59 protein-coding genes and 1 pseudogene (1 of these 60 running past the window's edge) are annotated in these 57,671 nt (G+C 39.6%); 15 read left to right on the forward strand and 45 right to left on the reverse strand.

The window, feature by feature from the left end; all coding sequences use genetic code 11:
- The coding region (locus tag HC179_RS18325; RefSeq protein WP_168865650.1) for an IS3 family transposase at positions 1–233 on the forward strand (233 nt) is incomplete at its 5' end.
- Positions 234–420: 187 nt separating this feature from the next.
- Here HC179_RS18325 and HC179_RS18330 read toward each other — a convergent pair.
- The 5 genes and pseudogenes from HC179_RS18330 to msrA form a co-directional block, all read right to left on the reverse strand.
- Positions 421–564, reverse strand: a complete 144-nt coding sequence (locus HC179_RS18330; protein WP_168865651.1) for a YjcZ family sporulation protein — start codon at positions 562–564, stop codon at positions 421–423.
- 87 nt (positions 565–651) lie between these two features.
- Positions 652–2,136, reverse strand: coding sequence for a methyl-accepting chemotaxis protein (locus tag HC179_RS18335; RefSeq protein ID WP_168865652.1), 1,485 nt, complete (start codon positions 2,134–2,136; stop codon positions 652–654).
- A gap of 370 nt (positions 2,137–2,506) precedes the next feature.
- Positions 2,507–2,656 (reverse strand): hypothetical protein, encoded by a 150-nt coding sequence (locus HC179_RS18340; RefSeq protein WP_168865653.1) that lies wholly within the window; start codon positions 2,654–2,656, stop codon positions 2,507–2,509.
- 236 nt (positions 2,657–2,892) lie between these two features.
- Positions 2,893–3,342 (reverse strand): peptide-methionine (R)-S-oxide reductase MsrB, encoded by a 450-nt coding sequence (gene msrB, locus HC179_RS21095; protein WP_346775161.1) that lies wholly within the window; start codon positions 3,340–3,342, stop codon positions 2,893–2,895.
- Positions 3,328–3,849: pseudogene (gene msrA, locus HC179_RS21100) on the reverse strand (peptide-methionine (S)-S-oxide reductase MsrA); the annotation flags it as partial. The gene msrB and the pseudogene msrA, both read right to left, overlap by 15 nt.
- A 136-nt stretch (positions 3,850–3,985) precedes the next feature.
- On the opposite strand from msrA, the gene HC179_RS18350 reads away from it, so the two are divergent.
- Both HC179_RS18350 and HC179_RS18355 read left to right on the forward strand, forming a co-directional pair.
- Positions 3,986–4,912, forward strand: a complete 927-nt coding sequence (locus HC179_RS18350) for a CobW family GTP-binding protein (RefSeq protein ID WP_168865655.1) — start codon at positions 3,986–3,988, stop codon at positions 4,910–4,912.
- Between the two features lie 129 nt (positions 4,913–5,041).
- Entirely contained in the window at positions 5,042–5,887 is an 846-nt protein-coding gene (locus HC179_RS18355) for a protein-glutamine gamma-glutamyltransferase (RefSeq protein ID WP_168865656.1), read from the forward strand.
- Positions 5,888–6,046: 159 nt separating this feature from the next.
- Here the strand turns inward: HC179_RS18355 and HC179_RS18360 are convergent, their stop codons facing one another.
- On the reverse strand, positions 6,047–6,232 hold the full coding sequence (locus HC179_RS18360) for a Fur-regulated basic protein FbpA (RefSeq protein WP_168865657.1): 186 nt from the start codon (positions 6,230–6,232) through the stop codon (positions 6,047–6,049).
- A 189-nt stretch (positions 6,233–6,421) separates the two neighbouring features.
- Here HC179_RS18360 and HC179_RS18365 point away from each other — a divergent pair, with 189 nt between their 5' ends.
- From HC179_RS18365 to HC179_RS18390, 6 genes are all read left to right on the forward strand, one after another.
- On the forward strand, positions 6,422–6,745 hold the full coding sequence (locus HC179_RS18365; protein WP_088018440.1) for a MerR family transcriptional regulator: 324 nt from the start codon (positions 6,422–6,424) through the stop codon (positions 6,743–6,745).
- A gap of 115 nt (positions 6,746–6,860) precedes the next feature.
- Positions 6,861–8,621: a sensor histidine kinase gene (locus tag HC179_RS18370; RefSeq protein ID WP_168865658.1), complete on the forward strand. Its 1,761-nt coding sequence runs from the start codon at positions 6,861–6,863 to the stop codon at positions 8,619–8,621.
- Positions 8,614–9,342, forward strand: a complete 729-nt coding sequence (locus HC179_RS18375) for a LytR/AlgR family response regulator transcription factor (RefSeq protein WP_168865659.1) — start codon at positions 8,614–8,616, stop codon at positions 9,340–9,342. Before HC179_RS18370 ends, HC179_RS18375 begins: the two co-directional genes overlap by 8 nt.
- A 122-nt stretch (positions 9,343–9,464) precedes the next feature.
- Entirely contained in the window at positions 9,465–10,916 is a 1,452-nt protein-coding gene (locus tag HC179_RS18380) for a carbon starvation CstA family protein (RefSeq protein WP_168865660.1), read from the forward strand.
- A gap of 99 nt (positions 10,917–11,015) precedes the next feature.
- Positions 11,016–11,264 carry a hypothetical protein gene (locus tag HC179_RS18385; RefSeq protein WP_010193873.1) on the forward strand — a complete coding sequence of 83 codons (249 nt, stop codon included), beginning with the start codon at positions 11,016–11,018 and terminating at the stop codon, positions 11,262–11,264.
- Positions 11,265–11,378: 114 nt separating this feature from the next.
- The gene (locus HC179_RS18390) at positions 11,379–12,119 is read left to right on the forward strand and encodes a DUF4397 domain-containing protein (protein ID WP_168865661.1); all 741 of its coding nucleotides are present in this window, start codon (positions 11,379–11,381) and stop codon (positions 12,117–12,119) included.
- A 49-nt stretch (positions 12,120–12,168) separates the two neighbouring features.
- On the opposite strand, the gene HC179_RS18395 is transcribed toward HC179_RS18390, so the two are convergent.
- The 4 genes from HC179_RS18395 to HC179_RS18410 form a co-directional block, all read right to left on the reverse strand.
- Complete coding sequence (locus HC179_RS18395) at positions 12,169–12,297, reverse strand: YjcZ family sporulation protein (RefSeq protein WP_082380721.1); 129 nt, start codon at positions 12,295–12,297, stop codon at positions 12,169–12,171.
- 42 nt (positions 12,298–12,339) lie between these two features.
- Entirely contained in the window at positions 12,340–12,432 is a 93-nt protein-coding gene (locus HC179_RS18400; RefSeq protein WP_082380722.1) for a YjcZ family sporulation protein, read from the reverse strand.
- Positions 12,433–12,942: 510 nt separating this feature from the next.
- Positions 12,943–13,530, reverse strand: coding sequence for a YpmS family protein (locus tag HC179_RS18405; RefSeq protein ID WP_168865662.1), 588 nt, complete (start codon positions 13,528–13,530; stop codon positions 12,943–12,945).
- Between the two features lie 11 nt (positions 13,531–13,541).
- Positions 13,542–14,447 carry an SGNH/GDSL hydrolase family protein gene (locus HC179_RS18410; protein ID WP_168865663.1) on the reverse strand — a complete coding sequence of 302 codons (906 nt, stop codon included), beginning with the start codon at positions 14,445–14,447 and terminating at the stop codon, positions 13,542–13,544.
- Between the two features lie 119 nt (positions 14,448–14,566).
- Between HC179_RS18410 and HC179_RS18415 the strand changes: the two genes are divergently transcribed.
- Positions 14,567–14,710, forward strand: coding sequence for a hypothetical protein (locus HC179_RS18415; protein WP_168865664.1), 144 nt, complete (start codon positions 14,567–14,569; stop codon positions 14,708–14,710).
- Between the two features lie 21 nt (positions 14,711–14,731).
- On the opposite strand, the gene HC179_RS18420 is transcribed toward HC179_RS18415, so the two are convergent.
- A complete protein-coding gene (locus HC179_RS18420; RefSeq protein ID WP_168865665.1) occupies positions 14,732–15,316 on the reverse strand; it encodes an SCO family protein in 585 nt (194 codons plus the stop codon).
- A gap of 130 nt (positions 15,317–15,446) precedes the next feature.
- Here HC179_RS18420 and HC179_RS18425 point away from each other — a divergent pair, with 130 nt between their 5' ends.
- Entirely contained in the window at positions 15,447–16,718 is a 1,272-nt protein-coding gene (locus HC179_RS18425; RefSeq protein ID WP_168865666.1) for an MFS transporter, read from the forward strand.
- Positions 16,719–16,738: 20 nt separating this feature from the next.
- Here the strand turns inward: HC179_RS18425 and HC179_RS18430 are convergent, their stop codons facing one another.
- The 12 genes from HC179_RS18430 to HC179_RS18485 form a co-directional block, all read right to left on the reverse strand.
- Entirely contained in the window at positions 16,739–19,492 is a 2,754-nt protein-coding gene (locus tag HC179_RS18430; RefSeq protein WP_168865667.1) for a VWA domain-containing protein, read from the reverse strand.
- Positions 19,476–21,281, reverse strand: a complete 1,806-nt coding sequence (locus HC179_RS18435) for a vWA domain-containing protein (protein ID WP_168865668.1) — start codon at positions 21,279–21,281, stop codon at positions 19,476–19,478. The genes HC179_RS18430 and HC179_RS18435 overlap by 17 nt, the downstream gene beginning before the upstream one ends.
- A 5-nt stretch (positions 21,282–21,286) precedes the next feature.
- Complete coding sequence (locus HC179_RS18440; RefSeq protein ID WP_168865669.1) at positions 21,287–22,150, reverse strand: DUF58 domain-containing protein; 864 nt, start codon at positions 22,148–22,150, stop codon at positions 21,287–21,289.
- A gap of 5 nt (positions 22,151–22,155) precedes the next feature.
- Positions 22,156–23,163: an AAA family ATPase gene (locus HC179_RS18445; RefSeq protein WP_168865670.1), complete on the reverse strand. Its 1,008-nt coding sequence runs from the start codon at positions 23,161–23,163 to the stop codon at positions 22,156–22,158.
- Positions 23,164–24,750, reverse strand: a complete 1,587-nt coding sequence (locus tag HC179_RS18450; RefSeq protein WP_168865671.1) for a hypothetical protein — start codon at positions 24,748–24,750, stop codon at positions 23,164–23,166.
- Between the two features lie 7 nt (positions 24,751–24,757).
- Positions 24,758–25,603, reverse strand: a complete 846-nt coding sequence (locus tag HC179_RS18455; protein ID WP_168865672.1) for an ABC transporter permease — start codon at positions 25,601–25,603, stop codon at positions 24,758–24,760.
- Positions 25,600–26,535, reverse strand: a complete 936-nt coding sequence (locus tag HC179_RS18460) for an ABC transporter ATP-binding protein (RefSeq protein WP_168865673.1) — start codon at positions 26,533–26,535, stop codon at positions 25,600–25,602. The genes HC179_RS18455 and HC179_RS18460 overlap by 4 nt, the downstream gene beginning before the upstream one ends.
- Positions 26,532–28,973, reverse strand: coding sequence for a hypothetical protein (locus HC179_RS18465; RefSeq protein WP_168865674.1), 2,442 nt, complete (start codon positions 28,971–28,973; stop codon positions 26,532–26,534). Before HC179_RS18465 ends, HC179_RS18460 begins: the two co-directional genes overlap by 4 nt.
- Before the next feature lie 122 nt (positions 28,974–29,095).
- Complete coding sequence (locus tag HC179_RS18470) at positions 29,096–30,220, reverse strand: Ger(x)C family spore germination protein (protein ID WP_168865675.1); 1,125 nt, start codon at positions 30,218–30,220, stop codon at positions 29,096–29,098.
- Positions 30,217–31,326, reverse strand: a complete 1,110-nt coding sequence (locus tag HC179_RS18475) for a GerAB/ArcD/ProY family transporter (protein ID WP_168865676.1) — start codon at positions 31,324–31,326, stop codon at positions 30,217–30,219. Before HC179_RS18475 ends, HC179_RS18470 begins: the two co-directional genes overlap by 4 nt.
- Positions 31,327–31,335: 9 nt before the next feature.
- On the reverse strand, positions 31,336–32,811 hold the full coding sequence (locus HC179_RS18480) for a spore germination protein (RefSeq protein ID WP_168865677.1): 1,476 nt from the start codon (positions 32,809–32,811) through the stop codon (positions 31,336–31,338).
- Between the two features lie 133 nt (positions 32,812–32,944).
- Positions 32,945–33,925: a nucleoside hydrolase gene (locus tag HC179_RS18485; protein WP_168865678.1), complete on the reverse strand. Its 981-nt coding sequence runs from the start codon at positions 33,923–33,925 to the stop codon at positions 32,945–32,947.
- A gap of 134 nt (positions 33,926–34,059) precedes the next feature.
- Here HC179_RS18485 and HC179_RS18490 point away from each other — a divergent pair, with 134 nt between their 5' ends.
- Positions 34,060–34,320, forward strand: a complete 261-nt coding sequence (locus HC179_RS18490) for a hypothetical protein (RefSeq protein WP_148989743.1) — start codon at positions 34,060–34,062, stop codon at positions 34,318–34,320.
- A gap of 127 nt (positions 34,321–34,447) precedes the next feature.
- Entirely contained in the window at positions 34,448–34,963 is a 516-nt protein-coding gene (locus HC179_RS18495; protein ID WP_168865679.1) for a PCYCGC motif-containing (lipo)protein, read from the forward strand.
- 321 nt (positions 34,964–35,284) lie between these two features.
- Here HC179_RS18495 and HC179_RS18500 read toward each other — a convergent pair whose 3' ends face one another.
- The 19 genes from HC179_RS18500 to HC179_RS18590 all read right to left on the reverse strand — a co-directional run bounded on the left by HC179_RS18500 (position 35,285) and on the right by HC179_RS18590 (position 51,854).
- Positions 35,285–35,671, reverse strand: a complete 387-nt coding sequence (locus HC179_RS18500) for a DUF8042 domain-containing protein (RefSeq protein ID WP_168865680.1) — start codon at positions 35,669–35,671, stop codon at positions 35,285–35,287.
- Positions 35,672–35,680: 9 nt separating this feature from the next.
- Complete coding sequence (gene fliT, locus HC179_RS18505; RefSeq protein WP_168865681.1) at positions 35,681–36,034, reverse strand: flagellar protein FliT; 354 nt, start codon at positions 36,032–36,034, stop codon at positions 35,681–35,683.
- Positions 36,034–36,435 carry a flagellar export chaperone FliS gene (gene fliS, locus HC179_RS18510; protein ID WP_168865682.1) on the reverse strand — a complete coding sequence of 134 codons (402 nt, stop codon included), beginning with the start codon at positions 36,433–36,435 and terminating at the stop codon, positions 36,034–36,036. Before fliS ends, fliT begins: the two co-directional genes overlap by 1 nt.
- A 19-nt stretch (positions 36,436–36,454) precedes the next feature.
- Positions 36,455–38,221 carry a flagellar filament capping protein FliD gene (fliD, locus tag HC179_RS18515; RefSeq protein WP_168865683.1) on the reverse strand — a complete coding sequence of 589 codons (1,767 nt, stop codon included), beginning with the start codon at positions 38,219–38,221 and terminating at the stop codon, positions 36,455–36,457.
- A gap of 12 nt (positions 38,222–38,233) precedes the next feature.
- A complete protein-coding gene (gene flaG, locus HC179_RS18520) occupies positions 38,234–38,581 on the reverse strand; it encodes a flagellar protein FlaG (RefSeq protein ID WP_168865684.1) in 348 nt (115 codons plus the stop codon).
- 521 nt (positions 38,582–39,102) lie between these two features.
- Positions 39,103–40,203, reverse strand: coding sequence for a flagellin N-terminal helical domain-containing protein (locus HC179_RS18525; RefSeq protein WP_168865685.1), 1,101 nt, complete (start codon positions 40,201–40,203; stop codon positions 39,103–39,105).
- A 171-nt stretch (positions 40,204–40,374) separates the two neighbouring features.
- Positions 40,375–40,602 carry a carbon storage regulator CsrA gene (gene csrA / locus HC179_RS18530; RefSeq protein ID WP_168865686.1) on the reverse strand — a complete coding sequence of 76 codons (228 nt, stop codon included), beginning with the start codon at positions 40,600–40,602 and terminating at the stop codon, positions 40,375–40,377.
- 15 nt (positions 40,603–40,617) lie between these two features.
- Entirely contained in the window at positions 40,618–41,055 is a 438-nt protein-coding gene (fliW, locus tag HC179_RS18535) for a flagellar assembly protein FliW (protein ID WP_168865687.1), read from the reverse strand.
- A gap of 12 nt (positions 41,056–41,067) precedes the next feature.
- On the reverse strand, positions 41,068–41,661 hold the full coding sequence (locus tag HC179_RS18540) for a DUF6470 family protein (protein ID WP_168865688.1): 594 nt from the start codon (positions 41,659–41,661) through the stop codon (positions 41,068–41,070).
- A gap of 260 nt (positions 41,662–41,921) precedes the next feature.
- The gene (gene flgL / locus HC179_RS18545) at positions 41,922–42,800 is read right to left on the reverse strand and encodes a flagellar hook-associated protein FlgL (protein ID WP_168865689.1); all 879 of its coding nucleotides are present in this window, start codon (positions 42,798–42,800) and stop codon (positions 41,922–41,924) included.
- 9 nt (positions 42,801–42,809) lie between these two features.
- On the reverse strand, positions 42,810–44,672 hold the full coding sequence (flgK, locus tag HC179_RS18550; protein WP_168865690.1) for a flagellar hook-associated protein FlgK: 1,863 nt from the start codon (positions 44,670–44,672) through the stop codon (positions 42,810–42,812).
- An 11-nt stretch (positions 44,673–44,683) separates the two neighbouring features.
- Positions 44,684–45,148: a flagellar protein FlgN gene (locus HC179_RS18555; protein WP_168865691.1), complete on the reverse strand. Its 465-nt coding sequence runs from the start codon at positions 45,146–45,148 to the stop codon at positions 44,684–44,686.
- A 22-nt stretch (positions 45,149–45,170) separates the two neighbouring features.
- The gene (flgM, locus tag HC179_RS18560) at positions 45,171–45,434 is read right to left on the reverse strand and encodes a flagellar biosynthesis anti-sigma factor FlgM (protein WP_168865692.1); all 264 of its coding nucleotides are present in this window, start codon (positions 45,432–45,434) and stop codon (positions 45,171–45,173) included.
- Between the two features lie 65 nt (positions 45,435–45,499).
- Entirely contained in the window at positions 45,500–45,913 is a 414-nt protein-coding gene (locus HC179_RS18565; protein ID WP_168865693.1) for a TIGR03826 family flagellar region protein, read from the reverse strand.
- A gap of 61 nt (positions 45,914–45,974) precedes the next feature.
- Positions 45,975–46,688, reverse strand: coding sequence for a ComF family protein (locus HC179_RS18570; RefSeq protein ID WP_168865694.1), 714 nt, complete (start codon positions 46,686–46,688; stop codon positions 45,975–45,977).
- A complete protein-coding gene (locus tag HC179_RS18575) occupies positions 46,685–48,178 on the reverse strand; it encodes an ATP-dependent helicase ComFA (protein ID WP_168865695.1) in 1,494 nt (497 codons plus the stop codon). Before HC179_RS18575 ends, HC179_RS18570 begins: the two co-directional genes overlap by 4 nt.
- A gap of 580 nt (positions 48,179–48,758) precedes the next feature.
- A complete protein-coding gene (locus HC179_RS18580; RefSeq protein WP_168865696.1) occupies positions 48,759–49,601 on the reverse strand; it encodes a DegV family protein in 843 nt (280 codons plus the stop codon).
- A gap of 365 nt (positions 49,602–49,966) precedes the next feature.
- Positions 49,967–50,686 (reverse strand): response regulator, encoded by a 720-nt coding sequence (locus HC179_RS18585; RefSeq protein ID WP_168865697.1) that lies wholly within the window; start codon positions 50,684–50,686, stop codon positions 49,967–49,969.
- Between the two features lie 25 nt (positions 50,687–50,711).
- Positions 50,712–51,854 (reverse strand): sensor histidine kinase, encoded by a 1,143-nt coding sequence (locus tag HC179_RS18590; RefSeq protein ID WP_168865698.1) that lies wholly within the window; start codon positions 51,852–51,854, stop codon positions 50,712–50,714.
- Between the two features lie 348 nt (positions 51,855–52,202).
- Between HC179_RS18590 and HC179_RS18595 the strand changes: the two genes are divergently transcribed.
- Together HC179_RS18595 and HC179_RS18600 are read left to right on the forward strand one after the other, a co-directional pair.
- On the forward strand, positions 52,203–52,838 hold the full coding sequence (locus HC179_RS18595; protein WP_168865699.1) for a YigZ family protein: 636 nt from the start codon (positions 52,203–52,205) through the stop codon (positions 52,836–52,838).
- A 24-nt stretch (positions 52,839–52,862) separates the two neighbouring features.
- A complete protein-coding gene (locus HC179_RS18600; protein WP_168865700.1) occupies positions 52,863–53,849 on the forward strand; it encodes an LCP family protein in 987 nt (328 codons plus the stop codon).
- 121 nt (positions 53,850–53,970) lie between these two features.
- Here HC179_RS18600 and HC179_RS18605 read toward each other — a convergent pair whose 3' ends face one another.
- The 3 genes from HC179_RS18605 to HC179_RS18615 all read right to left on the reverse strand — a co-directional run.
- Entirely contained in the window at positions 53,971–55,029 is a 1,059-nt protein-coding gene (locus tag HC179_RS18605; RefSeq protein ID WP_168865701.1) for a glycosyltransferase family 4 protein, read from the reverse strand.
- 276 nt (positions 55,030–55,305) lie between these two features.
- Positions 55,306–56,643, reverse strand: a complete 1,338-nt coding sequence (locus HC179_RS18610; protein ID WP_168865702.1) for a phenylacetate--CoA ligase family protein — start codon at positions 56,641–56,643, stop codon at positions 55,306–55,308.
- A gap of 25 nt (positions 56,644–56,668) precedes the next feature.
- Positions 56,669–57,671, reverse strand: the 3' portion of a protein-coding gene (locus tag HC179_RS18615; RefSeq protein WP_168865703.1) for an O-antigen ligase family protein. Its footprint extends 425 nt past the window's final position; only the last 1,003 of its 1,428 coding nucleotides appear in the window; its start codon lies beyond the right edge, outside the window; it ends in the stop codon at positions 56,669–56,671.

Raw genomic sequence — 57,671 nt, forward strand, 5'->3', positions numbered from 1 at the left:
ATACAGCAAAGATGACTCATAGTATGTCCCGAGTTGGACGATGTATTGATAATGGTCCAATAGAATCATTTTGGGGGACATTGAAATGCGAGAAGTATTATTTGGAGAAATATGAAACGTTTGAGGACCTAAAAGACGCGATTGATGAGTACATTCATTTTTATAATCATGACCGCTACCAACAACGATTAAACGGCCTTAGCCCTTTAGAATACAGGGCTAAGACAGCTTAGTCTTGTTTTATTATTTCAAGTGTCTACTTGACAGGGGGCAGTTCATACCGGCGATGAAGACCTCTCTACTCCTTTTCCTTTTCACTTAGGTCTTCATCCCTACGAATCATTTCATAATTTATAATTTCTTAAAAAAACACAAAAAAGCATCACTCGCATTACTCGAGTGATACTCCTTGAACTTATCTTATTTGCAATAGCAAGCTCCAACAATGATTAACAAAATGAATAGAACTACGATTAAAACGAATGTATTTCCACAGCCGTATGCCGGGGCAACTTGAGATGGATAGCCGCATGGTCCACAAGTGTAGTAACAGTAATCGTGCATGGTCATCACTCCTGTTTAATATTTACACTTCTACACTATGAAATAGGTGGCTGTCCTGTATGTGCATATGCCCATTTTTCGAAAAATCTATTTATGTTTCTCCATTTTATCAATGATTTTAACGATGCTTTTTAATGTCTCATCTATATGCGTGTTATCCTCGGTAACTTGTTCGACTGTCGCGCTAATTTCCTCTAGACCAGCAGTCGCTTCTTCCATCAATGCTGCAAATTCACTCGTATAAGAATCTGTTGTAGCTGTTTTTTCTTTTACAGTGCTTGCAAAATCCCGGAAGTGTTGGGCGTCCGTTAATAATGCTTTCAAGGTTTCGCTTATTTGCTGGAAGGATTGATTAACCTGATTTGTTGCTTCAAGGTTCTTACTCATTTTTGCTATGTTGAGTTGCAACTGTTTCAACACCTCTTCTTTTGTATGGTGTAGAGAGGAAAGGTTGTCTGTAATTTCTTTTGTAGTCTCGCCAGTTGACGTTGCAAGCTTACGAATTTCCTCCGCTACCACCGCAAACCCTCTACCAGCTTCCCCTGCTCTAGCCGCTTCAATAGATGCATTTAGAGCCAGTAAGTTTGTCTGATCCGTAATGTTTTTTATGTGTTGTGTCAGCATATTCGTTTCATCAATTTTTTCCGTGAGGACCTGGAATATAGCGTCCATTTCCGCAACATCTTGTGAAAAACTTTTCATGTTCTCTTGAAGTTCTACTGCCATCACTTTCCCTTGATCTGCAGTGGTTTTTGTTGTATTGGTTGTTTGATATAAACTATTTGATTTATCTACAACATTGTCCATCAAGGTGGATACATCATTCGTCTGTTCCGCTATGCCACCAATTTGGTCTGCTTGTTTTGAACTTCCCACAGAAAGCTCCTGTATCGTTAAAGACACCTCTTTTTGCGATTGAATATTCATGTTCAAGCGCTCATGGACTTTATTGACTTGCTCAATTAACGTCATGGCATCTCGCTCAAAAGCTTCCTGCTTCTTTTGACGCACTTCACTTGCAGCTTGCATCGAGTCTACAATTCCTTCGAACTGAGCAAATAGTTTCTTCCCTATTTTCACTTGAACAAATGTAATGACAAATAACAGAAAAAATAACAGCACGATATTTCCTAATTGTCCGTCTGTCATCAGGTTGCCGTTTAGAAATGACCAAAGAGAGTAAGAAAATAAAACTAAACTACCAATCCCTCCAACAATAAAAACATTTCTATTAAAGTAAACGGTTGCAAGCATCAACACAAAAAAAGGTAGAATAAATCCTGATAAAGATGCTCCACGGCTTACCAAAATGATAAAAAATACGGTGAAAGTTACGCCTACTGTAAAGTATGGCACTAAGTAGTGAAACCACTTATTCCATCTGGTCAAAATTAATAAGATTACCCCTAAGCATAAGGCAACAAATAAGGTCACAGTTATCACTGTTGCCGCTGGTACAAACACATTCACAAGAAGTCCTGCACCGTAAGAGATAAAAATCACGAAAAACATAAGCTTATTCTTGTTGATCAAGTCTTGAAACTTTAATTCTTTTACACTTACCGCTGACATTGCATAATCCCCCACTCCATCTTCCTTTGTTGCTTTTGTTTCTTTTATAATTATTAATTCTTCATGTTCCTTCTGTTATCCTGCAATAATTCTGTTATTTTGTTGAATTTTGACAGAATAAACAAGCAAGCATTGCCCGTCACTTTATCTATAACTTAAGTTATCTGTTAGATCTGCGTGATCTGCGTGACTCTTTAGGCAAGTGGTTGCGATGTCTCAATATTGCCTCTACTCTCTCCATAGGAGTCTCCGCCATTTGCTATCCTATTTTTAAAACACTTAGATTTTTTCAATTATAATCATCAATTGAAAAAAGAACTTCAAATAAAAAAACATAGGGAGATTTAGTCTTCCTATGTTTTCATCCATATTATTTATCTGTTTGTTTTTGCTTCTTTTTCAAATATTCCGCACGTATTTTTTCAAGTTGCTGCTTTTTATCAAATTTAGCAGGTGCCTGTTTTTCATGAAACTTTGCCACGGCTACCTTACCTTTGTTATCTAATTGATATTTCCCCACTTTGCTCACCTACTTTTTATGTTTTAAAGAGAATCTATTCAACAAATATAATATACCTTATTTTACTGAAGTAAACCGCATTTTTATCCATGGAAGGATGATATTGCCTAGTTGATTTCCATTCCAGGCGGGAAGACGCCCAGGCATGCGAAGCGCCTGGAACGGAAATCAACGGTGTTTTATACTTTCTAATTCAAGAAAAACGGAGTGTGATTTACACTCCGTTCAATGAATGATTATAAAAACAACTTTTTATATTCTCCGTATCCCTCTTTTTCTAGTTGACTCACCGGGATAAAGCGAAGGGCAGCGGAGTTGATGCAGTACCTTAATCCGCCCTTGTCTACAGGACCGTCTTCGAACACGTGACCTAAATGGGAATCTCCTTCTTTGCTTCTTACCTCAGTCCTTACCATTCTGTGACTTACATCCATCTCTTCCTTTACTTGTTCTTTGTTTATCGGCTTAGTAAAGCTTGGCCAACCGCAACCCGCATCATATTTATCAAGAGAAGAGAATAAAGGTTCACCAGAAACTATGTCTACGTAGATTCCTTCTTCTGTATGATTCCAGAACTCATTTTTGAAAGGTGGTTCTGTACCGTTATTTTGTGTAACCTCATACTGCATTGGTGTCAGCTTCTTTTTCAAGTCTGCATTGTTTTCTTTTTTCCAATGTTCTTTAATAAATGCCGCCCTCCCAGATCCTGCTTGATACATCTTGTAGCGGAAAGGATTTTTCTTGTAATAATCTTGGTGATACTCTTCCGCTGCATAGAATGGCTTGGCAGGAAGTATTTCTGTTACGATTGGATCTTTAAATCTTCCACTTTCGTTTAAAGCCTGCTTAGATTTTTCAGCGAGCAGCCTTTGTTCATCTGTATGATAAAAAATGGCGGTACGATACGAATCTCCCCGGTCATGGAATTGTCCGCCAGCATCTGTGGGATCAATTTGGCTCCAAAAAACGTCTAGTAATTTTTCATACATGAATATTTCAGGATTGAACGTAATTTGTACTGCTTCATAATGGCCTGTCGTCTCCGAACAAACTTCTTTATAAGTTGGGTTTTCTTTATGTCCTCCTGTATAGCCTGAAACTACTTCTTCTATACCGTCTTGTTCGTCGAAAGGTTTAACCATGCACCAGAAGCAACCTCCCGCAAACGTTGCTTTCTCTAAATTGTTCATCATATATACCCACCTTTTTATAGAATATATTTACGTGAATTATAGCAATATCAAAGAGGATTTCCTAATGGTATGCTCGTATTACAGAAAGATAATAGTATGGTAAAATGAAGGGTACATATATCAGGAGGTTCAATTTATGAGCAAAAAAGTGGAAGTTTATATATTAGCTGGGTTTCTTGGAAGCGGGAAGACTACTCTTTTAACCCAAATGCTGCAACAGGAACAAGCAGAAAAAAGGAAAGTGGCGGTGGTCATGAACGAGCTTGGCAAAGTCTCCATTGACTCTGATTCCATACCTGATGAAACGCCACTATCTGAACTATTTGATGGCTGTATTTGTTGTACCATTCAAGAGAAATTGGAATCAACTATGCAAGGGCTATTACTTGATAAAGATTTGGTTGCCATTTACATAGAGACGACAGGTGCAGCACATCCAATAGAAGTGCTTGACACTGTTCTTTCTCCGATATTTGCGAACAAGTTTTCTGAAGCTCGGATCATTACACTTTTAGATGTTTTACGTTGGAAAGATCGTGACAAATTATCTATTCAAGTAAAACAGTTGATAAGAGAACAAGTAAAGCATGCAGATATGCTTATTTTAAACAAGACCGATTTAGTAAGTGAAGCTGAGGTTTCTAGCATTTTGTTTGAATTGCAATCAATAAATCCGCATTCTTCCACCCTTTTGACCACCTATGCTAAAATTCCGGAAAACAGCTGGAAGAGAACGAAACAGCTAGAAAAAGGGAGTCATTCTAGTGCACATGTTAAAGAGTCCCTTCACTTGAAGACCTTTGTCTATCAATTTACCTCTAAAATTGATTTGGATGAGTTTGAAGACTGGCTTAGAAATCTACCTGACTCCGTTTACCGTATTAAAGGGTATCTTTCTTTCGAGCATTCAAACAATATTTATTTGTTTCAGTATTCTTACGGTACTCCCCTGTATTTAAAAGAATTGGTTAAAGTCCCGTTGAATCTTGTCATTATTGGAGAAGACTTGGATGTAGAGTTACTAACAGAACAATTACAATCTTTAGAAAAAAACAAACAATAATCGATAGTGCTGTGCAAATCATGTGGATTTGCACAGCACTTTTCATTTTTATTCATTCATGAATGGCCTCAACTTGAATATGTTGATTAGTAATGAGGATTATACTGTTTTGGTGAAAAGAGGGATGACATGATTGTCATAAACGGGGAATCAATTACAGAAAGTACTCTTCCTAATCTAGAAGATCTTGAAAAGACAATTTTCCAACGCTTACTTAATGATTCACAGGTATATTCTTATGATTCTATGGAGGAATTAAGATTTGAGATTGCGTTAAGGAATAACATAGTGGCAAGTGCTGCATTAATGTCACAAGGAGAAGCACGCTTTGAAACGTTTGCCGGTTCACAAGGCAATCCTGCTTATTGGAATATAACAGAGACTGGCGGCTTTTTAATACGTGATGATGTCAATCCATCAGATGCTATAACTGATATTTTTGAAAACAGTCAATTTTATGCGTATGAGTGCGCAACTGCCATCCTTATTCTGTATTATCACGCCATATTAAATACAATTGGACCTAAACTTTTTAATGAGTTCTTTCAAGATTTATTACTTTATAGCTGGCATTTTGATTCAGATCTTGTCATGCAGTCCGTCTACACTTACTATACCATTCCAGGTGATGTTGTTTACTTTAAAAACCCTGATTTCAACCCATTGACCTATTGGTGGAGAGGTGAAAATGCCGTAGTGATGGGTGACGATTTGTATTTTGGGCACGGACTTGGAATAAAAGATGCAGCGTATATCATCGAGTTTTTGAATGGAACGAGAAAACCAGACGCTACTAAGCCAGCTTATCTAAGTGATTACGTTGCCCGTCCATCTTTTACACATCTGGCAAAGCTATTTTCCTCACAAAACAGACGAACCAAACATCAACATCCAGTCATTATCCATCGTAAGAATTCCATTTCACTCGATCGGTATTTGTTCTACTTGTATCGATCATACCTTCCTAATCAATAAAGGCCAGCTCCGACCTCGGAGCCAGCCTTCTTTCATTTGGAATTTTGGACAAGCCTTAATATTTCCAAAGCACGGTCGCCTTCTTTCCTAAGAAGCTCCTCCCATATTTGGTCTCGTCGGCAATCTAATTTAATAATATCGTAAGCAAGTTTATATGAATCAGTATTTTGATACCCCTGCACCTTTATCTCCTCCCTTTTTAATTAAGTTTGTATATTCCTTTTTCAATTCACTTAATGTGTAGGTGGAAAGAACACTATGATTCATGAAAAAACCCGCATTAACAAGTTTGGTAATATAATACTCTTTTGCATCACTAATAGCCTTTTCTAAAATTTTTGCCATTCCACTCACCTCTCTTTCTTTCAGTTTAGTAAATCAGTAGTGGAAATACTTTATTTTTGTAAGGAGTTATCACATGGAAATTACAATAAACTTCATTTAACTGTAAGGTTTTCTTACAAACGTACAGGAATTAATAAAAGAAATGTACTATAATAACAGTAAGAGCTCTAGAATAGGATGTGAATTGCTATGACACAAGAGGATCCATCTTTGAAAGAGAGAAAAGTCATTTCAATCGGCACGGTTCGTGATCTTACAGGTTTATCAGAAAGACAGATTAGATATTACGAGGAAAGAAAATTGATCTTCCCTGCCAGATCAGGTTCTGGCATACGCAAATATTCCTTCTCTGATGTAGAACGTCTGATGGAAATCGCCAATCAGATGGAAGAAGGTGTCCAGACTCATGAAATAAGAAGAGAGTGGAAAAAGAAAGAAAAAGAAAATGAGAATTGGAAAAAGCAAATGTTAAAGGGACAAATTCAGGCACATTTTAAACAAAATAGAAACTAAGCATGATTATCTCTCTAGAGGAAATCATGCTTTTTTCTGTAGCTGAATTTAATCTTAACCAAAATGTTTGGTTATGCTACCATTAGCACATCAGGATTTAAGTGGAGCGTGAAGTATGTTTGAATTATTATTAACCATGTTAGAGCGACTTGGTATTATTGTAACCGTTGCTTTTATCATGACTAGGCTGTCTTTTTTCAGACAGTTGGTCAACCGGCAGCAAATTGATAGAAAACAGCAAGCTTATGCTATTCTGTTTTTTGGCTTTTTCGGCATTATTGGAACATATACAGGTCTTGCTTTTAGTACAGAAACATTAGGATTCGATCGTTGGATAACGGAACTAAATGAATCTGAGGCAATTGCTAACTCCCGCGTAATTGGGATTGTAATGGCTGGGTTACTTGGCGGATATAAAGTGGGTATTGGTGCAGGGTTAATTGCTGGTATACATCGAATGAGTCTTGGTGGATTTACAGCGTTTTCTTGCGGCTTTTCTGCTATAGTAGCAGGACTTTTGGCAGGTTTCATACGAAGCAAATATAAGGGGAAAAGAATTAGTGTTTCTGTGGCCCTTTTAACTGGAGCACTAGCAGAATCGATTCAAATGGGCATAATCCTCCTTACTTCCCAGCCGTTTTCGCAGGCTCTCGCGCTTGTGGAAAGTATAGGACTTCCTATGATTTTCGCTAACGGAGTTGGATCTGCCCTATTTTTCCTCATTATCTTAACTGTGATTAACGAAGAGGAAAAAGTAGGAGCTGTACAGGCTCAAAAAGCTTTGTCATTAGCCGAGAATACGTTGACACACCTTAGAAAAGGCTTGACGCTTGAATCTGCAAAAGAGACGTGTAAAATAATTTACCGGGAAGTGAATGCCAGTGCTATAGCCATAACTGATAGGGAGAAGATTCTAGCACATGTCGGAATGGGGAATAATCATCATAAACCCCTCTCCCCTATCCAAACTTATAGCACAAAACAAGTACTGAAATTCGGAAATTTATTAGTAGCAGGAAAGAACGACATTCAGTGCCAAGATCCATCTTGCCCACTCGGTGCGGTTGTTATCGCTCCATTAAAGAAAAGAGAAGAAACAGTTGGTACACTTAAATTTTACTTTGGTTCGGATAAAGAAATTGATAATGTCGTCATTCAACTAATTACAGGACTCAGCTCCCTTATGAGTCATCAGTTGGAAATTTCTGAAGCTGAAAATGCATCCAAGCTAGTGAAAGAAGCTGAAATTAAAGCACTCCAAGCTCAAATCAGCCCCCATTTTCTGTTTAATTCATTGAATGTAATTGTTTCATTAATACGCACAGATCCGAAAAAAGCACGAAGACTATTAATTTCCCTTTCTCATTTCTTTCGGCAAAACTTGACGGCAACTACTGCTAAATGGACAACTGTTCAAGAAGAGCTAAAACATGTACAAGCATACCTTTCTGTTGAGGAAGCAAGATTCTCAGATCGCTTAACAATAACGTATCATGTTGACGAATCTGCTCTTTCCTACCTTGTTCCTCCTCTGTCCTTGCAGCCAATAGTTGAGAATGCCGTAAAACATGGGCTTAAGGACAGGCAGGAAAATGCACAATTAATCATTAAAATAAAAGAGCGTTCATCAGATATATTTATCTCTATTGGAGACAATGGGATAGGAATGACAACAGATAGAATCATTGAGCTAGGTCAGCTTCAGGTTTCTTCCCCTACTGGCACAGGGGTTGGCCTTTATAATATTAATAAAAGACTTATAATGATGTTTGGCAATCAAGCAAGATTGCATTTCCATAGTGAAGCAAGCATTGGCACCACCGTTTCTTTTACCATTACCAAAAAGTTAAGTAAGGAGGATATAACAGATGGATAATATAAAAACGATCATAGTCGATGACGAACCATACAGCCGTGATGAACTTAAGCATTTATTAGAAGAGCATGACTGTATACAAGTGATTGGAGAGGCAGCAACAGGCGAAGACGCTCTGTTACTCTGCATGCAGCATCAACCGGATGTCGTTTTTTTAGATATAGAAATGCCAAAAATGAACGGCTTGGATGTTGCCAAGCATTTAAAAGAATTAAAAAAATCACCTCTTGTTGTTTTTGCTACTGCCTTTCCTAATTTTGCAGTAGACGCTTTTAGACATGAAGCGGTTGACTATCTATTAAAACCGTTCGAAGAGGAACAATTATCCCAAACCGTGTGTCGGCTTAATAAACACTTAATACCAGAAAAGGAAACTCCGACACAATCAAGCTCCTCCAGGCTTGCTGTTGAGTATGAAAACGAGATTTTTTATTTAGATCCACTTGATATACTCTATATCAGTAGAGATGACCGAATATCGAGAATACATACTAATACACGTAACTTCGAGTCAAAGCTTGCTTTGAAGGATTTGGAGGAAAGGTTGCATGACTACCCTTTTTTCCGCATCCATAAGAGTTACCTTGTTAATTTAAACTATGTGACGAAATTGACTCCTTGGTTCAATGGAGCATACATGCTGGAGCTAACAGGAAGCCCCCAAAAACTTTCTGTAAGCCGTAATTATGTTAAAGCATTAAGAAAAAAACTCGAACTCTAACATGTCAGTGATCGAAACTGACATGTTATTTATGTTTTAGCACATCTTGGCCATCCTTCCACCCGATGAAAGCCTTTTCATTTATAATGATGGTACTCCATAAAGAGAAAGGGGTCTTCATTTTGTATACATTCTTAACAGGTATTGTCTTATTAATTTTAGGTTATTTCATTTATGGTAGATTTGTTGAAAAAGTATTCGGGATAAAAGATGCTAGAAAAACACCCGCTTACTCCAATCAAGACGGTGTTGATTATCTCCCATTAGGCCAAAATAAAAATTCATTGATTCAATTATTGAATATAGCCGGTGTTGGACCAATTTTCGGACCAATTTTAGGTGCTTTATATGGTCCAGTGGCATTTTTGTGGATAGTCCTAGGATGTATCTTCGCCGGAGCGGTTCATGATTATTTAACTGGTATGATCTCCATTCGAAACCGCGGTGCTCATTTGCCCGAACTCGCAGGTAAATTTCTTGGAAAGTTCATGAAACATACTGTCAATGCCTTTGCTATCTTGCTTTTACTTTTAGTTGGAACCGTTTTCGTAACAGCTCCGGCAGGTTTAATTCATACATTAGCAGAAGGCAAAGTGGCACTAGGTATGATTATTTTAGCTATTTTCATCTATTATATTTTTGCGACGATGTTACCAATCGATAAGGTCATCGGTCGTTTATATCCTATTTTTGGAGCATTATTACTGATAAGTGCTTTAGGTGTCGGAGTATCGTTAGTGGTTACAGGCGCACCTATCCCTGAATTAAGCTTCACAAATATGCATCCAGATAACGTGCCTATCTTCCCATTATTATTTTTAACGATTTCATGTGGAGCACTATCTGGTTTCCATGCAACGCAAACACCTATTATTTCTAGAACTACTCAGAACGAAAAACAAGGCCGTCGAATATTCTACGGCATGATGATTGCAGAAGGTATCATTGCCATGATTTGGGCAGCTGCAGGAATGAGTCTGTTCAATGGATCAGCTGGATTAAGTGAAGTATTGGCCAATGGTGGACCAGGTGCCGTTGTAAGTGAGGTTTCTGTTACAATGCTCGGAGCTATTGGGGGGACTATGGCGGTCATCGGAGTCATTATCCTTCCGATTACATCGGGAGATACTGCATTCCGAAGTGCTCGTATGATTATTGCTGATTACTTCAATATTTCTCAAAAGAAAATTATCAGCCGTCTTTGGATTGCAGCTCCTTTGTTCGTCATTTCATTCGTACTGACTAAAATTGATTTTGAATTATTATGGAGATACTTCTCCTGGGCGAATCAGTCCACTGCCGTCATAGCATTATGGGTCGGCGCGATGTACCTGTTCATTGCTAGAAAACAGTATTACATTGCGATGATACCGGCAATCTTTATGACGATGGCAACGACAACCTATATATTAAATGCACCTATTGGCTTCCGTTTACCGATCGAAGCATCTTATATCGGGGCAGCTATGTTTACGATCATTATTATTGGGTTGTTTTATGTAAAAGCTATTGCAGCAAGAAAGACAGATTTTGAGCTCGATGCACATGACTTTCCAAATGAAAAAGCAGCATAATCTCACGAACGGTTCTACTTTGGTAGGACCGTTTGTTTGTGGTTTTGCATAAAAGTTATCTGTTCGGAAAAAGCTAGTATCAAAGGAGGCGGATTTGATATGGCATCCCCTTATCTATGCCCAAATTGTAAAACCAATCGCTCGCGTTTTAACATTATTGAACAGGTGGCAAAGTCCGTGAAGTTAAATCCTCAATCAGGTGAGGTTGTAGAGGAATATACATCCGGCACCATGGACCCTTTTCATATCCCATATAAAGGTCCTTCTCAAAAAATACAATGTGCCACTTGTGGCAATGTTGATGAGGAAATTACTTTCATCAAACATGCAGAATATCAAAAAGGATAATAGGCTCTAGAGGCCTGTTATCCTTTTTCTTTATTTTGATTGCAAAATGTTAATATTTCACTGTTACTTGCATATCCATTTATCATCAGGAATAAATGGAGGGTGTTTGCAAATATGGGACATGATGAAAATTACAACCTGGCAGTAAAATATCAATTGTTGGCAGATTATTATAAATACTCTGATCCTCAACAACATATTCATTTTTATCATATGCATATTTATCATCTACAGAAATGGGTGAAAACAATAAAGCCCATTCCATCAAGAGATGCTCCTTCAAGTAATCCCTCTCAACTTAGAATCCTTCATGCTTCCCCTGGGATAATGGCAGTCGATGTGCATGTAAACAATAACGTTGTTTGGAAAGATCTACGTTATACAAACAGCAGTAGATATGTGGATATAAAACCTACAAACAATCAAATAGAAGTGATACAAAACGGGCAAAAATTAATTACCGGTACACTTCAGGCAAATTCGGGTATTAACTATACAATCGCGATTGCCGGAACAAAGGATAAATTACAACTAATTCCAATTGGGGATGATTTTACTGTACCTCAAAGTGAATCAAAGCTCCGTTTTTGGCATTTATCCCCTGATGCCCCTTCTGTGGATGTTGCCGTTAAAAAGGGCGATGTCGTCTTTTCTGATATTCTCTACAGTGGAATAACTGATTATCTCGGACTAACACCGATGACAGTCGATCTTGAAATAAGACTTGCAGGTACAAAGGATATCGTTCTCCCCCTAAACAGGGTAAGCTTGAAGCCAGATGTAGCTTATACCATTGTAGCAGTTGGCCTTGTGAAAAACAGTCCATCTTTGGAAGCCATTTTTTTAGCCCCATGACATGAAAAATGCTCAATCAACTAGTGATTGAGCACCATGTTCTATTTCATTAGCACCAAGCAGCACCAACGATGATTAAAAGAATAAACAATACTACGATTAACACGAAAGAGCTTCCGTAACCACCTGGGTATCCTGCTCCTGCTACTTGACCGTAACCGCAACCACACCAACTCATAGCTGTCACCTCCTCTACAAGGTATCTATCGAAGCTTGGTAATTAATAGCTGAGTACTCCAGCACCAACAATCACCAATAAGATAAACAGAACAACTATTAACGCGAATCCTGATCCATAACCAGAACCACCCATGCTCTACACCTCCCCCTCTTTCCTAATACATAATGTATTCATGAGGAGCGTATTGGTAAAGGCATATGCCCAGTTCCAAAAAAATTGGGTGGTTTTTAATACTAAGCCCTTAGGTATTGTAGTACCAAATAAATAATATAAAAAATAAAAACCGGACAGAAACCGCCCGACGCCCTTAAAGCTATAGAATATTAGTTTTAGGTTAGTCACCGCTGTTCCTTTCCGCAAATGGCTTCGCTTTCCGCGGGACGGCGCTTGAGCCTCCTCACAACGCTTCAGGGGTCTCAACCTACTGTTTCTCCCCGCTGGAGTCTTCTCCTTTTGCTCCAATCCACCGCTAAGAATCTTTAAGAGCTTTACGTGTTTTAAAGTGGCCCCGACGAAACTGAGGAGGCTCACGGACCGCACGCAGGCAAGCGAAGCTCCTGGAACGGATATCAACTATCTTACATGCTTTCTTATCTATACAAGAAAAAGCATGGTGAAATGATCACCATGCTTTTTGGGATGTTAGTCCTCGACTGGAACTAGTAGTTTGAATTCGATATCGTCTCGTTCGACATCAAATTTTGTAAATATTACTTTTGTATCACTTTGCAGCTCCAGCTCTTGAAGCGCGACATAGATACTTTGTTCGTTTGGTATTATTTTAACCCAGGGTGGTAAAGGATAATTATCACCTACATACTTTAAAACCATGGATACAGGTACTTGCAACCTTCCTATCGACATGGAGTCTTGTTTTAACACTACATCACCGTTTTCCTGAACCTCAGGCATAAACGTCATGGTAAGGGGTATGTTTCTATCAAACACTGTCATTTCACCCCTGAGCTCCACTCTGTCAGTCAGTACCACTTCATAATTTAAAGGTCTTCTCGTTTCTTTTTCCAAATAGTAACGGATAAGTTCATTTAAGTCTTCTTTATCTGATTGGATAGTAAAAGCTACCCTTTTTCGGTCATCATCCTTGCCGGGTAAATTAAATTTTGAGTGTTTTGGCAGCAGCACCAAGAATATTGCTACTCCCGCAATCAAAATATTTATTACAAGCAAGCTTAAAAAGGCCGTTTTCCAGTTAATTACTTTCTTCACCATAACCCTCTCCACTACTCTTCTTCTAACATCTCTTCCAATGATGTTTCCTCGTTAAAACGCTTAATTTCTTCTACAACATTATTACCTATTAATTCATACCCTTTTTGATTAGGATGAAACTGATCATCATCTAGTAAATTTTCCTCTGGCTCGATAAAAATGTCTTGTATCGGGACATAGGCTGTATTAGGATATTCATCTAAAACTGAAACGGTCGTCGCATTCCAATTAGTAACTACATCATTCATTTCTTCAATTTCTTGGAAGTACTGATAAAAAGGATTGAATAGACCAACTAAATATACTCTACTGGAGTCATTATGTTTCCTTACTTCACTTAGAACACTATCGAGCCTTTTAGCATACAATTCTTGTTCTTTATCAAATAGAGAAAATGTTAGATCGAGAAAATTCTCGCGTATCACCTTCATCAAATCATTTCCGCCAACCGTCATAAAGATCACATCTGCTTCAGCAAGCGCGCCCTGTACTTCTGGGTCCTCCAGCCTTTTGAGGAGATGATTAGTCCGGTTCCCCCTCACCCCAAGGTTGGTGACACTTACGTTGTCGATATATGGTTTGGCTTCATAATGTTGTTTAACTATTGATGTAAATCCACCGTTTTTGGACTCGTCTCCAACACCCTGTGTCAGGGAATCACCGAAAAAGACCAATTTAAACGACCTGTCAAAGAATTCTTCAGTTACTTCCTCTTTTTCTTCAATATTTATTATTTTATTCTGGTTCTCTGTAGACTCTTCTTTAAAGAAATCTTTGAAAAGCTTTCTTTCACTTTGGCTTTCTCTTCTTTCTTTCGCTTTTTCCAAAACATAACTTGAAGAATTTTCTGCGGAACAACTAACCATACTAATTATTATAAGCCCAAGCAAGGCTATTTTCCAAAATTTAACCATCATGCATTCTCCTTATATTGTTAAGGATATAAATCGCTACTTACATTAAACTTTCAGTACACTTTTTTATAACATACTCTAGTGTATTTTTCAAAAACTAAAAGGTTAGGAGGTTCATTAAATTGAAGGAAAAAGAAATACTTGCGTGCAATGAAGAAGTTTCAAAAGAACTATTTTCAAAAGAGCTACATGTAATAGTCACAGACGGATTAAATGCCAGCAGAGAAGAGGAGCTTAATGAAAATCAAAAGGATCACTCTTATTAAATAAGAGTGATCCTAACAACCTCATTTTTGACTTAAGAGAATTTCTACATGTTCCAATATTTCTTCATAAGGAACGTCCAAGCCATCATAACTTTTTATTATCGTACCTTCTTGATCGATTAGATAAAAACTTGTTCCATGGACAACTTCGCCACCGTTTTTAGGTTTAGCTACAATCGTTTTAAAGTTTTCCATACCAAACGCTTCTATCTCTTTTTGTGTATATCCTGTTAAAAAATCCCAAGAAGTATAATCTGCTTCGAAGTTATTTCCAAATTCCTTTAGTATATCAGGGCTATCAACTTCAGGATCAACAGAAAAAGATAGGAACTTAACATCTAATTGTTCTTCATTGGCCATTCTTTGCAATCTAGCCATGTTTGCCGTCATAGGAGGACATACAGTTGTACAGCTGGTAAAGACCATATTTGCTACAGTGACTTCACCTTTTAAGTCCTCTAAACTAACCTGCTCGTTATCCTGGTTTATGTACTGAAAATTTGCCAGTTTCCAATCTGTTGTATCAGGTATTTTTCCGTTGCCACTACATGCAGCTAAAATTACTGCACTAAGGCCTATTAGAAGTATTTTGCTTTTATTTAACACGTTCTTCACCTTATTTCGCTAGATATTTTCCATTTTCCAATCAAATCGTACCACTTCTCACTGATAGATAAAAGGAACAGCTATATAAATTCATAAAAATAACACATTTGATATTAGTGGAGGTAAAGGGATGCAAAGAGATTCTGAGACAATTAGTATTATATCCATCACATCAACCTCCTTAATCCTTGTCCTTGGGAACTCGATGCTTATTCCAGTGCTGCCTGAAATTCGTCATGATCTTCAATTAACTCAAGTACAAGCCAGCCTTATCCTTTCCATCTTCTCCATTGCTGGAGCTGTTACCATTCCATTTATCGGATATTTATCTGATAGGTTTTCTCGGAAGCACATAATTTTGGCATCGCTTTTACTTTATGGGTTTGGTGGTTTTGTTTCAGGGATTGCTTCCATGCTACAATCATCCTATTCATTTGAGGGAATCATTTTTGGCAGGATCCTTCAAGGCATTGGCTCAGCAGGAACAGCTCCCATTGCAATGGCCATTATAGCAGACTTGTTTTCAGGCAACAAACAGATGAAGGTATTAAGTCTAATGGAAACAACCAATAGTTTAGGGAAAGTGATGTCTCCATTAATCGGAGCCTGTATAGCACTGATTATGTGGCACTATGTTTTCTTTGTATTCCCTTTGGCTTGCGGCATTTTGTTTATCCTCTTCTATTTCTATGTTGGTAAGGGGGAGTCTCCTTCTGAGAAAGTAATTTTCAAGGACTATGTACGACATTTAAGTGGGGTATTAAAGGAAAATAGATATTATCTAATGACAAGTTATAGTGCTGGTGCACTCAGTCTTTATTTACTTTTTGGACTGCTGTTTTATTCTTCTGATGTGTTGGAAAACCAATTTGAAACACATGGATTTTTAAATGGTATCATACTCTCTTTCCCGCTTTTGTTTCTTACTATTGCTTCCTTCCTTATTGGAAATGTAATGGGAAAGTTTCAAAAATATATATACCGAATTGTCATCGCTAATTTTTTTCTTCTCAGCTTCTTTCTACTAGGAATAATGCTAAATAACAGCCTATGGTGGACCATTTTATTGGTTTCCCTGATTAGCACTTCTATTGGTATTGTTCTTCCATGCATGAATGCCATCATCACCAATTCTGTCAAAAAAAAGGCTAGAGGATTTGTAACAGCTCTTTATGGGTCAGTCAGATTTGCAGGAATTGCTCTTGGACCAATCGTATTTGGTTATTTTATGGATTTTTCCATTCCTTCCATACTTGTAATTTCTTCTGTACTTTGTCTTTTACAAGCCATTCTTTGCTTTTTCTTTTTAGAAGGAAAAAGGAAAAGTATTTCGCTTCATGCCATCACCAATTGGTTTTCTATATTTAACTTACCTTCTCAACGAAAAAAACAAAGAGGCTGACTTTCGTCAACCTCTATAGTTTATTTACGTTTTCTGTTCTTTGCTTTTAATAGTTGATTCATACGATCTTCGGAAGGTTTTGTTTCTTTAGGTGAGGTTGGAGTTTCTTTCCGTGGTTTAAATTCCTTCATTTCTCCCACTTTCGGCTCTTCCCTTTTTTCCGTCTGTTTAACCTTCTTTCTTTGAATCACTGGCTTTTTCCATCTGTTGTCTGGTTTATTCTTTTCCTTTTTCTCCTTACCTTTTTTCCAAAAGGCTAGCGATATTAAGCCGAACCTTCTTATAAAAATTTCAATAATCAGTAGGAAAAAGGCAATAATGATAAAAGGTAACCACACCGTCTGAGACTGATAAACATTCTTATGGTAAGAACGAAACACTTCCTTGGGATCTTCTAACACTTTTCCATTTTGATTTGCCGTGATATTTTTAAGCAGTTCCAAATTAACTGGCCTTTGTTCAAACTCCGTGGAAAAAGGTACAACCATTCCACTAGTATAGGTTGAGACCGTCTCCCCTTCCTCTTCTTGGGTAATATTGAGGAAGTAGATGTCGGGTATAGCTGAAAATTCCACTTCGTACTGGCCAGGCCCCACCATTTTACTTTTAGCGTCTGCTATAATTTGACCTTTATTGTTTGAGACCGATATGGAAACAGGCATCAATATATCCTCAATTGCTTGCACCTTCACGGAAGCTCTACCTCCATCGACAGTGGTAGAGATGTCATAGGCTCCCTGCTCATAAGATGGCAAAGACCAAGTAACCATTTCATTCCAGAAAGCTGTCCATTCTTCCCATGAAGGAAACCCACCACTCCAGGCACCGGAAACATCGGAAGTCCAAGCGATCGTTCTTCCAAGTCCGTAATTCATTCGAGCAAGGATGGGATCCTCTTTTTCACTCGATATGATTTGCTCAGCCCGTGATTTCAATGTCGTTGCTATATACGTATTAAGGAACGGTGTCCCACTTTCAAACTTTTTGGACCAATCATATCCTGCATATACAGTCGGTACATGAGGATTATCTTCTATATATGTTTTTGTAGTAAGCGCGGTTTCCCTAGAGAGAATACTTGGGACTGAGCTTGCTTCATATACTTCGTAGAATCTTCCTGTTCCAATTTCTGCCAATTCTTCTAATAAGGAAGTATCTGCATCTCCACCGATTGCTACTGTCGATAAAGTTACATTATTCGTTAAACCTTCTTCAATGATTTCCTCGTATGGCCCATCATTGGATTGTCCATCCGTTAAAAGGATAATATGCTTGCGTTTAAGGTCCATTTCATTCAATTGCTCATAAGCCTGGTTAAGGGCAGGGAAAATATCTGTTCCACCACCTAAGGCGGTAGAACGAATATTCTCAATTACCTCTTCTTTATCCTTAATCGGTTTTGTCTCTACCACTGTCCAAGGCTCCGTATCAAAGGCAATAAAACCAAATGTATCTTCTTCTTTCAATAGTTCCACTGCTCGTGCTGCAGCTTCTTTAGCTAAATCAAATTTCTCCCCCATCATACTTCCCGAACGGTCCAAGACGATAATTAAACCAAGAGAAGGGATTTCTTTTTTCCCTTTTACATCCATATCCACAGGTAGAATTTTTTCAATCGGAGTTTGGAAATAACCTCCGAGACCATAGGATTGATTGCCACCTGTCATCGTGAAACCGACACCAAAATCCCTGACTGCCGTTTCAATGAGTTCCATCTGATTTCCACTTAAAAGGTGACCGGACACATTATGAAAAATAATACTTTCATATGCCAGGAAACCGCTGAGTGTCGTCGGTAACAGACTTGGATGAATGCGATCAATTTTCCATCCGCTTGCATCTAACGCGCGGAACACATTTTCCCCTTCCCCCTCCTGGTCCACCATAAGCACTTTAGGTTGGCCCGATACCTGTGTTAGAGAGTGAGAGATATTGTTTTCCACAATCTTATCTACTTTTGGAAAAATTTCTGCTTTAAACGTATACAATCCAGGATCTTTTAATGGAATGGAATAGGAATAAGTATTCGACCCTTTTGCCACTACCACTTCCTCTTTAATGATGGTTTCATTATTTTGAGTAATATGCAAAGTGGCTTGCGTGTCCACATTGGCCTCAAGACCAATTTGAAATGGGACAGCTTCCCCTTCAAAGCTTGTTTGTGGAGTATGAAAAGATTGTAGTGACACATCTTCCACATACGGTGCCTGAAATGCCATAGCATCCATTTCTATATTTCTACCCTTATAAAAACTAGATTGTTTAGTACTATTCCCATTTGTTTCAATTCCGTCAGACAGTAAAACAATTCTCCCTTTACGATTCTCTGGGATGTAATTTGCGGCAAACTCCAATCCCTCTTCAATATTAGTGAATTGTGAACCGTCGTTAACTGAGAGTTGGTGAATGGTTTCCTTTTGATCGGTAAAGGATCGTTCAAGTTTCGGCTTTTCTGAAAAAGTAACAATGCTATAACTATCCTCTTCTTTCTTCTGCTTAATAGCCTCATTGATGGAAGATAGTATTTCTCCTTCCATCCTTTTCACGCTATCCGATTGGTCTACAAGGAAGACAGTATGTGTCCCTTTTACAGGGGAAAGAAGCGATGGCATACATAGTCCTAGTATAAGAAACAAATAGATTAAGCTTCTCAAAGAGATAATGACATACTCCTTTTTCCGCTTCACTTTCTTTTTACGCCAGAACAAAACAAGACTGATTAGTACCGGAATAAGGAATAAAAGCATGAGAGGATGTTCAATTTGAAATTCCACGTCTGTAAACCTCCCATTCTACCAATAAGATGACAAGCGCAAGTATTAAAAACAAATAGGAAATGTCCTTGCTGCTTGTAGACTCTTCATCTTGATCTATAGTAGGATTTGCCGATATGGTAAAACTCTCCTCCGTCTGAATGGATTTTTCTCCATCATCCAACATGATATATAGTGTCTTGGATTCCTCCGACTCTTCCGTTGTCTCTTTTAACGTGTACAATCCAGGCGTTACGGGAAGTTCTATAGGTTGTTCGAAAGATTCAGATGAAAAAACAATCTTTTCATCCTTATCTAGAATTTCAGCTTTCCTTACATCAGATGCTGGAAAATAATCCATCGTCTGGCCAGGATAAAAATAACCCAACATCCCCCGATTCTGTGTCAATTCCTGAATAGAGTGAAACATGAACAACGGAAAACCGGGATGGAGAGGCCAGTCACTCGAACCAAGCTCAAATGTTACGACAATAATCGGATCCCCTTTATATGTTCCTGAGAGAATCAGCGGTGTTCCTCCTCTGCTTGCTACCACATCTAATGAGGCAAATTCTTCAGATGAAAAGGTCTTTTCCACATACACTTTCTCCATTGCCACTGATTGCATTAACGGGTTTGTCCTATTTGCCGTTATCTCTCCTGAAAGATCGACTTCTTTTTCCCCATCATCCCCCGATAGAAACACTAGCTTAGGCCCAGAAGGCCAGTCGCTTTTTGGCAGCCCTTTAATAAGGTGAACACCATCAAATTTATTCCCTTCCGCTGGATCGGAAGAGAGATGAATAACATTCGTACTTGCAATCTCGACAGCTTTTCTAGCAAATGGATGTATATCCTTATGCACGTAAACAGTTGGATCCTGTTGCTGGCCAAGAAATGTGTATTGTTCATTATCAAGCAAATATTGCTTGTCTCCACTCAATTCCACTTTATACATTGTTGCAAGCGGAAGATCTTTCAGATAGATGGTCTTTACTTTATTACCTTCTACCTTCTCAGAAACTTGCTTTACTATTTCCTGCTGTTCATTAACTATCGATAAGGTAAACTCCTTTGAATCGTTACTTTCATTTTTTACGGTAACTACCCCTACTACTGTGTCTTCACGCTTGGCTACTCCGAATGTTTCAACTGCCAGATTCTCATGTGAAGTTCCTATATTATGAGCGTAAAAGGCAGTATTTTGATGAAGTTCTAAGGATGCTTCTTTTTTAAAATTGTCGCTTAAAAGCTGTATGTTCCCGTTTTCTTCTCCTAGAAGACTTTTAGCCATATTGATGGAATCAATCACATTTGGAGAAGCGTAAGATGCTTCTATCTTTTCCACGTGGTTTAACACTTCTTTTTTCGATAGAGACCTTTCCGTCAAAATTTCAGGGGTCTCCTTTGCGACGATTACCGTCATTTCTTGATTATCGACTTTATCTATTATTTGCACCATTTTCTCTTTGACCAACTCTAATCGCGAATTCTCCCCTTCCTTTGCTGTCATCGATGCTGATGAATCAACAATGAAAATGAGATGGTCCCCTTCAATTCCTTCCTTCTTAAAAAAAGGCTGCGTTAAAGTGATAATAAGAAATAGCAGTGCCAATAACTGAAGATATAAAAGCAAATGGTGTTGCAGTTTCTTCCACCAAGCCTGCGCTTCGAATTCATTCATCCATTCTTGCCATAATAGGACAGAGGGGATAGCTTTTTTCTCATATTGCTTCCTGAAAAAATACATGAGTATAACTAAAAGTAAAAATGCACTGAACAAGAAATATATTGGTGCTGTAAAACCCATTCCCATCACCTAATCCAACCTTTAGAGGTCATCCTTTTAAATAAAATATCTTCCACATTCTCTCCTGTATGGCACATAAGGTAGGAGATTCCCCTTTCAAAACAAAACCCTTCTAAGATCTCCATTCTTTGTTGCATTTTTTCCTTATAATTCTTTCTAGTAAAATCAGAAACTGTTACATTCACTTCCTGATTGGTTTCGCTGTCAACCAGCATAAAGTCGCCATCAAAACTTGGATCAACTTCATCCTCTTCCAATACTTGCAACAAGTAGACTTGTTGTCTATTTGCCTGGATAATCTTCAAAGTATGAATAACCGAGTCAAGTGGCTCAAGTAAGTCACTGATGACAATGGATACACTGCTTTTCCTTTGAATATGGTTTAAAGCAGCTTCAGAGAATAGAAGGGAGGTATTCTTAGGCTCTATATCCTCCACATATTGCATCATCTGAAAGAGGTGACCTTTCCCTTTTCGATATAAGTAGGGAGCCTGTTCACCGTGAACATCAATAATGGATATGCGATCCTCCTGACTTAGCCCTATGTATGCAAATGAAGCTGTAAGTGTTTTGGCTAGTTTCCATTTACCAGAAGAACTGGCCATGGAATTCGTACAATCCAGATAAATGGAAGCTGAGAGCTCTTGCTCATCTAAATACCGTTTAATGTAATGCTTTTGCGTACGTGCGTAGATATTCCAATCCACTTGCCGAAGATCGTCCCCTTGCTCATACATTCGATAATCAGAGAAATCATGAGATGCACCGAACCTTGTCGATTTTCTTGTTCCTTTATGCCAGCTTCTCTTAAGCTTACCTACTTGAAGGCTATAAGCCTGTAGCTGCTTGGTTATCACAGAATTCAACATGAGAGCTACCTTACATTCAATACTTTATCAGTGTATTGAATGGCATCCTCTAGGATAAGATCTTCTTTCACTCCAGAAGCTTCCCCTTCAAAATTTAAGAACAAGCGGTGACGAAGGACAGGGATGGCAGCATGTTTGATATCTCCTTTGGAGACATGAAAGCGTCCTGAGCAGAATGCTCTTGCTTTTGCTACCTTAATTAAACTTTGGACACCACGTGGGCCTACACCGTAGCGTACATATTTTTTTACAAGTTCACTGGCATGCTCTTCTTCTGGATGAGTTGCCATGATCAGCTGAACCGTATAGTCTAACAACTCCTGTGAAACTAGTATTTCCTTTGCAGCGATCTGTATTTTTTGCATCTTGTCTGTATCTAAAAGTTTCTGAACATGGTAGGATTCCGTTCCTGTAGTCCTTTTTATGATTTCATATAACTCTTCCTTCTTTGGATACCCCATATTTATTTTTAGAAGGAAACGGTCCATCTGCGCCTCCGGTAGCGGATAAGTTCCTTCCATATCAATCGGGTTTTGTGTTGCTAATACAAAGAATGGGGATGATACCTTTCTTGTCTCCCCCATGATGGTCACGGTCTTTTCGGCCATTGCCTCCAAAAGGGAACTTTGCGTTTTAGGAGTTGCCCGGTTTATTTCATCCGCAAGAACAATATTAGAAAAAATAGGACCCTCATGAAACACAAAGGATTGTTTCCCGTTTTCGTGTATCTCAATCATTTTTGTTCCGGTAATATCGGATGGCATTAAGTCAGGAGTGAACTGTATCCTTGAAAAATCAAAGCTTAAGACTTCTGATATTGTTCGAATGAGCATGGTCTTCCCTACACCCGGCATCCCTTCGAGCAAGGCATGGCCATCTGACACCATCGCCCAAATCAGTTGTTCGATAACTTCCTCCTGACCAACAATCACCTTTCCTATTTCTTGTTTCACTTCCTGCAATGTATCTTGATAATATTTCAGTTCTTTTTCTTTCTCTTCCAAACTGATCACTTAATCTGCTCCCTTCGGATCCACTTCACTAAAGTATTGTTTAACCACATTTTCTAATCTTGAAGGCAACTGCATTCTGTCCAGTGATTCCCTGTAGGACTTTTCATAAGATGAGAATACTTCCTCATATGGTCTTGCTTGCCCTCTCAGGGTAGGAGCGTCTGGAGCATCCTCGTATTGAGATTGCCCTTCCCCAGTTGGCCCCCCATCCGTTTCATTCTGAATATCACTCTTGATGTTAGAAGGAACCGTAAAGGTTTGCTCACCCACACCTACTCCTGCACCAAGTCCTCCACTGCCTTGTCCTTGGCCTTGGCCTTGACCTTGACCCTGGCCTTGACCCTGGCCCTGACCTTGACCTTGACTCTGGCCTTGACCTTGACCTTGACCCTGGCCTTGACCTTGACCTTGACCCTGACCTTGACCTTGACCCTGACCTTGATCCTGGCCTTGGCCCTGGCCTTGCTTAGAATTTTGAGCAGTTTGATTAGAAGAGGTGGGGTTGTTGGAATTAGATAAAGTCAACTTAGATGGGTTCAACCCAGCTTGCGACATTTTTCCATATTGATTGGAAGCAGCTGCTTGAAGTGCATTCTGCAACGCCTCCATGTCAGATAGTGCAGAAATGTCTTGCAATAGCTCTTCAAGTTGTTCCAACAATGCTTCTAATTCCTCGTCAGACATTTCCTCCACTTTCATTTCTTCTTGGTCTAAGAGGGTATCTGATAGTTCTGATAGCTCTTTTTTCTCTGCTTCTGATAAGGATTCAATATTTTTCTTCATACCATTTAATAGCTTCTCTAAATCTTCATTCTTTTTATTTAACGCAAGATTCGCCAATGAGTTATCTGGCTGATCTTTTGCAACCTCTTTCAAGCTAGCTTCCTTTTCTTGAAGCTCTTTCATCTTTTCAGCCAAGTTATTTTCTTTTTCCATTAGTTCTTTTAATAACTCATCTGCATCTTTCTCATTTTTAAGTTCTTTGAGCTCTTCTAACTCTTCCTTTATCTCTTTGTTATCCTTCAATTCTTCAGCATCTTTTTTTACTTTATCAAGTGTTTCCTCTATTATTTCTCGTTCCGCCTCTACAGCCTTGGCTTCTTGCATCTTGTTATTTGGAAACAAAATTAAAAGCACAATGAGGCATATTGTTAATAACGACATAGAAATTATTTTGGGGTGTATGTGCTGTAATTTTGCTTCTTTAATAACTTGTTCCTTCTTCTTAAGATGGTCATAAGCCTCTTTGCGCTGAAGCTGTGCGACCAAGGAGGTATCCTTCACATAATCAAGAGATGTGGTAAGTCTGTCCTCCTCCAAAAAGGCATCTGAATATCTTGCTGCATCCCAAGTCGAGGGTCTTTTTCTCCAGTAGAGGAGGAAAACTGCCATGCAAGCAATTCCTCCTAACCAGAGAGCTCTTTCGATTAAGTAGGGAGTAACCACCATTCTGGCAACGATGAGCACACTTAAAAAGCTGATGCAAAATGCCAAGATGGCATATTGCACCTGTTTAGAAATAAGTTGAAATCTAAGCTTTCTTCTAATGGAAAATAAAAACCTGACGATAAGATCGTTTTCCTTCATAGATTATCTACCCTTTACTTGGTTTCATATTTGGGCGTAACTTTTTGATGCTAAGCAAAATCAAGATGATGGAAATGGTGAAATATGAAATGATCAAGCCTACACCCAAATGTAAATCTATTCCCGTTACATTCTTTAATTCAATTGCTGCACTAGGCTCAAATAACGCTAACATGACACCGAAGGGATTAAACATTGCAATAAAGTACGGTATCGAGTTTGCTTGTGGACCTGTTGCACCGAATTGCGTAAAACTTATGGTGAACATGGTAATGATTGCTGTACCCGCAGCAAGGAAAAAGGCTACACCATACGTACAAATCATGGCTACAATTGTTTTACGAATTAATGTGGAGAAGAAAACTCCTATACTTCCTAAAGTAGCCATGGAGAGCAAATATACTCCGAAAGTCATCATCAAAAGTTTCGGCGATATTCCTCCAAATAAGAAGACAATGCTGTATAACGGCAAGCTGGAAATTACAATCAACAATAAAAATGATAAGGACGACACCAACTTGCTGACTATGATGCTTGTAGATGATTGCTGTGTCGTCAGGAGAATATTTAACGTCTGCTTTTCTCGCTCACTGCTAATAATTCCTGCTGTCAATCCAGGTGTCATAAAGAAAATCAAGGCTAGTTGGACAAATGCTAATATCATGAACATGTTCTTACTATTTTCAGCACGGAACATACCCATGGAATTGTATCTTGTCTCCATATAGATATAGAACAAGGCGATCAGACCAAGTACACCGAGGTAGAATAGAATCCCCAGGAAGCTTTTGAAACTCCTGAAACGTAATTTGAACTCTTTATTTAACATGGGGTTAATTAGTTGAGCTTTCATTTTTCCACACCCTTTGTAATTTCTAAGAAGATATCTTCCAAGTTAGATTCTTCTTGACTCAAGCTAAGAATCATTATGCCTGAATCTAGTGCTTTCTTTAGCAAAACAACTTGTTCTTCATCTGTCCCTTCAAATGAGAAGGATAAGAGATTTGACCGTTGTTCACTTAGCTGAATATTGGAGACACTAGGAATATCTTCAAAGAATTTAATAGCTTTATCTATGTCTTTCAGAATGAGTACTTTCAGAACTTTATTGGCTTGCAGTTGTTGGTGAATTTCTTCCACTCTTCCTGTAGCAACAAGCTTTCCACCATTAATTACACCAATTTCATCACACATCTCCGCAAGTTCTGGGAGTATATGCGAGGAAATCATGATGGTTTTCCCCATACTTTTTAATTCTCTTAAAATTTCTCTCATTTCGATCCTTGCCCTTGGATCCAATCCGGATGCGGGCTCATCCAAAATTAATACTTCGGGGTCATGTATTAATGCTCTTGCAAGACAAAGTCGTTGCTTCATCCCCCTCGATAATACATCTACATAAGCATCTTTCTTATCTGTTAAATTGACAAGTTCGAGAAGCTGAGGTATCAGTTTTTGCCTTTCTTCTAGAGGGATGCCGTAACTTGCTCCATAGAAGTCCAGATACTCATCTGTTTTGAACTGATCATAAACTCCAAAGAAATCCGGCATATACCCAATATACTTTCGAACCATTTTGGGATTCTTCGTAACATCATATCCGTTTACAAAAGCAGTACCAGATGTAGGTGCGAGAAGGGTAGACAGTATGGAAAATGTGGTCGATTTCCCTGCCCCATTGTGACCGACAAAACCAAAAACTGTACCTTTTTCAACCTTCAGGTTCAATGAATCCAATGCTGTGAATTTCCCATATTTTTTTGTAAGATTAATGGTTTCTATCATTCTTTTAACGCTCCCTCTACCTGTACTCCCGGCAATTGTATCTCTGTATCAAAATTATTTGGAATTCTCAATCGAACAGTAATGCTTCCATGTTCATTGAAATAATCGGAGAGATTTCCCTCTAATGTGATAGAAGATTTATTTTCAAGCAGTTCTGCTTCACTCGTTTTATAGTTGAAAATAAAGTACTCTACACTTCCGTCTCTTGTACGAAGTTTAACTTTCACTTCTGTCATTTCATCTTTTGTAATGTCGACCATATCCGGTAGGTTGTAGGTAAAATCATAAGTCCCTCCGCCTAGATATACGTAAGTTTCGCCAAATTGTAGACCGTTATGGTGCACCATGCCTGTTTCACCTTCTGTAACCTGTATGCTTGGTGATAAATGTTCCTCCGTGAAACTAAAGCTTCCTCCACCTGAATTAGTGATCGTAATTGGTAAAACAATAAGATGAGAGGCATTTGATTTTCCTGATTTCCCGTCCACCTTTGTGTTCATCACTGCGTCTGTTACATAACCAACCAGAATAGGTTGAGAGGCTATAGAGAAAATATCTTTTCTGTTGACAAGTAAATCAAGCATTTGAAATTTCTTATAGTCTTCCAGCTCATGTTTTTCAATTTGATTTGCCCCTGCTCCCTGATTATAATAACTTTGGAAATTAGGGAATGCCTTTGTTGCAGAAGAGCTACTCGGTGCGGTCAATGCATTGGCGATGTTTCCTCCAGACACCTCATATTCAAGATCCACTTTTTCCCCTGCTTTAATATCTCCAAGTGGTTCAGAGTTGCGACCTGATAAAATAAATGCGTCTTTTAATTCATATTGCATTTGGTTTGAAATCGTCCCTTGTACTTTTCCATCTTTCATAGAAATAGCATGTTCAATTTTCCCTAATGGCAAAGCATTAACATTTCCGATACTTGTACGCGTTGACCAATATTCCACATTATTAAACCTGATTTCTGTTCCTTGAGATAAAGAACTGACATATGCATAATTTTTCATCAATTCAAAATTTTCGTTATAACCGTAAGTCATAGGGAAAAGCGTGGTATTTTCTCCGGTTTCCATTTTATAATCGCCGCCACTATTCGTAAGAATGCTCGCCACACCATAGCCACTGGCTGTTTCCGTTTCATTGTCCAAGAGGAGTATACTCGATTCGTTCACTTGCGTTCCTGATATTCTATCCTTGGCACCAATCCCAAAAACTGCAACACTAGTAAAAATGGCTAGAGCTGGAATGATCCACCATGCCTGTTCTCGTTTGTCCGATCTTTTAAGAATAATATACAGTACAGGAATAACTAAGATTAGATAAATAGCAAATGCTCCAATCAACAGTGGAACTGAAACGATCGACCCTGGAAAAGCTTCCCCAATAGGGCTTAATTGGTGAGTTAGTTCTTCCATGACAGGCATCTTATAGTGATTCGGACTCTTAGTAGTAACCTTTTGAAGGACACTACTCCACCATGTGTTTAGTTCGCTCCATTCTCCAAAAAGTGGGGAAGCCAAGTTACTTGTGATTTGGGTTACTGTCCCAGTCCCGGCATTCATCATAAGCGTGATGGGAGTTTCCCCATCCTTTGTCAGAATAGTAGTATCTTCCTTTATTACATTCCCAGTGAATATAGGAAGATCTGGAAAACTACTTTTCTCATTCAATTTCAATAGTGACGTTTCATTAGTAGGATCAAGCAGCTGAAATTCTTGCAAATCTCCTAAATCTTGACTCAGACCTACCTTTGTATCAAACATCAAGGAGCCACCGTTATTTACCCAGTCCTTAATGGCTTGTTGTTGCGGAGCCGTTAAAGTGGCCAGTGGAAAATCATGTACTAAAAGAACATCAAACAATTCAAGACCATAGGATTCATTTGGAATATTCTCACTGCTGATGTTTAGTAATTCCATACTTTCGTTTTGATATTTTACTAATTTCAAGAAGTTTACTGCATCATGATTATTGCTTAGGACTCCTAGTACGACTCTGTTATCACCGATATATCTTGGCTGAGCATTTGCATTACCTTTCAGCTTAACTTCTTTTCCTTTTTCTACTCCCCCCTCATAAAAACTGACAAAGTCATTTCTAGTACCGGAGTAGTTATAAGACATATGATCGGAGGTCCCTTTTACTGCAAGTTCCAACGTTTTGGAACCTCCTGCTTCTATTTCAACCGGGATTACATAACTACCGGCCATATTATATGTAGGGCTTGAAAAAACAACGATATCCCCTTTTGTCGCATCCCCTTTGTTCAACAATTCAATCCTGATTTGGTGTCCCTTTCCCATTTGTACTTTATTGTCTACACCAAATTCCACTTTCACTTCTAAATTTGTTTCTGCGTTCGAAAATGACGGATACATAAATAAACCGATAACCATCAAGAGCAAACATTTTTTAATTAACAACCATGCTTTCACGTTTTTTCCCCCTAAATGTGACAATCTCTCTTATATATTTTCAAATAACTATATCTAAGACGTAACACTTTAGGAAAAAGTTTCAAATTGTAATAAAAAAGAAGGGGATTTTCCCCTTCTTTTTAATCCATTACTCCCGTACGTAAAATTTCCACTTTAATATTTACTTTAAATTCAGCGTCTTTGTACAGTTCCCGCCATTCATCTTTGCTATATGATTCATTTCCTACTTTTGCGCGATAATAGTTACCGAAACCTACTGGATCCGCCACCATCTCCTTGCTTTTCTCCAATACTTGGATTAAATGTCCTTCCATATCTTTTCCTATGGCCTCTTCTAGTTTTTTTATAGCTTCAGGATTACCCAGATCATAGTTTTCAGATATTTCCTGCATTCGTGTTTTCACCGTAATATTTATGGAATAAGAGGGTACTTTCTTGTCTTGTAACTTTATTTCAGTATCACTTCTAAGATGATCAAGGGAAACAAAGACACTTTCCGCTTGTTTATTGTTTTTAGTAAGGATATATTTTTTCAACTGTTCTTTAGGGAGAGTTATCTCTATACTACCCGCCTCAAATGGATCAAGCAGCAGTTTTAAAAAGAAGGAATCATTACTATCCAATTCCCCGACAACTTTATCATCCTGAAATAACGATAACCCTTCTATAACGATTGTATTTTCCTTAAAATTCAATAGAGGAAGTACAGGGTCATGCCCTTCACTGTAGTAACTCTGCATAAATTCATGCAGGGTAGGTGAAAGTAACGTATCCCCTTCCACATTTTGTGTAATCAATTCGTATAAAAAAGTACCAGCATTCGATATATCTTCTGATTCTTGTGAAAGCCGAAGAAGGTCCTGTGCTTTAGGTCTGCTTACTGCAAGAAAAGACATCGTTCCAACTTGCGCATCCCGGGAAAGAGTATCAATTATAGATATTATTCCTTCCTTGGCTAATTCCTCCCCATAAATCGCCACCCTCAATTGCCCAGATACAAGCCTTCTACTTGAAGCAAGGTTTTCTTTTTGTCGTACCCCTTTACTTGTATGAGCTACAGTCGTGACCATTTTTGTATTATTAGGATGCATGGGATCAAATTCATAGTAAATGATAGAGCCTTTTAGCATTCCATCTTCATTATCATATCCCATTGCTGTAATTAGACCAAGTTCCTCCAATGGTTTTTGGGCAACACACCCATTTAAGATAACAATTACGCAAAGCAAAATAATTTTTCTCATCCCTCCCTTTTCACCCCTTTAATCTTTTCTCGTAAAAATACGATAAACGAAAGTAAGATGGAATAAACAAAGATCGTATAAAACCCAAATACCCCTACAAAGTCAACAAACTCATTGATCTCTGTGCGCTTTTGAAAAAAACAGCAACATATTAGCACAACCACACTACACAGGATGACCAAGCTTTTTTGCCTTATGTTAAATATTCTTTTTAACCCTTTAGATGCTGCCCATAGCAAATAGAGGGTATTAGGAAGGATTATTACAAGCCATAGGGAGACCGCAAAAAACTCAAACCTCTCTAAATTCTGAAACTGTACTATCTTAAACATGGATAGGGTAGCCCATATCGTTTTTTCTAGTTGTTCCCCGCTATAATATCCAATCGCCACGAAAGTTACCGTGAAAATCAGGATAAACGTAAAAAACACTGCTAATTGAGCGTATTTATGGACTCTATGTTTATCTCTTACGTATGGATAAACGAAATACAGTATCTCTAATCCCAGAACTGTATAGGAGGTTTTATAAGCACCTTTTAACAGTTCTTTTGGAGAAGCCTCTAACATAGGCAAAAAATTTGTCCACTCCATGTACCGAAGTGGTACTACTAACATGAAAATTAGCCAAATGGTTAAGAAGAACCCTAAAAAGCTGACTCCAACAATTGTCTTTATTCCCCCATATACCCCATAAATTGAAATTAGAAGTAATAGCGTCACAATCGCCCATGTTTTTAAATCTGGAAATACCCAGGCCTGTACAATCTCGGTATAAGTTAAAAGCAAGGACATTAAACCTGCTAAAAGATATAGAACCAATGTTAAATTCAACGCATTGCCTATCCATCTACCAAACAGTAACTTATGGATCTGAAACAAGTCCTTTGATTCGAACGTTTTAAGCGTATAACACATGGCAAACACGACAATAGCCATTCCAATGTAGCTAATGATAATAGATAACCACGCATCCTGCCCAGCTTCAAAAAAGATGATACGCTGAACTCCAGCTATACCCACACCCGTTTGGTTTGTATGAACTATAAAAAAAATTAAATAAGCCGATATAAAAAGTGACTTTTTCGTATTTGTAATACTATTCATTTAATCACCTTATTCATCTATGTCTTGAGAAGCATCCTTTTGAAAAGAAAAGAAACCTTCTTTGTTCGGATTTTTCCTTATCAAATGAATCGGCATCCGGAAAATGGTGTTAATTGCATGTTTCTTATCTAATGGATAAACCGGTTTAAGATAAGGTACACCCATGCTGGTCAAGCGAATCAAATGAATCAAAATGAAGCAAAGCCCAAAACTAATGCCAATGCCCCCCCATATTCCTGCCAGTATTAATATTGGAAATCTTACTATCCTAACAGCAGTGCCCATTAAATAACTAGGGGCAGTAAAGGAGCCTAGAGCACTTAAGGCAACAACTATAATGAGGATGTTGCTAGTAAAACCCGCTTCCACCGCAGCTTGCCCTAACACAATACCCCCTACGATACCCATTGTTTGCCCTACTTTTGTCGGAAGCCGAGCACCTGCTTCTCTTAGTAATTCAATCATGACTTCCAACAATAGGGCTTCAAAGATTGGTGTAAAAGGTACTTTTGATCTTGACTCCCCAAGGGAAACCAACAAGGTAGAAGGAATCATTTCATAGTGATAGGTTATGATGGCAACATATGCTGGAGTAAGGATAACAGAAAGAAACATGGTGAGATAACGCAGAAACCGGATAAAGCTTCCCATATTCCAACGCATATAAACATCTTCTGTTGATTCAAAGAAATTAAATAGGGAAGAGGGACCCAGCATTACCATAGGACTCCTGTCCACAAAAACTGCAACCATCCCTCTTTCCACGCTATATGTTACTCTATCAGGAAGTTCCGTCTGTACAAATTGCGGAAAGATGGAATAACTGTTATCTTCAATTAATTGTGCTAAGACGGACGTATCGAGTATGTCATCTACTTGAAGAGAATTGATCTTATCCCTAATTGATTTAACTATTTCCTCTTCTGCCATCCCTTTTAAATAAACGATTCTAATTTCCGTTTCATTCTTTTTACCGACCGCCATTTTTTCAGTACAAAGGTCTTCTGATACTATATTTTGCCTGATAATACTTATATTTGTACTTAAGGACTCAGTAAAAGAAATTTTGGGACCAAAGACAAGTGATTCTGTTTCTGCTTTCTCTAAACTCCGTTCCACTTTTTTACTGACGTTTATCAATAAACTTCTCTCAGCCTTTGGTGTAATTAAAAGTACATATCCTTCCAACAGCTTATTGATCATTTCATCCATATCTTCTGTCAGCTTAGACTGAGTCGAGGGCAATTGATAAATTAATTCCTGCATATCTAAGGAAGAATTGTCTTTAGTTTTATCTATTATAGTAGGAAGAATGGATTGATTCAGTACGTTAGTATCAACAAGGTTCTTCATGTAAATAAAAATAATTGATAGTTGATTTCTTTTCATTTCATAAAAATACAAATCAGGACTGTCATGAAAGGTCTTTTTAAAATAGTCCTGAAGATCGCATATATCGTATGTAGTTAGATTCCTTTTCTCCATGCGGACCACCCTTTCATTAATCTCCCATATAAATGTAGGCTTACCAAGATACGTAATTTTATGAAAATCTCTATTGTACAATCTTTTAAAAGTCATGAGCAATAAAAAAAGCCAAACCTATGGTTAGGTCGACTTAAGGAAATTCGTTGTTATTTAGTTCTACTGTCAAGACTGCTATAACTCGATCAATAAATGCTGTATAGTTAAATTCCATCGCTATTCGATGAACAGGGTATTCTGCCAATTGAACGAAATCACGAAAATCACCGATTGTTTGCCCAAAAGCAGTACCTTGGGTTTTGACTACTTTTATTGGTTTCATTTCATACTTGATATGCTTTTCGTTAAACACTCCCCACAATGTCACCACATCATGTAGGGGAGCTCCAAGAATAGTAGGAATCTGAGACTTATAAAATTGCCAATAGTAGTCCATCATCGGTTTGATAATAGTACCGAGTTGATTGTTTTTCTCTTTATTTATTTTACCAATATGATTTACCATGTCCGCTGTCAAAATAGCTCTTTGAGTTACATTGAGTGGAAAAATGGTCAAATTCTTGGCATAGTTTATTACAATATTAGCTGCATATGGGTCTCCATAAATATTCGCTTCAGCTACAGGTGTAACGTTTCCTGGAAAATTGAAAGCTCCTCCCATAATAAAAATCTCGTTTACCTTGGCCACTGTTTCAGGATAAAGTATAAATGAGGTTGCTAGGGAAGTTAATCTTCCTACACAGACAATAGTTAACTCTCCATCAAATTTTTCAATAATATCATAAATCTGGTGGAAGTTTTCAAATACATCTCCTTCTTCTTGAAAATCTTCTGGTAACATGTACCCCCCAAATCCTTCAGGACCATGCACTTCTGGATAATATATTGGAGGTTCTCCTGTCATAGACCTTTCAGCTCCTCCAATAAGTGGAATATCGTATCTTCCAGTATTCCTTTGGAGGTATCTGGCATTTCTTATAGCAGTTCTTTTATCAACATTGCCGTATTCTGCTACCACACCGACAATTTCTACATTTATTTCATAATAGGCATAAATGATTGCCATGATATCATCTATGCCAAAATCAGCAAAAAGTAGCACTTTTCTCTTCAAACAGATCCCTCCTCTATGTTAAGGTGCCATAATATATTTACTTTAGATTAAGACAAACCAAGACAAACATACAGGCACAAGGGACGGGGGGCGAATAGTCTATTATTGATTAAGTAGGATAGGAGGAAGGAAACATGTCTCAATTTTATAATCAGTGTCGTCGTTACCAGGGACAAATGGTGACCGTGAGATGTCGTGATGGTTCATCCCATCATGGAAGAATTGTTAGAGTATCACCAAGTCACGTTTACATTCAACCAACTGGCGGTAATAGATTCGGTGGATATGGCATGGGCTTTTGGGGTGGTTATTACGGAGGATATGGGTATAATCCTGTAGCAGTCCCGCTTGCATTCGTAACAGGTGTCGTTTTAGGAGGTCTATTATTCTGGTAAAATATCATTGTCACTAAAATGCAGTAACAGTGTTACATGCCTCGTTCACAATAGTGTTAGATTTTTCTGTATCTCACTATGTTATAGTATAATGGTACAGTTTATGTGAACGAGGTGTAATTTATTTATGAAAAAATTGGCATTAGCTGCTTCCTGTATGATAATTCTAACCGTGGGTTGTTCTAATTCTGAAACGCAAAGAAACAATGCACAACAAAAGGAAGAACAACACCATCATAACGAGAAACCCTCCTTTTTCCAAGGAGATCTTAGGGAAGAAACGGCTTCAGTGGAAGTTCTGCCTTCTTTTTTGAAGGACAAGCCAGAAGATATGCAGCTTATCTATTCAGCCGCAGCACAGCACAAGGAAGTTCTTGAATATATTCCGTGTTATTGTGGTTGTGGCACTTCCGCCGGACATAAAAGCAGTTATAATTGCTTTGTGTATGAAAATAAGGAAGACGGTTCTCTTACTTGGGATGACCATGGCACAAGATGTGGGGTCTGTTTAGAAATTGCAGCCACTTCTGTCATGGAGTACAGCAAGGGAAAAAGTGTAGAAGAAATAAGACATATGATTGACGAAGCGTATAAAGAGGGCTATTCAACACCTACGCCAACACCTGAACCAGAGAATGGATAATATAAAAAGAGGCTGGGACAAAAATAAAAAAGCCTAATAAAAGACGAACAATTTAGGTGTCATAGGTATTGGCTCTAAATAACGCTGTTGATCTCCACAAATGGCTTCGCTTTCCTAGGGGCGGTGCTTGAGCCTCCTCGCTCCGCTGCGGGGTCTCAAGCTACCGCTATCTCCCTCAGGAGTCTTCGCCTTTTGCTCCAATCAACAGCTAGTGCAACCCAAAAAATAAATGTATCTTTTAAACGAAAAAAGACCCGAACTAATTTAAGATTTTAAATTAGTTCGAGTTTTATTTAGACTAAAACACTTTTGTCCCAGCCTCTAGTGGGCGATGTGGGGGAGGATATGGTGTTGTATTTGGTTTTTCCAGGTTTGGTATGCTGGTTTGATATAGGTTTGTAATGCTTCTTTTTCAGGGGCGTTGCTTTGTTCGAAATGGCCGATTTGTTCTAGTTCATCCACAAGGTCGCCAAATTGGGCAATAACCTGAAGGGCTTCTTCATTTCTTTCAAAAAGAAGGACAAGATTCACGTGAGCTTCTGCAATTTTACCGATTGCCTCGTAACTGTCCAGCACGATTTGACGCGTGACAGGGGTGGAGGTGCTACGGTTATCGTCGCTCAAATAGTCAAAAGCTTCTTCCACCGTCTCAAGCAGAGCATTATATTTCTTTAATAAGTAAAATTCACCTTCAGTCAAATCCGCCATCCTGTACACCTAGTTTCTTTTGTCATAATACATTCCGTCTGCTGTCGGAGAGTTGTATGCTTGCCCATATGCCTTGGCAGTCTTTTTGGATTGCTGGATTTGGGCCCACTCTTGCTTTAACTGTTTATGAAACATTTCAAGCTTCGGGGTGACCTGTTGACTGGCAACCGCCACCTTTTGACCGAGTGCCATTTCTGCTTCTGAAAAAGGTGGAGCAAGCCGTTGAAGCAAAGAATCTCTGATCTGCAACATTTTATCTATCTCTTCCAAGAAAGCGTCACGGCTCTCTTCGGATGGTAAAGGTCCATCCAGTAACGTCAAAAGGTGAATAGTGACTTTATCCAGGCTTTCAATGACGTTCATTACGCTTGTCCACCTTGAGCAAATGCTTGCTGGCGACTTGATTGAATAACTTGTTTCCATGCATCACGAAACTCCATCATATGACTTTCCACTTCGTCCACCATGGAAGGATCATTCTTCAGATTCGCATCAATCAGACGGCGGTTCATATAATCATACATCGTCATCATCGATTTCCCCACATCATGACTGGTATCCAAAGTGATCATTAGTTCCTGAACAATTTTCTGCGCCTTGATCAGGTTCGTATTTTTCATTTCAATATTCTTGTCTTCCATTCCCTTTTTGGCAAGCTTCATAAACTTTATTGCACCATTGTAAAGCATCAACGTCAACTCACCAGGCGTAGCAGTGTTGACGGAATTTTGCTGGTAGGCTTGGTAGGGGTTCTTCATTGCCATATTCGTTCACTCCTTGTTATCAGCCACTGAAAAATTGACTCATTAATTGCGTGGATTGTTGGTTTGATTGTCCGATTGCTTTTTCCATTGCGGTGAATTGACGCCAATACCGATCTTCTACAGTTTGCATACGACGTTCGAACGCGGAAATGCGTTGATCGACGTTTAGTAGTTCACGGCCGATGGTAAATTGCTGCGCTGTCCGGGCTGCGTTGCCAGCTCTTGCTTCGATGCCTTTAATAGTAGATTCGGCTGCGTTACGTAGTTTCCGAGCTATCCCAAGGCCCGTTCCGTTTTCACCATTTGAGGTAAACATTTGCATGACAGAATTAGGATCATTAGCAATGGCAGCCTTTAACTTATCCTCATCAATGATAAGCTTTCCTTTATCACGGTAATTGGAGCTCGTTGTGATTCCGAGCTGGGCAAGCTGATCATATTGTCCAGTTAAGCCTGAAACAGATTCATACAAAGCTGATCTCATTTTACCTAGACCAGAAGTTAATATGGAATCATTTCTTAACAGTCCGCTTCTAGCCTTCTCTTCCCACTGTTCAATCTGTTTTTCAGATAGTGATTCTTTTTCTTCATCGGAAAGAGGTTTATAATCACGATAGATAGGCTCACCTGTTTTAGCATTTATTTTTTCAATCAGTTCATTATATTTTGTAATGTAATTTTTCACTGCATCAAACGTTTGGTCCGTATCATTTGCGACGTTGATGACAGCAGATTGTCCTAGCATATCTTCTTTTAAGGTGAATGTAACACCATTAATGGTAAATGTGTTGGAATTCCTTTCCGTTACAACTCCATTGATCGTTACTGTAGCCGGTGTACCACCCGTTTCTGCAGTCTGATCTAGGTTCATGACACCAGTTAAAAAATCACCTTCAAATTCAATTTCCTTCCCAGTAGCCGAAGGATTAAAGGAACCTGCTTCCCTTTTGGCAACTACCAACCCACCTTTAAATTCATCATAAAAAGCAGTTAGGCCAAGGTTGGAATTGTTGATTTCTTTTACAATATCATCCATGGACTGATCGCCATTAAAAGAGAATGTTTGCGGTACCGCTTCCCCCGCTTGGTTATATGTTGTGATCTTAAACTCAAAGTCAAATGCAGCAATATTTATTGGCTCTACCGTTACATCCTCCGTAAAGGCAGATGCAAAAGTGAATTCCCCTGTCTCTTCGTTTAGATAGACTTGATTTCCAACAATGTCACTTACTGAGCTGGTGATGACCTCATAATCAACTAGCGTAGTTCCGTCTGCCATTCTCACAGTAATAGTATCTAAACTGCTCCCATCCACTTTCCCACCTAAAGTAAATGTAGATTCCGTATTAGCAACAGCAGCGTCTGTTACCGTTTTCGTCTGAAAGCTCCCGAACTTATCTCGCTGCTCCCACAAACTAGTAGTCACATCTAATTTAGTGGTACTATCCTTCATGGCAGATGAAGTGGAGGAATTGGTAGCCACTTTTGCAATCTGCACATCCGAAAGTGTATATGAAACATTGGAAGCAGACGAACTTGCGGTAGCTGTAACTTTATCATTTGTAGAAGTTACGGTCTTCTGCGAGTAAGTCTTCTGCAAGGTCATATCAAAAGACAGATTACGAAAATCGTTCAACAATCTATTCGTCTCGCGATAATCGTCCCGTTTCCACTCCAACAGTTGCTTCTGCTGTGTCAGTTTATTCATTGGCATACGCTGAGCCTTCATCAAATCACTGACCATCTGATTAATGTCCAACCCACTCTGAAATCCAGTTAAGCGCATATCCTTCACCACCTAAATCTTTTTATCAACAAACAACCCCATATACTCGGTCATCGCTGCATACATATCTAAAAACTTCTTGGAAGGTATCTCCCGTATAACCTCATCAGTGGCAACATCCACCACCGTCACATAATACTCATTCAACTCATCATGCAACTCAAAACGGACAGACACATTCATCGGCTTCATAAAATCGTTCATGCCGTCGACTATCGTTTCCATCTGTTTTCTGCTCTGTTCCGGATGAGTCTGCTTCTTTTCTTTAATTGATTCATCTACTTTAGTTGAAACTGTTCCTTGTGCTTGCGTTCTAGTTGTGGGATCTAAGCTGCCGCCTCCAATTGGCGAAATGTGCATACGGGTCCCCTCCGTGGAATGTGTACTCTAGTAGTAATATCGGATGAAATGTAAGTATATAAAGAGGTTTGGGTAAGAAAAAATAATAGAAGAGCAATGGGGGAATAAAATAAGAGACCCTAGTAATTCTAAGGTCTCTTTTATGGTGATTATTAACGAAGAAGTTGTAAAACTCCTTGTGGTTGTTGGTTCGCTTGCTTTGCGACTATGTCTTTCGATCATAGAATAGACTATATCTTCATCCTAATTAATAGGAGCTGGGCACTTCGAACAGTTACACTGCCCTACGAGATTCATAGTCATAGCATAATTACCTTAGACCGTGTTCTCTAGTCGTTGAACCTTCTCCAGAGTTTCCCCACAGGAGCTTGGCTGCTGATTACCCATTGTTTCATCTTCATCATTTTCAGACCTTTACGCCTACCGTTTCCAGTTTCGCTTTGGTTGATGAAGCTTTAGGAAGTTCCAGCAATTCACCCAGTTATACTCTAGCTCGTTACCAAGCTAGACGCCCTCCATCATTATCTCAAGAGTTGAAGTACTCCTTGAGGCATTTGATTGGATTGAGCTAACATCGCTTGTGAAGCTTGTGCAAGAATGGAATTCTTAGTTTGTTCCATCATCTCTTTCGCCATGTCAACGTCACGGATACGAGATTCCGCAGCTGTTAGGTTTTCAGAAGATGTGTTTAGGTTGTTAATCGTATGATCTAAACGGTTTTGGTAAGCCCCAAGTTTAGAACGTTCTTTAGAAACTTCAGTTATAGCATTTTCAATGTTTGTAATCGACGCTTTTGCTGCATCATGGTCAGTTACATCAACTTTTCCAGCAGATGCTAAGTCTAAAACACCATCTGTTTTCATATTTCTAATGTTTAAACTTAAGTTTTGATCTTCATTAGCACCTATTTGGAATGTCACAGAACCAGAATTAACTACAACATCACCAACTGCAGCATCAGCTGTATATCCCGCATTTGTTTTAATAGAAATTCCAAATTCAGTGAAATTTAAATCTTGCGCACCATCAGTGTTGGATATTGTCTGAGTTTTAGTACCTGCACTATTTGTAATAGTTAATTCACCAGCAGCACCAGAACTAATTGTGTAAGTATCTGCAGCAGCACCATTAGTTGTTGCGCTTGCAACACCAGTTACAGCCAACACAGTAGTAGTTGCTGCATCTTGGTCAACAGAACCACCTAAGCCACCATTTAGTAACGTTTGTTTGTTAAACTCTGTGGTATTACCAATACGGTCTATTTCATTCTTTAACTCGTTCAATTCTTCTTGAATAGCGTCTCTGTCTTGTCCTACGTTTGTATCGTTGGCACCTTGTACAGCTAATTCACGCATACGTTGAAGAATAGAGTGAGTTTCATTTAGAGCTCCCTCTGCTGTTTGAATCATAGAAGTAGCGTCCTGTGAATTCTTAGCAGCCATATCTAGGCCACGAATCTGTCCACGCATTTTTTCAGAGATTGCTAAACCTGCTGCATCGTCTCCAGCTTTGTTAATACGTAGTCCAGAAGATAATTTCTCCATGGATTTCATTTGATTGTTAGATGCACTTGCCAATTGACGGTGCGTGTTTAAAGCCGCGATATTGTGATTAATTCTCATTACATTTTTCCTCCTTGAGTTGTCGCCGATTTCACATCCTTGTGTAATCGGTGTTGGATTTGCATATAGGTCAAAAGTCGGCCGCCTTTTGATTCTATTTGCTTACATGTTTTATATCGACCTGCCTCGACAACTGTTAATAGGGTGAGAGAGAATTTTTTACAAAATGCTTTATTTTTTTAGTTGATTACTTAATGCTTGCAATAGATCTAGAGAGGAGTGGGATGCTGCGTTATTTTCCTCTTGGATGGAAAGGTAGATTTCTTTTCTATGTATCTCGATATGCTTTGGTGCCTGGATGCCGAGTTTCACCTGATCGCCATTGATGCTGAGGACAGTTATTTCAATCTCATCTCCGATCTTAATTGCTTCGTCTTTCTTGCGAGTTAATACTAGCATTTGATCTCCTCCTCTCTATTTGACTATGGCTTCTGGAAATAGATAGTGCTTCGTTTGATATGGGCTTCCTGTAAGAATGACTTGCTTTCCAAGCTTCCTTTTCATGTTCACGACAACAGGAGCCTGTAAGTTGGCCGTTGTAAGATGGAACGGGTCTGCCATTGTCAAAACTGAATAGACAGATACATCTTCAGCAGAATCCAGTTCGAGAGTTTCTACTGATTGGTTCTCCAAGTTAAAATCATAATCAGGGTAGAATGTGAATGGATTGGTCATGACAAATCCGAGCTCAGGAGTCTGGACCGATTGTAAAATATAAAACATTCCGTCCTCCGAAAACGGAATAACCGTAAACTCCTTTTCCCCTAAAAAACCCGGTAGGCCATTAGGGAACCTTACCACTTCTTCTTTCTGTACCTCTATCAATCCATGATACTTTGTTTCTATTTTCATCGTTTCACAACCTTATATTTTTTGTTCGTAGCCTCCTGTGCCGACATGGCGCAGGTTCTCAAAGTCTATTTGCAGCGATGGATGGTTGGCCAAGCTTACCTGTGCGGAACCTGGCGTGTACTCGTGCACAGGCTTGTTTACCTTAGCGTCAATAACCGGCTTGCGTTCCTGAACTTGAATATCCACGCTTCCAGGCTCATAATTAATTTTCACACTAAAGTGCGAAGGAATCCAGCCAATATTGAACTCTTTCAGTGGACCTTCACTGTTTCGCTTCGCCTGACGAGCAATCGCCCCACCGCCATCCTCAATCCGCATCATTTCATTGCCGTCCTGTGCAACCCGAGCCAGACCCGCCAACCAATCCTGACGACCAAGCTGTGCCGCTTCCTCAATCCGCCTGTGCACACTCTTTAAATCCATGTCCTCTCTAGCCTGCGTCTGGTCTATCGTCAACCTCCCAGGCGTCCGCTTCATCGTCAACTCTGCTTTTGGTTGCTCGATACTCAACTCTGCTCTCGGTTGCTCAATCTGCTGCACCGGCTTCTGAATTTGAAGCTCAGTCTGAGCAAAAGTAGACTGTAACCGAATTTGAGGAAATAGCATTCTTATTCACTCCTTTATATGCATTTTAAGGGTTTATAAAGAAACCTAGTTGATTGTAGTGGAAGGCGCGCAGACGCCCGCGGGAGGAAGGGACAGGGGAGACCCCTGAAGCGTTGTGAGGAGGCTCCCGGACCGCCCGCAGGCAAGCGAAGCGCCTGAAACGGAAATCAACTGTATAGCGAATACACTAAAATTTCCACAAAAAAACTGTCCCAGAAACAACTGCCATCAAACAGCTCCCTCCAAGACAGTTCCTCATCTTACCTTAAAAAATCCAACAACGAAGGCTGAATCACACGCGCTCCCACACCAAGGGAAGCACGATGCACACTCTCCTGCGACGTCAATTCCGTAATAACCTTCTCAATATCAGCATCTTCATTGTCAGACAAGATACGTGTTGCCACCACTTCCTGATACCCAATCCGATTATCCACCATCTCTAAACGGTTATAGCGGGCACCTAGTTCCGAACGCTCTGCTGAAATCGTATCAGCTGCCTTATCAAAACGGCCCATTAGATTTTTTAACGCATCCATATCGCTCGTTTCAAGCGCCGACTGAATACCATTCCAAACTTCCATCATGTCCTTATTAAAAACATTTTCTGAATTGATGTTGGACTGAAGCTTGATACCACGGGAAACCTCTACCTCAAACGGGGAGTTTTCCGTACTTACAGATGAAGGATCATTCGCATCCGTTATTCGTGGCTTATCTATAGCCGTACCATTGAAAATGTATTTTCCTGCAACCTGCGTGTTCGCAACCTGTACAAAATCGTGTTTAAGCTGCTCGATCTCTTTTGCCATCGCTTGGCGGTCTTCAGGAGAATATGTATCATTCGAACCCTGCACCACTAATTCACGCGCACGGTGCATCAAGCTTTGCACATGATCTAATGCCGCTTCCGAATTCTCCATCCAAGAATAAGATTCACTCAGGTTTCTCTTATATTGTTCAAGCTCCGTCAGGTTTGTACGATAATACATCCCTTTCATCGCAACGACAGGGTCATCGGATGGCTTGGAAATCTTTTTACCTGTAGAGAGCTGTTCCATCAGCTTGCCCATTTTGCTGTAGCTAGTACTCAATTGACGCAATGAGTTCTGTGTCAACATGCTTTGCGTTACTCGCATCTATCTAACCTACCTTCCGCCTATTCCCATGCCGTTTATTATTTTATCTAAAAGTTCGTCCGTTAACGTGATCATTCGAGCTGAAGCATTGTATGCATGTTGATACTGAATCATGCTCGTCATTTCTTCATCAAGCGAAACGCCGCTTACAGATTGACGACGCTGGTCGACTGATAGTCTCAGTGTTTCACTGTTGTAGGAAAGTCGGTTTGCTTCCTGTGCATCTACCGCCAATCCCCCGATTACGCTTTCGTAATAGTTTTGGAAGGTAGTAGAAACACCATTTAGCTGAAGGGAACGTGCTTTTACCTCTGCCAAGGCTACCGCATTGCTTCCGTCCCCAACGCGACCACCGACCTGACCCACTTTTGGGATGTCTACCGCAATAAAGTTACCTTTTGATACATCCTCCAAACGAACTTTATCTAAATTGAAATTTACGGAATGGTTTCCATTTTCATCCACAAACTCTTCCGACAAACCTTCCCCTAGTTCTTCTAAACTAGCAAAATTACCCGATGTCTTTAGCTCCTGTTTAGGCGATTGTGCTGCATCGTATACTGTATAAGTAAACTGCTGAACACCAGCTGCATCTACAGTTGACTGCACGGTAACAGAGACATTCTCCACACCGTTATAGCCATGAAATTCCCCTGTAGTAATGATTCCCTTGTTGTAGCCGGAAGCAGCGATATTGTCTAGGGATTGAACGATATCCGCTGCAACAGTGAAAAGCTTTGCGGCGTTTTTTTTGTTTTCAGCTGTAATGTCTGTGTTTTTAAACTCGAAGAATTTGAACGCTGTATGCTCTCCGGTTTCCATGCTCGAGATGCTCCAACCGGATTCATGAACCCTGTTGATCTCTTGGGCGAATTCATAGGCCACCGTATCAAGGTGGTTTAGCATATCAGGGTAAAGCCCCTTTTCTGCATTGCCTTCCATAAACCCGTAGGAATCAATCAATCCACGTAACTTTCCTGAAGCCTGCATGCTTCCAATCCCGAAGCTTGTATCTCCCAATTTGAAGCCATCAACTAGTCCAGTATCCGCTCGGAACTCTAGGGATAAACTGTTCACTCTCAGGCTTCCAGCATCCACAAGGGTACCTATTTTGCGACCAGATTCGTCAACCATATCTACCGTGAACTTTCCTTCGGCGATGCTGCTTGGATTTCCTCCACTACCCACTTTTGTTGTTGTAATATTTACCAGCTGTGAAAGCTCGTCTACAAGTCGATCTCTTTCATCATAAAGGTCGTTAGCTAGATACCCATGAGGCTCTAATTCACCAATTTGCTTATTAATATTATTAATTTGTTGGCTAAGAGCATTAACTTGCTTCACAGTGACATCCATCTCATTCTTAATATCACCTTGTACCGAACTCAGTGAATCGGACAAGAAACGAAACGTCTCCGCAACGGCCAACCCGCGTTGCCTGACTACAGACCGCGCACCTGCATTAGTCGGATTAACAGCCAAGTCCTGAAAGGCCTGCCAAAAGCGATCCAATGTCGTCGAAAGACCTGTTTCAGATGGTTCGTTCATGATCTCTTCCATCTTTTGCAGAGAATCAGCCCGAGCTTCCCAGTAACCAAGCTTATTGTTTTCCCCGCGATACTGGATATCCAGGAAACTCTCCCGCACACGCTGGATGCTGCCTGCCTCTACCCCTGTCCCAATCTGTCCTGGAATTTGCGGACGATTTATCGATGGAGCTGGATATGGCTCTGTCTGGACAAAATTCACTCTTTGTCTTGTGTAACCTGGAGTATTGGCATTGGCAATGTTATGACCAACCGTCTGAAGGGCAGTTTGCTGGGTAACCAGACCACGTCTCGCAACTTCGAGACTATGAAATGTTGAACGCATGGATGTTCCTCCTAAGCTTTTGAATCGAACAGCGAGCGCGCTGGGGCACTGACACTTTTCTTCGTATTCGCAGGTTTCTCGTAGTTTACCGCACTCGGCTGCGGATTTAAGGTATTCAAGGTCATCGTGACAAATTGCAGGGATTGCTCGAGCAAGAGTTGATTGAGCTCGTTTTGCTTTTGAATATTGCCAATCGTTTCTGTGAGCCTTGCTTTTAGATCAAGCAGAGCCTGTTTTTCTGTCGGGGTGCTCATTTCTGCAAGCTCCGTCACTGTTTTTCCCTCTGACAGTTCCGCTCGTTGCTTTTCTAGCTGGACAATCGCTCTCGTATATTGCTTTTCTTCTCTTGTAATCTGTTGTAGTTCTTCTACCTTGTTCGCCTTTACAATCTCTTCTTTCCGCACCGTGAGTTCATAGAGGTAGGCATGCAAGGTTAGCATTTTTTCAAGTATGGTTATGATGGTTGGAATGGACATAATATCTCCTTATTTTGACGCTCTATTTATTTGAATAGTAATCAATCATCTTATTTGCGACGGCTTTTGAATCGACTTGATAGGTGCCATTCTCCACAGAAATTTTCAGCTTTGCAACTTTTTCCTGACGAGCTTCAGCGAACTGGGAACGCTCTTGCAGCTCTTTTGCTTTACTTGAAATTTCTACGTGATCGCTTTTTGTTAGGTTCGTTTTAGCAGCTTGTTGCTGTTTCATTTGATTTTTGTATGGATTAATCCCTGAAGGCCCTAAATTGTTAATCTTCATTTAATATCCCTTCCTTCCGAACAGTTTGTCTATTTTTTGTATCGTCACAAAGGCCGAAATGTTTATTAAAACTTCTTATTTATCACGTGGTATGTTTTTCCTTCTTCACGAATAGCGCGTTTTCGTTCTTCTTCAAGCTCCAATTGGGAAAGCTGACCGTGAATATCTTTTTTACAGCCCTGACATAGCTTGTCCTCCCTTATAATCCTACCACATCGGTCACACGGATAGCCTAAATTCGGAAAATGAACCAGTTGAATACGACCTTTTCTAATGAATTTTATTATTAGATATTCCTCTACTCCCGTGTCTTCCACCACTTGGTCCATTGATGCTGTCCGGTTTTCTCGTTGGCGGATGTATCTATAAACAGTTTGATATTTCGCTTCCTCTTCTTTATAGCACGTTTCACAGACTTCTCGAAACGCATTCTTCACATAAATCTGACCGCAGCTTGGGCAATTATCTAGTTGAGACATAACGCAACTCCCTTTCGAGCAATGGATTCTTATTCTTTATATCGTAAGAGTCGGGAAAATGTTAACTGCGAACAAGTGTGTAGGAGGAAATATCGTTAGCTCCGGCGCTTTTCAGAACCTTCGCCGCCATGCGCACGGTTGTTCCTGTCGTGTAGATGTCGTCAATGAGGAGGATGCTTTTACCCTTTACTAGTTCATAGTCTGGGACGAAGAAGGTATTATCTCGTTCTATCCGCTCCCATCGTGCTTTTTTTGATTGCTTTTCTGAGATGGTTCTAGAGATTAACTGTTCTGGTTTGCCAGGCAAAAGCTCTGCCAGTAAAAGTGACTGATTGAAGCCGCGCTCATATAGGCGTTCTGGACTTAGTGGAATGGGAACAACAATGGGTTTCTCGTTTTGGCATGCCTCTTTAAACTTCTTTGTAAATGCTTCTTGGAAAACTTGTGAGAGGGCGGCATCCCCTCTGAATTTATACCTTGATAATATATCCTTCATTTGTTCATTGTAATGGTAGACGGATCGGTTTTGTTTAAGCAGACCAGCTGTAGACGGATCGCCCTCCCACCTAAAACAGTCAGAACAGAGATCCCCATACCTATTTTCGTCTGCCACCATCCCCCACTCCCGACCGCATATTTTGCAAAGCTCTCCTGTGAGTTTTTGAAAAGCATGTTCGCAGTCCTCACAAACAGGGGCATGTTTTTGCAGACCTAAGAACGCGCTCCAGCCAAATGGAAAAGTCACATCATCATGGCAAATCAAGCAATGATTCATTGGAAGAATCCCTCCTTCCTTGCTCGGTAGTTCATCCTTCTGATCTGGTCCATTGCGGCAACCATTTCATTTGTCTTTCCGTAATGAAAAAAACGAACATCTCCACTTGGAAATTGACTACTGCGGCCAACTCTTCCGGCCATTTGTACAAGAGCACTTTCCGTAAAAACAGCGTCCTCCGTTCCAAGCACTCCAACTTGAACGTCCGCTACCGTCACTCCCCTCTCCAGAATCGTTGTAGTCACCAGCATGTTAATATTCCCTTCCCGGAAATCTGAAACTTTCTGTTTTCGTTGCTTGTCTTTTGCATGCACACTTGCCACTAGCTGGTCGTATTCCTTTGCAAAGATTTGGGTAACTTTTTCTAAGACAGCGATATTAGGAACAAACAAAAATATAGGTCTTCCATTCTCCATATGCTTTCTCACCCAATTTCGAACATTCATCGGAAGCATGTCTTTATTTATCCGCTTCTCCCATTGCCCACACCATTCCAAGCTTGGAACTGGCAGGGGATGTTTGTGGTATCTAGCAGGGATCACTACAGATTCAAATTTTTTAGCACGGACTTCTCTCAGCATTTTTTTCGATGGAGTGGCACTTAAGTAAATGAAGCTACCATTTTTGGTTCGCGCCTGGTTCGCGGCATACTCAAGCGTTTTATCTACAGAGTAAGGAAAGGCATCAACCTCATCAATGATGAGAGTATCAAATGCACGATAATAGCGGAGTAACTGATGGGTCGTGGCGATGGTGAGCGGCGCGTTTTTCGTTCGGTCCTCGCTGCCACCATAAAGTGTTGCGACTTCAATGTCAGGAAATGCTTGCTTTAACCGCGGAGATAGCTCTAACACGACATCCGTTCTCGGGGTGGCAATACAAACGCGTCCTCCTTTATTTAGTGTGGTTTCAATCCCTTTAAAAAGAACCTCGGTTTTTCCTGCACCGCAGACCGCCCACACTAGGAGAGATGTTTTATTTTGGATTGTTTTGACGACTTTATTAGAGGCGGCTTGCTGACCGTTGGAGAGGGTACCGTTCCACGAGAGAGTTATGGGTTTGTTAACTGTTGGAGGCTGAGGTCCACTCCATGAGATGAGTGGAGTGCATTCACTTACCCGGCCCATCATGATGCAGTGGCGACAATAGGTGCAAGTTTGGTGACACCTGGCACAGTTGAACGAAGCAAACAGGCTTTGGTCCGTGTTTCCGCATCGATTGCATTTGGATCCGGCTTTGGTGGAGTGGACTCCATAATCGAGTTTTAAGTATCCATTTTGATAGTGTGTTTGGAGTGTGGCTTGGTTAAATGGAATTTCGTCTGTTAGAAGCCGCTTGCCAGATAGGAAGTGTTGGAGGTTGTGATCGAAGGGGAAAGTTTCCTGGATAGGTGGTTGAGGGATAGTTGGGAATGAGGAGATTCTTTTGGTGTGTTCGGATTTTTGGTTGGTTATTTTTAATAGGTTGTTTGTTGTTTTGGTGAAAAGCATTGGTTTCCTCCTTTGGGGATGAATTTTGGTAATAGACAGGAGTTCTCTCTGCCTATTTTAATGATATTTTTGTTTGAAAGGGAACAGAGAAGCCGTCTCTACTACCGTTTCGTTGTTTTTTTCTTGCAACCGGGCACTGAGACACCTTCTCTACTACCGTTTCGTTGCTCTTTTCTTGCAAACGGGAACAGAGAAGCCGTCTCTACTACCGTTTCGTTGTTTTTTTCTTGCAAACGGGCACTGAGACACCTTCTCTACTACCGTTTCGTTGCTCTTTTCTTGCAAACGGGCACTGAGACACCTTCTCTACTACCGTTTCATTGCTCTTTTCTTGCAAACGGGCACTGAGACACCTTCTCTACTACCGTTTCATTGCTCTTTTCTTACAAACAGGCACTGAGACGCCCTCTCTACTAACGTACTACTCCATATCCACTCAAAACGGCACTATATATAGTAAAAAATGGATAACCACAACACCCGCAAAAAATAAAACAAAAAAAGACACCCTAAACAACCCACTGTTCCTGATGTCTTCCCAATATCTCGATGATGCTGTATCAATCAAAATCCAAAAACGTTACCGCTTATACCAACCAAGCCCTAAAGCACCTTCGCCAAGATGCGTTCCGATTACGGGGCCAAAGTAGCTCAAGAAAAACTCCACATGTGGATACTTCTGTTCAAGCTCTCTTTTCATCTCTTCTGCTTCTTCCTCACGGTTTGCATGGATCACACATGCGCGCATCGGCACTCCCAAAGAAGCATCCTCATCAAACAAATCATGGATTCGCTTGACCGCTTTCTTGCGTGTTCGAATCTTTTCGAAAGGAACAATTTTCGTGTCCACAAAATGCAACAGTGGCTTAACCTGCAATAGGCTACCTACAATTGCTTGGGCGCTACTCAGACGGCCACCGCGTTGCAAGTGAGATAGGTCATCTACCATGAAGTAAGCACGGTCAGATTCTTTCATGATTTTCAGTCGGTCCAAAATTTGTTCAGGTGACTTTCCTTCTGCCGCCATTTCCCCTGCTTCTAATGCATAGAAACCTTGAATCATGCAGCTGATTTCAGAATCAAATGCATAAACATCAATTCCATCTACCATTTCACCTGCTGCTACAGCCCCTTGGTAAGTGCCGCTAATGCCGCTTGATAGGTGAATGCTCACAACTGCGTCAAAGTCCTTTGCAAGTTTCTCAAATAGGGAAACAAATTCGCCAATGGCAGGCTGGGAGGTGGATGGCAGCTCTCTGCTGTTTTTGACTTCTTCGTAAAATTGCTCTACTTTAATGTCGACTTCTTCTTGGTACGATTCATTCCCGAAAATAACATTTAGCGGGATCATATGTATATCATGCTTTGCGCGTAATTCTGCTGGGATGTAGGCAGTACTGTCTGTAACAATCGCCGTTTTCATAGTGTAGACCTTCCTTATACTAAAGTATTTCTGTTATCTATTATAGATTGTACATGAAACGGTAATAAGTTTCATCTATTGTTTGATTTTTATTGGGCAAGTGAGTTGTGCGTCGATTTATGGGGTGAGTTTCAATTTTATTAGCCAAATTTTTAGTTTATTGTCCAATCTTTTAGTTTATTGTCCAATCTTTAAATTTATTGTCCAAACCTGACATTTATTATCCAACTCACACCATATAACGGCCATTCGACACACTCCGACAAATTTCGCCGACCGCCCTTGCCAACGCAAGACCGCCTCCCCCACTGTCGCCACCGCCCCCAACCCCACAAAAAAAACCTTGGAGACCCAAATCCCCAAGGCTACCTAACCTCTACCCAGCCATTCTTGATTGCGACAACAACAGCTTGTGTACGGTCATTAACATTCATTTTTTGAAGGATATTACTAACATGGTTTTTAACTGTCTTTTCACTGATGAACAACGCTTCCCCAATCGCCTTGTTGCTTTTTCCGTCAGCCAACAGCTGAAGCACTTCGCATTCGCGGCGAGTTAACAAGTGAAGCGGGCGGCGAATTTCGACTTGCTGATAAGTTGTAGCTGTAGATCCGCCTCCACTACGTGCGCGAGAACCGCTCCCCACACCATTTTCCGTTAAGCGGCGATATTCTCTTACAAGATTGTGCGTTACTTTCGGGTGAAGATAAGACCCGCCATCCGCAACCACCTTGACTGCATCCACCAATGCATCGGCATCCATTTCTTTTAAAAGATAACCGCGAGCACCTGTTTGCAATGCATGTGTAACATAATTTTCGTCATCATGAATGGATAATACGATGACCTTCGCTTCTGAGTTAGCTTCCACTAGACGTCTTGTAGCCTCCACACCATTTACTTTTGGCATGTTGATGTCCATGATGATGACGTCTGGATCATGCTTTTCCATTAGGTCAAGCGCTTCTTCCCCATCGTCACCTTCTGCCACCACGTGAAAGTTCGTTTCAAAATCAAGAATACGTTTAACTCCTTCACGGAAAAGCTGATGATCATCAATAATCACGATTTTTGTCGTATCCATTCCTCTCATCCTCCCAAATACATCTTTAGCCTAACGGAATTTTGATAAAGACGGTAGTACCCTTACCAGACGTGGACTGTATGTCCAATTCCCCGCTGATAAGTTCTACCCTTTCTCTCATTCCAATTAAACCAAACGACTTTTCTTTTTTTTCTGTCGTATCAAAGCCTACTCCGTCATCTTTTACGATGACAATGATATGGGTAGGTTTCACTTCCAATTTTACATAGATGGAGCTTGCCGCAGCATGCTTGATGGCATTTGTCAGCGACTCTTGAACAAGTCGGAACACTGCTACCTCCAGATTGGAGGAAATGCGATGTTCCACTCCGAGGTTCATAAATTCAATCTGTGGATAGCCATTATGATAATCCTCGATAGTCGAAATATATTTCTTTAAAGTGGGCACCAACCCAAGATCGTCGAGTGCCATCGGACGAAGATCATAAATAATCCTTCGCACTTCATATAGGGCGGAGCGCACCATTACTTTCAAGGAGCGGATCTCTGATAACGCCTCCCCGGGGCCTCGCTCCCGGAAAGTCCGGTCAATCAAGTCCGAGCGCATCATTACATTGGCTAGCATTTGCGCAGGTCCATCATGGATCTCCCGAGAAAGACGCCGGCGTTCCTCTTCTTGCGCTTCCATGATTTTAAAACCGAACTCACGTTTCTCAGAGGCATCGGCAATCATCTGTCCAACCTGCTGAAGATCACCTGTTACGTAATTTAAGATCACGGAAACCTGACTTACGAGGCGATCTGCCTTCGTAATGGTTTCTTCAAGATTCAACAACCTACGTTCAATTTCATTTCTTCTATTGCGGAGCTGAGCCTCTTTTTGTGATATCGTATGAAGCTCCAGCTGCAATTCATGTGCATGGTCATATGCTTGTCTAATTTGATGTTCTGTATAATTTTTAAACTGCCTGCTCACTTCTGAAAGTCGGTTTCTTGCATGCCTGACCTGGACCTCCAGCTTGTCCTGTTTATGGATAAGCTGTGCCACTTCAAGCTTGACCGCATTTAATTCTTTTCCAAGGCTCTCAAATTCTTTACGGGAACTTTCCCCGATTTCAAAGATCTCGTCCTTGCTCACTTCAACGGCTTTCACCATCTGTTCAATAATCATGTCTAATTGTTTAGAGTTTATAACTTTCCGAGACATAGGACATCCTCCAAAAGACCCTGTATTCTTAAAAGAATATTATGAATACCTCTTTATCGTTATAGTACATTATACCCAAAAAGAAGAAAGGAACTATATGCTATATCATTCCAAATCTTCCAAACCTTTGTGGGGGTACCTGTCGAAAATTGTCCACACTTCATTATATCGGACTAAAGTTTTGCTTGTATAACATTATTATTACAATCGGATTAAACTTTGTCGATTCTTGCCACAATAAGGAGCTCTGAACTATATTTTATTTGATGTCCTCCCACCGAGCACTTATAATAGATAAAGTATGACTAATCATACAAAAGTGCCAATCATTAAAGGAGAGTTGTCAGATTGCTATCTCACTACTATACCGTAAAAGGGCATGGAGAGCATGAAATAAACATCCAAAAATCAAGATTCATCGCCCACATTGCCCGAGCAACAACAGAAGAAGAAGCCCAAAGCTTCATCCAAGAGATAAAAAAGAAGCACTGGGATGCAAACCACAACTGCTCCGCCTATATGATCGGAGAACATAATCAAATTCAAAAGGCGAACGACGATGGAGAGCCAAGTGGCACAGCAGGCGTCCCCATCCTTGAAGTCCTTAAGAAAAAAGACCTGAAAGATACTGTAGTAGTCATTACCCGCTACTTTGGCGGCATTAAACTAGGTGCGGGAGGGCTTATTCGTGCCTATGGAAAAGCCACCTCCGAAGGGATAACAGCTACAGGAATGGTAGAACGCGAATTAGTGCAAATTATGCATACTAACGTTGAATACACATTATTGGGGAAGGTAGAAAATGAATTGAGAACTTCATCCTTCTACCAATTAAAAGATATTCGGTATCTGGAAGATGTAACTTTCGACGTATACGTTAAAGAAAATCAGTGTAAGGGATACATTGATTGGATAACAGACCTTACCAATGGGAAGGCAGAAACCACTCCTGGAGACAAGCTATATCTTGAACAGGACGTGTAAAACTTTAATAGAGGAGATATTACATTGAGTAATTCAAGAATTGAAAATAAGAAAAAGAAAGGGAAAAGATTGAAGAAAGTTCTTTTTATCTTTCTTACACTTTTCTTGGCAGTAGCGGCATATGGTGCATATGTGCTTTTCGAAACTTATCAGGCTGCAAACGAAGCATATACAGAACTTGATCGAGGCAAATCAAAATATCGTGAGAAAGAAGTCGAAATTAGCAAGGACCCCTTTTCCGTATTAATTATGGGAATTGAGGATTATTCAACGGGCGGAGAAAATGGTAGAACTGACACACTTATTGTCGCCACGCTAAATCCTAAAGAGAAGACAATGAAACTCCTGAGTATCCCTCGTGATACACAAGTGTATTATGAACACCTTGGATATAACTCTAGGATCAACCATGCCCATGCTTATGGTGGGAAGGAAATGACAATAGATAAAGTCGAAGAACTTTTAGAAGTACCTATTGATTATTATACAACCGTTAATTTTGAAGGTTTCAAAAATGTAATTGATCTCGTTGGCGGGGTAGAAGTCGATGTTCCATTCGATTTTACGGAAAAATCTGATGTAGATAAATCCATTCTTCAGTTTACTGAAGGACCTATGAAATTAAATGGGGAACAAGCACTTGCTTATGCAAGAATGAGAAAGCAGGACCCAAGAGGAGACTTTGGTCGTAATGACAGACAAAAACAGATTATTGAAGCTGCTATAAGCGAACTCATATCTCCGGAAAATATTTTTAAAGTTGATAAAATAGCAAAAGAAGTTGGAAGTAATGTTCAGACAAACATCAGAGTTTCGGAAGGTATCGCATTAAGCAAATTGTACGCTGGATTTAATTCATCCCGTATGGAAAATGTAACACTAGAAGGTACAGATGATACAAGTACAGGAGCATACTACTTTATACCATATGAAGAAAGCATCCTTGAAGTTCGAAGCATCTTAAAACAACACCTTGAGATTGAAGAAACAACTGAACAAGTAAACGAATAAGTAAAGAGACCTTGGAGCACAAACTGTTCCAAGGTCTTTTTTTATCAGTCTTAATGGTTTACACAAAAATAGAGAAACCCTGTTTAAGGTTTCTCTACTTAGCGCTAAAAATAAGCATTGACTAATTATCATTCATCTTCATTCTTACACCGCGAACAAAGTTCAACAATGGACGATAATTTTTATCAACTAATCCAACTTTTTCTGCAAATATTTCAATCAATATTACCAATATAGAAACCACTAAAAGGGATCCCCACATCGTGGCACTGGAAAATAAAACTGCTGACAGCGCGAAAAATGAAGCTATTGCATAAATAATGAGCACACTTTGTTTATGGCTATAGCCGTTTCTTAATAAGCAGTGGTGCAAGTGGGATTTATCTGGTGCTGATAATGGTTTTTTATTGACTAACCTCCTTAAGATAGCAAAGAAGGTATCAGAAATTGGTACGCCTAGAATAATTATCGGAACCAAGAAGGAAAGTAGCGTTATGTTCTTGAACCCCAGTAAAGATAGAACTGAGATCATAAACCCAAGAAACAGTGCACCAGTATCCCCCATGAATATTTTAGCTGGGTGGAAATTAAATACGAGAAAACCTAGAGTACTTCCCAATAAAATCAAACCCATACTTGCAACAAAAATATCACCCATAGATAGTGCCATACCAGTAATGGTTAGTAGTGCTATGGAAGATACTCCAGCCGCTAGGCCGTCTAGTCCATCAATTAGGTTGATGGCATTCGTGATACCAATGATCCAGAAAATTGTTAGTGGGATACTTAGAACTCCAAAATGAAGCTTGTATTCAAATGGCAGGGTAATATAGGTTACTTCAATTCCCCCCATCAATACAATGACCAAAGCGGCAGCTAGTTGCCCTAACAACTTATATTTTGCCGATAATTCGTAAATATCATCAAGAACACCTGTAACAATGATGATAAAGCCCGCAAGAATTATCGCACTAGCATAACTTACATTAGGGTTGACTATAAGAAACCCGATTATAAAGGCAATATATATTGCCAGACCACCCAGACGAGGCATTACCTTTTGGTGGACCTTTCTATTGTTAGGTTTATCAGTGGCCCCAACTTTATGCGCTAATTTTATTATTAACGGGGTCATTAGGATAGCAGCGATGAAACATATAGCAAATGTTAGTACAAGCATATTTATCCCCCTTAATTATGTTTGCCAAAGTACATTAAAAAAATTTGTAAAAATTTATAACAATAATTGCATAATTTTGTCGTTACATGGTGAAGTTAAGAATAAGGGAATGTTTGTTCAATTCCAAAACAAATTATAACACATAAAAATTCCATTGTAATAGCTTTTTATTTCCTTTTAATTTTATTTTTTAAACTAGAATAAACTAGCAAAAAAAAAGAAGATGTTCAAAAAATGAACCTCTTTCTTTTATATCATATTTAAATTTTTCTTGTGTTAATTTTCTATTTCATTTATGACAATCTTATGTTTCCCACCGCTAGTTTTCACAAAATCATTTTCTGAAATAGTAAAATTTACACTTTCGAACTTATATTGTTCTATGAGCTTCTCCGTGTAATGCGCAAATTCAGGAGGATTATCCCGCATGATTAGCCTTACAAATATATCTATTTTACCTTTTTCGGATTGCTTCACTTGAAATTGTTCAATATTATCTTCATTCTTAAATAATTGGGTAAATATAGCTCCGTGTATTTTGGAACCTTCCTTATTGATGATGAAATCCCGTTCTCTACCTTTTATATACAATAGTCTTGGAAGGCCTCGTCCACACTGACATTCCTCGTGTGTTATCGCTCCTATATCTCCCACTTCATAACGAATAAAAGGCATTGCGTAATTATCTAAGTCTGTAAGGACTATCCTTCCCTCTTCACCGTCAGGTACCGTGTTGCCATTTTCATCTATGATTTCTACAATGCAACGCTCAGAACCAATGTGCAGACCAGCGTGTTGGTTACATTCAAAGCAAGTCACGCCTCCATCATTTGCACCATATTGATCATAGACTTTACAATCGAATGCTTCCTCGATTGTTTTTCTATAGCGAGGCAGCAATACTTCTGAAGTTGTGATGACAGATTGTAGCTTGACTCCATTAACACGATGTTTAATAGCGTAGCTTGCCAATTCATATGCTGCTGAAGCATAAGCATACATGAATTGTACTTTCCCGTCTTTTAGTTGTTGTAGATATTTTTGCATGCTGCTTTCATCCATTTTGAATGAAGACATTGGTATCCAATTCATTGTCTGATAATAAACGTACCTTTTTAAATCAAAACCACCAAGTAAAGAGTCACCGGCTAATACAGCTACTTTATCACCTAGTTGATAGCCCGCTGCGTTCCAACCCCTCCAAATGTTTCCCCACATAATACTGTGAGCATTTTTGCTTAATAAAAAACGAAAAGGTTTTCCAGAAGAACCGCCTGTACTCTTCCAAGCCGAGCCGTAGCTTTCATGGTTCCTTGCAATGAAATCATCCTTTTGCGAGTTGAGTGTCTCTTTGTTGATAAGTGGCAATTCTTTTAAATCTAACAAAGCGAATTCTTCTACATCTATTTGGCGTTCTTTAAAGTACTCTTGGTAATATGGGACATTTTTCACAACATGATTGATCAATGATTGAAGCTTTTCACGTTGCACTTCACTTAACTCTTCTTTCGTTTTCCATTGAGAATGAATTAAATCATTATATTCGGATACTGCGTCCGTTTTCCTTAGAAAATCACCTAATTTTAGCTTCCAGTAATTTAGGTTTCCACTCATTATTCAAAGAACCTCATTTCACATTTCAAGTCGTTTGATTACTCTTTGCCGTTATTTGCGCAAGGATTATCGCTAAAATAACGGATACGTAAATGCTAACTGCAGGTGCATACAGAACATGTCCAGCTAAAAAGGCTATACCAACAGCAAGAGCGATGGACATAAGCGGGAATAATACGTTAGGACGTATAAGCTGTAGCTTCAATCTAAGAAGCTGCTTCATAGATACTAGCACGATGCTTAAAAAGGGTAACATGAATGCTGTAAAACCTATGATTCCAAAAGAATAAAAAAGATCAAAAAAGTCCATTTCAATTAGTTTGGGAGCTTTCTCCCAATTCCCTGCGTAGCCCATACCAAACATTTTTTGTTGAGCAGGTGCTTCTATAAAATCATTATTCAATTTGATAAAGTATTTATCCCTACTACTTAATAAAACAGAAAGTACCTTATTGTCTAAAAGCTTTGCAGTAAAGTTTTCTTTCTTTTCTTTTTCTGGTTCTTCTGCTATATCTTCCGTAGCCGAATCTGCTTCTACTTCCGTTTCACTAGATTCTTCTGCGATCTCTTCCGCAACACTCGAGTAATGACCTGAAGTGTTTGTGAAAGCAGGTGTGATTGGAGTAATAACTGCTACCGCAATTACAATGGCTATACTAATAATCAAGTTTAGTTTAATATTTATCGATGAAGACAATCGACCTATTTTTTTCACAAGTAGTTCTACTGCCAAAAGAATGGGTGTCAACGCACATACTAGTATAATCGCCAGATGTCCTACCTTTGTTCCTACCATAATTGCAGCAAATCCGACTACCAATACAGGAATCCAGAAATAAGAATTTTTTAAGGAAGTAGTTTTCCTAACCGCAAACAACACTACCATAGGGAAGCAGATGGACAAGATTGCACTTAATTCGTTACCGGAATAAAACCATCCTTTATTCCCAGCCTTATTGTACTTATATGTATCAAAGCCAGTCCCAGTAAGTTGTGTAAATAATAGAACTACGCCAACGATAACCATA

The organism is Bacillus sp. RO1, assembly GCF_012524115.1.
In the GTDB taxonomy this organism is placed as follows: Bacteria; Bacillota; Bacilli; order Bacillales; family Bacillaceae_I; genus Sutcliffiella_A.

Bases quoted from the DNA above. Each gene is read 5' to 3' on its own strand.
- HC179_RS18450 (WP_168865671.1), bottom strand. From the start codon at position 24,750: ATGAAGGAAAACGATCTTATCGTCAGGTTTTTATTTTCCATTAGAAGA.
- HC179_RS18370 (WP_168865658.1), top strand. From the start codon at position 6,861: ATGTTTGAATTATTATTAACCATGTTAGAGCGACTTGGTATTATTGTA.
- fliD (WP_168865683.1), bottom strand. From the start codon at position 38,221: ATGCGCTTAACTGGATTTCAGAGTGGGTTGGACATTAATCAGATGGTC.
- HC179_RS18455 (WP_168865672.1), bottom strand. From the start codon at position 25,603: ATGAAAGCTCAACTAATTAACCCCATGTTAAATAAAGAGTTCAAATTA.
- HC179_RS18475 (WP_168865676.1), bottom strand. From the start codon at position 31,326: ATGAATAGTATTACAAATACGAAAAAGTCACTTTTTATATCGGCTTAT.
- HC179_RS18585 (WP_168865697.1), bottom strand. From the start codon at position 50,686: ATGGATACGACAAAAATCGTGATTATTGATGATCATCAGCTTTTCCGT.
- HC179_RS18555 (WP_168865691.1), bottom strand. From the start codon at position 45,148: ATGTCCATTCCAACCATCATAACCATACTTGAAAAAATGCTAACCTTG.
- HC179_RS18410 (WP_168865663.1), bottom strand. From the start codon at position 14,447: ATGATGGTTAAATTTTGGAAAATAGCCTTGCTTGGGCTTATAATAATT.
- HC179_RS18395 (WP_082380721.1), bottom strand. From the start codon at position 12,297: ATGAGTTGGTGTGGTTGCGGTTACGGTCAAGTAGCAGGAGCAGGATAC.
- fliT (WP_168865681.1), bottom strand. From the start codon at position 36,034: ATGAACGTCATTGAAAGCCTGGATAAAGTCACTATTCACCTTTTGACG.
- HC179_RS18350 (WP_168865655.1), top strand. From the start codon at position 3,986: ATGAGCAAAAAAGTGGAAGTTTATATATTAGCTGGGTTTCTTGGAAGC.
- HC179_RS18565 (WP_168865693.1), bottom strand. From the start codon at position 45,913: ATGTCTCAACTAGATAATTGCCCAAGCTGCGGTCAGATTTATGTGAAG.
- HC179_RS18355 (WP_168865656.1), top strand. From the start codon at position 5,042: ATGATTGTCATAAACGGGGAATCAATTACAGAAAGTACTCTTCCTAAT.
- HC179_RS18375 (WP_168865659.1), top strand. From the start codon at position 8,614: ATGGATAATATAAAAACGATCATAGTCGATGACGAACCATACAGCCGT.
- HC179_RS18605 (WP_168865701.1), bottom strand. From the start codon at position 55,029: ATGCTTGTACTAACATTTGCTATATGTTTCATCGCTGCTATCCTAATG.
- HC179_RS18335 (WP_168865652.1), bottom strand. From the start codon at position 2,136: ATGTCAGCGGTAAGTGTAAAAGAATTAAAGTTTCAAGACTTGATCAAC.
- flgL (WP_168865689.1), bottom strand. From the start codon at position 42,800: ATGCGAGTAACGCAAAGCATGTTGACACAGAACTCATTGCGTCAATTG.
- csrA (WP_168865686.1), bottom strand. From the start codon at position 40,602: ATGCTAGTATTAACTCGCAAGAAAGACGAAGCAATTAAGATCGGAGAT.
- HC179_RS18495 (WP_168865679.1), top strand. From the start codon at position 34,448: ATGAAAAAATTGGCATTAGCTGCTTCCTGTATGATAATTCTAACCGTG.
- fliW (WP_168865687.1), bottom strand. From the start codon at position 41,055: ATGAAAATAGAAACAAAGTATCATGGATTGATAGAGGTACAGAAAGAA.
- HC179_RS18385 (WP_010193873.1), top strand. From the start codon at position 11,016: ATGGCATCCCCTTATCTATGCCCAAATTGTAAAACCAATCGCTCGCGT.
- HC179_RS18435 (WP_168865668.1), bottom strand. From the start codon at position 21,281: ATGGGTTTTACAGCACCAATATATTTCTTGTTCAGTGCATTTTTACTT.
- HC179_RS18480 (WP_168865677.1), bottom strand. From the start codon at position 32,811: ATGGAGAAAAGGAATCTAACTACATACGATATATGCGATCTTCAGGAC.
- HC179_RS18425 (WP_168865666.1), top strand. From the start codon at position 15,447: ATGCAAAGAGATTCTGAGACAATTAGTATTATATCCATCACATCAACC.
- HC179_RS18490 (WP_148989743.1), top strand. From the start codon at position 34,060: ATGTCTCAATTTTATAATCAGTGTCGTCGTTACCAGGGACAAATGGTG.
- flaG (WP_168865684.1), bottom strand. From the start codon at position 38,581: ATGCACATTTCGCCAATTGGAGGCGGCAGCTTAGATCCCACAACTAGA.
- HC179_RS18405 (WP_168865662.1), bottom strand. From the start codon at position 13,530: ATGGTGAAGAAAGTAATTAACTGGAAAACGGCCTTTTTAAGCTTGCTT.
- fliS (WP_168865682.1), bottom strand. From the start codon at position 36,435: ATGGCAATGAAGAACCCCTACCAAGCCTACCAGCAAAATTCCGTCAAC.
- HC179_RS18365 (WP_088018440.1), top strand. From the start codon at position 6,422: ATGACACAAGAGGATCCATCTTTGAAAGAGAGAAAAGTCATTTCAATC.
- HC179_RS18440 (WP_168865669.1), bottom strand. From the start codon at position 22,150: ATGTTGAATTCTGTGATAACCAAGCAGCTACAGGCTTATAGCCTTCAA.
- HC179_RS18460 (WP_168865673.1), bottom strand. From the start codon at position 26,535: ATGATAGAAACCATTAATCTTACAAAAAAATATGGGAAATTCACAGCA.
- HC179_RS18400 (WP_082380722.1), bottom strand. From the start codon at position 12,432: ATGGGTGGTTCTGGTTATGGATCAGGATTCGCGTTAATAGTTGTTCTG.
- HC179_RS18590 (WP_168865698.1), bottom strand. From the start codon at position 51,854: ATGTCTCGGAAAGTTATAAACTCTAAACAATTAGACATGATTATTGAA.
- HC179_RS18360 (WP_168865657.1), bottom strand. From the start codon at position 6,232: ATGGCAAAAATTTTAGAAAAGGCTATTAGTGATGCAAAAGAGTATTAT.
- HC179_RS18575 (WP_168865695.1), bottom strand. From the start codon at position 48,178: ATGCTTTTCACCAAAACAACAAACAACCTATTAAAAATAACCAACCAA.
- HC179_RS18525 (WP_168865685.1), bottom strand. From the start codon at position 40,203: ATGAGAATTAATCACAATATCGCGGCTTTAAACACGCACCGTCAATTG.
- HC179_RS18500 (WP_168865680.1), bottom strand. From the start codon at position 35,671: ATGGCGGATTTGACTGAAGGTGAATTTTACTTATTAAAGAAATATAAT.
- flgK (WP_168865690.1), bottom strand. From the start codon at position 44,672: ATGCGTTCAACATTTCATAGTCTCGAAGTTGCGAGACGTGGTCTGGTT.
- HC179_RS18610 (WP_168865702.1), bottom strand. From the start codon at position 56,643: ATGAGTGGAAACCTAAATTACTGGAAGCTAAAATTAGGTGATTTTCTA.
- HC179_RS18390 (WP_168865661.1), top strand. From the start codon at position 11,379: ATGGGACATGATGAAAATTACAACCTGGCAGTAAAATATCAATTGTTG.
- HC179_RS18330 (WP_168865651.1), bottom strand. From the start codon at position 564: ATGCACGATTACTGTTACTACACTTGTGGACCATGCGGCTATCCATCT.
- HC179_RS18570 (WP_168865694.1), bottom strand. From the start codon at position 46,688: ATGAATCATTGCTTGATTTGCCATGATGATGTGACTTTTCCATTTGGC.
- flgM (WP_168865692.1), bottom strand. From the start codon at position 45,434: ATGAAGATTAACAATTTAGGGCCTTCAGGGATTAATCCATACAAAAAT.
- HC179_RS18580 (WP_168865696.1), bottom strand. From the start codon at position 49,601: ATGAAAACGGCGATTGTTACAGACAGTACTGCCTACATCCCAGCAGAA.
- HC179_RS18470 (WP_168865675.1), bottom strand. From the start codon at position 30,220: ATGAGAAAAATTATTTTGCTTTGCGTAATTGTTATCTTAAATGGGTGT.
- HC179_RS18540 (WP_168865688.1), bottom strand. From the start codon at position 41,661: ATGCTATTTCCTCAAATTCGGTTACAGTCTACTTTTGCTCAGACTGAG.